49 protein-coding genes and 3 pseudogenes (2 of these 52 only partly in view) are annotated in these 56567 nt (G+C 67.9%); 30 read left to right on the top strand and 22 right to left on the bottom strand.

Going from position 1 to position 56567, the window contains the following annotated elements; genetic code table 11:
* The 12 genes and pseudogenes from ACW7GZ_RS10465 to ACW7GZ_RS10520 form a co-directional block, all read right to left on the bottom strand.
* Nucleotides 1-184, bottom strand: partial view of an MOP flippase family protein gene (locus ACW7GZ_RS10465; protein WP_457009079.1) — the 5' portion only. It extends 1274 nt beyond the left edge of the window; only the first 184 of its 1458 coding nucleotides appear in the window; the start codon lies at nt 182-184; its stop codon lies off the left edge, out of view.
* Complete coding sequence (locus ACW7GZ_RS10470; RefSeq protein ID WP_457009081.1) at nt 181-858, bottom strand: methyltransferase domain-containing protein; 678 nt, start codon at nt 856-858, stop codon at nt 181-183. Before ACW7GZ_RS10470 ends, ACW7GZ_RS10465 begins: the two co-directional genes overlap by 4 nt.
* A 55-nt stretch (nt 859-913) precedes the next feature.
* Nucleotides 914-1819, bottom strand: coding sequence for a class I SAM-dependent methyltransferase (locus ACW7GZ_RS10475; protein ID WP_457009083.1), 906 nt, complete (start codon nt 1817-1819; stop codon nt 914-916).
* Entirely contained in the window at nt 1816-2967 is a 1152-nt protein-coding gene (locus ACW7GZ_RS10480) for a glycosyltransferase (RefSeq protein ID WP_457009085.1), read from the bottom strand. The genes ACW7GZ_RS10475 and ACW7GZ_RS10480 overlap by 4 nt, the downstream gene beginning before the upstream one ends.
* Complete coding sequence (locus ACW7GZ_RS10485) at nt 2964-4790, bottom strand: tetratricopeptide repeat protein (RefSeq protein WP_457009087.1); 1827 nt, start codon at nt 4788-4790, stop codon at nt 2964-2966. The genes ACW7GZ_RS10480 and ACW7GZ_RS10485 overlap by 4 nt, the downstream gene beginning before the upstream one ends.
* 5 nt (nt 4791-4795) lie before the next feature.
* Nucleotides 4796-6745: a hypothetical protein gene (locus ACW7GZ_RS10490; protein ID WP_457009089.1), complete on the bottom strand. Its 1950-nt coding sequence runs from the start codon at nt 6743-6745 to the stop codon at nt 4796-4798.
* A 66-nt stretch (nt 6746-6811) separates the two neighbouring features.
* A complete protein-coding gene (locus ACW7GZ_RS10495) occupies nt 6812-7219 on the bottom strand; it encodes a pilin (protein WP_457009091.1) in 408 nt (135 codons plus the stop codon).
* A 119-nt stretch (nt 7220-7338) separates the two neighbouring features.
* Nucleotides 7339-7761, bottom strand: coding sequence for a pilin (locus ACW7GZ_RS10500; RefSeq protein WP_457009093.1), 423 nt, complete (start codon nt 7759-7761; stop codon nt 7339-7341).
* Between the two features lie 646 nt (nt 7762-8407).
* Nucleotides 8408-9229 (bottom strand): hypothetical protein, encoded by an 822-nt coding sequence (locus ACW7GZ_RS10505; protein WP_457009095.1) that lies wholly within the window; start codon nt 9227-9229, stop codon nt 8408-8410.
* Between the two features lie 220 nt (nt 9230-9449).
* Nucleotides 9450-9608 (bottom strand): annotated as a pseudogene (locus ACW7GZ_RS10510) (helix-turn-helix domain-containing protein); the annotation flags it as partial.
* 92 nt (nt 9609-9700) lie between these two features.
* Nucleotides 9701-10844 (bottom strand): annotated as a pseudogene (locus ACW7GZ_RS10515) (sigma-54-dependent transcriptional regulator); the annotation flags it as partial.
* An 80-nt stretch (nt 10845-10924) separates the two neighbouring features.
* Nucleotides 10925-12502, bottom strand: a complete 1578-nt coding sequence (locus ACW7GZ_RS10520; protein ID WP_457005429.1) for a sensor histidine kinase — start codon at nt 12500-12502, stop codon at nt 10925-10927.
* Between the two features lie 101 nt (nt 12503-12603).
* Here ACW7GZ_RS10520 and sucC point away from each other — a divergent pair, with 101 nt between their 5' ends.
* Entirely contained in the window at nt 12604-13770 is a 1167-nt protein-coding gene (gene sucC / locus ACW7GZ_RS10525) for an ADP-forming succinate--CoA ligase subunit beta (protein WP_457005203.1), read from the top strand.
* A gap of 153 nt (nt 13771-13923) precedes the next feature.
* On the top strand, nt 13924-14802 hold the full coding sequence (gene sucD, locus ACW7GZ_RS10530; RefSeq protein ID WP_457009097.1) for a succinate--CoA ligase subunit alpha: 879 nt from the start codon (nt 13924-13926) through the stop codon (nt 14800-14802).
* A 73-nt stretch (nt 14803-14875) separates the two neighbouring features.
* Here sucD and ACW7GZ_RS10535 read toward each other — a convergent pair whose 3' ends face one another.
* Genes ACW7GZ_RS10535 through ACW7GZ_RS10545 form a run of 3 tightly spaced genes read right to left on the bottom strand, consistent with a single transcriptional unit; the run spans nt 14876 to nt 17201 of the window.
* Nucleotides 14876-15649 carry a hypothetical protein gene (locus ACW7GZ_RS10535; RefSeq protein WP_457009099.1) on the bottom strand — a complete coding sequence of 258 codons (774 nt, stop codon included), beginning with the start codon at nt 15647-15649 and terminating at the stop codon, nt 14876-14878.
* Nucleotides 15646-16917 carry an N-acetylmuramoyl-L-alanine amidase gene (locus ACW7GZ_RS10540; protein ID WP_457009101.1) on the bottom strand — a complete coding sequence of 424 codons (1272 nt, stop codon included), beginning with the start codon at nt 16915-16917 and terminating at the stop codon, nt 15646-15648. Before ACW7GZ_RS10540 ends, ACW7GZ_RS10535 begins: the two co-directional genes overlap by 4 nt.
* Nucleotides 16914-17201, bottom strand: coding sequence for a hypothetical protein (locus ACW7GZ_RS10545; protein ID WP_457005197.1), 288 nt, complete (start codon nt 17199-17201; stop codon nt 16914-16916). The genes ACW7GZ_RS10540 and ACW7GZ_RS10545 overlap by 4 nt, the downstream gene beginning before the upstream one ends.
* Before the next feature lie 49 nt (nt 17202-17250).
* On the opposite strand from ACW7GZ_RS10545, the gene ACW7GZ_RS10550 reads away from it, so the two are divergent.
* Nucleotides 17251-18027, top strand: coding sequence for a hypothetical protein (locus tag ACW7GZ_RS10550; protein WP_457009103.1), 777 nt, complete (start codon nt 17251-17253; stop codon nt 18025-18027).
* Entirely contained in the window at nt 18024-19661 is a 1638-nt protein-coding gene (locus tag ACW7GZ_RS10555) for an NAD+ synthase (protein ID WP_457009105.1), read from the top strand. The genes ACW7GZ_RS10550 and ACW7GZ_RS10555 overlap by 4 nt, the downstream gene beginning before the upstream one ends.
* Nucleotides 19662-19802: 141 nt before the next feature.
* Here ACW7GZ_RS10555 and ACW7GZ_RS10560 read toward each other — a convergent pair whose 3' ends face one another.
* Nucleotides 19803-20657, bottom strand: coding sequence for an outer membrane protein assembly factor BamD (locus tag ACW7GZ_RS10560; protein WP_457009107.1), 855 nt, complete (start codon nt 20655-20657; stop codon nt 19803-19805).
* 92 nt (nt 20658-20749) lie between these two features.
* Between ACW7GZ_RS10560 and rluD the strand changes: the two genes are divergently transcribed.
* The 7 genes from rluD to ACW7GZ_RS10595 all read left to right on the top strand — a co-directional run bounded on the left by rluD (nt 20750) and on the right by ACW7GZ_RS10595 (nt 25833).
* On the top strand, nt 20750-21766 hold the full coding sequence (rluD, locus tag ACW7GZ_RS10565) for a 23S rRNA pseudouridine(1911/1915/1917) synthase RluD (RefSeq protein WP_457005189.1): 1017 nt from the start codon (nt 20750-20752) through the stop codon (nt 21764-21766).
* Nucleotides 21763-22590: a peptidoglycan editing factor PgeF gene (pgeF, locus tag ACW7GZ_RS10570; protein WP_457005187.1), complete on the top strand. Its 828-nt coding sequence runs from the start codon at nt 21763-21765 to the stop codon at nt 22588-22590. The genes rluD and pgeF overlap by 4 nt, the downstream gene beginning before the upstream one ends.
* 130 nt (nt 22591-22720) lie before the next feature.
* A complete protein-coding gene (gloA, locus tag ACW7GZ_RS10575) occupies nt 22721-23248 on the top strand; it encodes a lactoylglutathione lyase (protein ID WP_457005185.1) in 528 nt (175 codons plus the stop codon).
* A gap of 252 nt (nt 23249-23500) precedes the next feature.
* Entirely contained in the window at nt 23501-24490 is a 990-nt protein-coding gene (locus ACW7GZ_RS10580; RefSeq protein WP_457009109.1) for a hypothetical protein, read from the top strand.
* Entirely contained in the window at nt 24487-25032 is a 546-nt protein-coding gene (locus ACW7GZ_RS10585; RefSeq protein WP_457005182.1) for a GTP-binding protein, read from the top strand. The genes ACW7GZ_RS10580 and ACW7GZ_RS10585 overlap by 4 nt, the downstream gene beginning before the upstream one ends.
* Nucleotides 25025-25438: a roadblock/LC7 domain-containing protein gene (locus tag ACW7GZ_RS10590; RefSeq protein WP_457005180.1), complete on the top strand. Its 414-nt coding sequence runs from the start codon at nt 25025-25027 to the stop codon at nt 25436-25438. Before ACW7GZ_RS10585 ends, ACW7GZ_RS10590 begins: the two co-directional genes overlap by 8 nt.
* A gap of 35 nt (nt 25439-25473) precedes the next feature.
* A complete protein-coding gene (locus ACW7GZ_RS10595) occupies nt 25474-25833 on the top strand; it encodes a hypothetical protein (protein WP_457005178.1) in 360 nt (119 codons plus the stop codon).
* Nucleotides 25834-25847: 14 nt separating this feature from the next.
* Here ACW7GZ_RS10595 and otsA read toward each other — a convergent pair whose 3' ends face one another.
* The 3 genes from otsA to otsB are packed head-to-tail and all read right to left on the bottom strand — an operon-like array spanning nt 25848 to nt 29862.
* Nucleotides 25848-27215, bottom strand: a complete 1368-nt coding sequence (otsA, locus tag ACW7GZ_RS10600) for an alpha,alpha-trehalose-phosphate synthase (UDP-forming) (protein WP_457009111.1) — start codon at nt 27213-27215, stop codon at nt 25848-25850.
* A 1-nt stretch (nt 27216) separates the two neighbouring features.
* Nucleotides 27217-29025 carry a glycoside hydrolase family 15 protein gene (locus tag ACW7GZ_RS10605; RefSeq protein ID WP_457009163.1) on the bottom strand — a complete coding sequence of 603 codons (1809 nt, stop codon included), beginning with the start codon at nt 29023-29025 and terminating at the stop codon, nt 27217-27219.
* A gap of 45 nt (nt 29026-29070) precedes the next feature.
* Nucleotides 29071-29862 (bottom strand): trehalose-phosphatase, encoded by a 792-nt coding sequence (gene otsB, locus ACW7GZ_RS10610; RefSeq protein WP_457009113.1) that lies wholly within the window; start codon nt 29860-29862, stop codon nt 29071-29073.
* Nucleotides 29863-30078: 216 nt separating this feature from the next.
* On the opposite strand from otsB, the gene clpB reads away from it, so the two are divergent.
* The gene (clpB, locus tag ACW7GZ_RS10615; protein WP_457009115.1) at nt 30079-32664 is read left to right on the top strand and encodes an ATP-dependent chaperone ClpB; all 2586 of its coding nucleotides are present in this window, start codon (nt 30079-30081) and stop codon (nt 32662-32664) included.
* A gap of 116 nt (nt 32665-32780) precedes the next feature.
* On the opposite strand, the gene ybaL is transcribed toward clpB, so the two are convergent.
* Both ybaL and ACW7GZ_RS10625 read right to left on the bottom strand, forming a co-directional pair.
* The gene (ybaL, locus tag ACW7GZ_RS10620; RefSeq protein WP_457009117.1) at nt 32781-34496 is read right to left on the bottom strand and encodes a YbaL family putative K(+) efflux transporter; all 1716 of its coding nucleotides are present in this window, start codon (nt 34494-34496) and stop codon (nt 32781-32783) included.
* A gap of 75 nt (nt 34497-34571) precedes the next feature.
* On the bottom strand, nt 34572-36959 hold the full coding sequence (locus ACW7GZ_RS10625; RefSeq protein WP_457009119.1) for a TonB-dependent receptor plug domain-containing protein: 2388 nt from the start codon (nt 36957-36959) through the stop codon (nt 34572-34574).
* A gap of 119 nt (nt 36960-37078) precedes the next feature.
* On the opposite strand from ACW7GZ_RS10625, the gene ACW7GZ_RS10630 reads away from it, so the two are divergent.
* The 6 genes from ACW7GZ_RS10630 (at nt 37079) to ACW7GZ_RS10655 (ending at nt 44200) form a co-directional block, all read left to right on the top strand.
* A complete protein-coding gene (locus ACW7GZ_RS10630) occupies nt 37079-39007 on the top strand; it encodes an ABC-F family ATP-binding cassette domain-containing protein (RefSeq protein ID WP_457005166.1) in 1929 nt (642 codons plus the stop codon).
* 87 nt (nt 39008-39094) lie between these two features.
* Nucleotides 39095-39547 (top strand): universal stress protein, encoded by a 453-nt coding sequence (locus tag ACW7GZ_RS10635; protein WP_457009121.1) that lies wholly within the window; start codon nt 39095-39097, stop codon nt 39545-39547.
* Between the two features lie 40 nt (nt 39548-39587).
* Complete coding sequence (locus tag ACW7GZ_RS10640; protein ID WP_457005162.1) at nt 39588-40268, top strand: hypothetical protein; 681 nt, start codon at nt 39588-39590, stop codon at nt 40266-40268.
* A gap of 106 nt (nt 40269-40374) precedes the next feature.
* On the top strand, nt 40375-42087 hold the full coding sequence (locus ACW7GZ_RS10645) for a FecR domain-containing protein (protein WP_457009123.1): 1713 nt from the start codon (nt 40375-40377) through the stop codon (nt 42085-42087).
* A 1-nt stretch (nt 42088) separates the two neighbouring features.
* Nucleotides 42089-43795 carry a CHASE2 domain-containing protein gene (locus tag ACW7GZ_RS10650; RefSeq protein ID WP_457009125.1) on the top strand — a complete coding sequence of 569 codons (1707 nt, stop codon included), beginning with the start codon at nt 42089-42091 and terminating at the stop codon, nt 43793-43795.
* Between the two features lie 60 nt (nt 43796-43855).
* Nucleotides 43856-44200 carry an FmdB family zinc ribbon protein gene (locus tag ACW7GZ_RS10655; RefSeq protein ID WP_457009127.1) on the top strand — a complete coding sequence of 115 codons (345 nt, stop codon included), beginning with the start codon at nt 43856-43858 and terminating at the stop codon, nt 44198-44200.
* 133 nt (nt 44201-44333) lie between these two features.
* Here the strand turns inward: ACW7GZ_RS10655 and ACW7GZ_RS10660 are convergent, their stop codons facing one another.
* A complete protein-coding gene (locus ACW7GZ_RS10660; protein ID WP_457009129.1) occupies nt 44334-45584 on the bottom strand; it encodes an MFS transporter in 1251 nt (416 codons plus the stop codon).
* 263 nt (nt 45585-45847) lie between these two features.
* On the opposite strand from ACW7GZ_RS10660, the gene aspS reads away from it, so the two are divergent.
* The 12 genes and pseudogenes from aspS to ACW7GZ_RS10720 all read left to right on the top strand — a co-directional run.
* A complete protein-coding gene (gene aspS / locus ACW7GZ_RS10665; RefSeq protein ID WP_457009131.1) occupies nt 45848-47599 on the top strand; it encodes an aspartate--tRNA ligase in 1752 nt (583 codons plus the stop codon).
* Nucleotides 47600-47699: 100 nt separating this feature from the next.
* Nucleotides 47700-48206, top strand: a pseudogene (locus tag ACW7GZ_RS10670) (N-acetyltransferase family protein); the annotation flags it as partial.
* A gap of 115 nt (nt 48207-48321) precedes the next feature.
* A complete protein-coding gene (locus tag ACW7GZ_RS10675; RefSeq protein WP_457009133.1) occupies nt 48322-48978 on the top strand; it encodes an esterase/lipase family protein in 657 nt (218 codons plus the stop codon).
* 365 nt (nt 48979-49343) lie between these two features.
* On the top strand, nt 49344-50075 hold the full coding sequence (locus ACW7GZ_RS10680) for a YebC/PmpR family DNA-binding transcriptional regulator (protein ID WP_457005148.1): 732 nt from the start codon (nt 49344-49346) through the stop codon (nt 50073-50075).
* Nucleotides 50076-50085: 10 nt separating this feature from the next.
* Complete coding sequence (ruvC, locus tag ACW7GZ_RS10685) at nt 50086-50622, top strand: crossover junction endodeoxyribonuclease RuvC (RefSeq protein WP_457005146.1); 537 nt, start codon at nt 50086-50088, stop codon at nt 50620-50622.
* Nucleotides 50619-51209, top strand: a complete 591-nt coding sequence (ruvA, locus tag ACW7GZ_RS10690) for a Holliday junction branch migration protein RuvA (RefSeq protein ID WP_457005144.1) — start codon at nt 50619-50621, stop codon at nt 51207-51209. Before ruvC ends, ruvA begins: the two co-directional genes overlap by 4 nt.
* Nucleotides 51210-51231: 22 nt before the next feature.
* Entirely contained in the window at nt 51232-53199 is a 1968-nt protein-coding gene (locus ACW7GZ_RS10695) for a potassium transporter Kup (protein ID WP_457009135.1), read from the top strand.
* A gap of 158 nt (nt 53200-53357) precedes the next feature.
* On the top strand, nt 53358-54380 hold the full coding sequence (ruvB, locus tag ACW7GZ_RS10700; RefSeq protein WP_457005140.1) for a Holliday junction branch migration DNA helicase RuvB: 1023 nt from the start codon (nt 53358-53360) through the stop codon (nt 54378-54380).
* A gap of 41 nt (nt 54381-54421) precedes the next feature.
* Nucleotides 54422-54844 (top strand): tol-pal system-associated acyl-CoA thioesterase, encoded by a 423-nt coding sequence (gene ybgC / locus ACW7GZ_RS10705; RefSeq protein ID WP_457005426.1) that lies wholly within the window; start codon nt 54422-54424, stop codon nt 54842-54844.
* Nucleotides 54841-55647 (top strand): protein TolQ, encoded by an 807-nt coding sequence (gene tolQ, locus ACW7GZ_RS10710; RefSeq protein WP_457005138.1) that lies wholly within the window; start codon nt 54841-54843, stop codon nt 55645-55647. Before ybgC ends, tolQ begins: the two co-directional genes overlap by 4 nt.
* 3 nt (nt 55648-55650) lie before the next feature.
* Entirely contained in the window at nt 55651-56091 is a 441-nt protein-coding gene (tolR, locus tag ACW7GZ_RS10715) for a protein TolR (protein WP_343279152.1), read from the top strand.
* A protein-coding gene (locus ACW7GZ_RS10720; protein WP_457005136.1) for a cell envelope integrity protein TolA crosses the window boundary here: on the top strand, nt 56091-56567 show its 5' end (the start). It continues 495 nt past the right edge of the window; the window shows 477 of its 972 coding nt (coding positions 1-477); the start codon lies at nt 56091-56093; the stop codon falls past the right edge of the window. Before tolR ends, ACW7GZ_RS10720 begins: the two co-directional genes overlap by 1 nt.

Genomic DNA, 56567 nt, shown 5'->3' on the forward strand with positions numbered 1-56567 from the left:
GTCCCAAGTCCGCAAACAGTGACGTGACGGCTGCTGCCACGCCCGCCATGGCCATCAGGCCGAAGTCGCCCGGCACCAGCAACCTCGCCAACACCGCCATCTGCAGCAGCTGCATGCATGCGCGAAAAATAGCCGAGATCGTGGTCCAGCGAGCGGCGGAGAACGTGGTTTTCCGCAGGGTCATGGCTTGGTGGCGGTGACGAAATAGCCGGCTGTCTCGCGCTCCTCAGGCCAGAACCGGTCGAGGGCCTGCCCAAGGTGCTGGTTTGCCCACCAAAACGGGACCAACAACGCGCGAGCCAGCATCCTGACCGGCTGCGGCCCCCGGGCAAGGCGATTCGTCTGGTAGTTGAGCTTGAGAAGCCACATTGACCAGAAGCCGGTCGTTGGAGTCACCACGATGTCGACAAAGCCGGCCTTCTGCAACAGATACTCAAGCCCATGGCACGTATATCGGTAATAGTCCCAGGGTGCTTCGTGAACCCACCATTGGAAGGGGACGGAAAGCGTCAGCTCCCCACCTGGACGGAGGATGCGCAAGGCCTCGGAAAGCATCACTTGCGGCTCTGCCAGATGTTCCATGACTTCAAAACTAACGACATGGCCTGCGATATCGCTGGCGAAAGGCAAAGGTCGATTGAGATCGGCAACGACATCGGCCTGCAAGCCGTGCAACGTACTGCTCCAGTCGACCCCAATGTACTCGTCGGCGTATTGAAGGATGTCCTGCTCGAACGGCCGCATACCGCAACCGAGGTCCACTACGCGGCCGGATAGCTCAGGAAGGCGCGCCCGGAACTTGCCGTTCAGGACCTTTTTGATCAGCCAGTTGTGGCTGAATAGATGCTCTGGATACACGCGGATCCCTTTGCGAGGATTTTCATAATCCCGTATCTATCATGGGCTGCACGTTTCATGCACACCCGCCCTTTCTTAGAAAGACAAGAAGAGTTTCACCCGGCTCTTTGTTAATTCGGTAGCTTACGGTCATCAAGCTCCGAGCCACGAAGTTTGCTGCTCGATTTAGAGTGCTGCGGCTGGTGCCATGGGTTGTGGCGGGCAAAGTGGCATTGCGTGGTTGAATTACTGCTTTCGATATGGTGCAGCCAAAGAGCCTCGCGATGTTCTCGTAGGCTGCGGCCGTGAAGTGCCCCATGTGATGCGGTGGGGCGTCGAAGATGTCCTGTTGATTGCGAAAATCGATGTTGTCGTTGTTTGGAGTGCTGAAGATAAGTGTGCCGTGGTCGTTCAGACAGGCCAGCGCCTGCTCGATGAAGAATCGCGGGTCCGTGACGTGCTCAAGAACGTGGAAAGCGCAAACGATATCGAATCTACCGCCTTTCGTAGCAATATCCTCGATGGATGTATGAAGGACATCCGCCGAAGTTACTTTTTCGCGAATAGCGTCTTCGTTGAATTCAAGACCCGTTGCGGATTTGACGCCCCCCTCTAGCGATCGCAAGAAGTAGCCCCTACCGCAGCCGATTTCCAGCAGGTGTTCCGTGCCAGTCAATGAGTTCCTGACGTGCGAGTATTCCCATCTCTCTGCACGATAGTAGTTTTTCCAAGCGCGACTGATTTCCCTGTAGAAATCCTCATCGCCAGCGACTTCTTCTGGGCGCCAGAATCTATATCCTGTCTCTGCGCATTCGTATAGCCCGATACTTCCAAGCGAGCCGAACTGTCGAGACACGTCGATTCCGCATTTTCTTCTGTAGTGTTCCACGATGAAGCCGGTCGGCACCTCCTGTAGCAATGCGGCTTTGCCGCCAAATGGACTCGACAGCGCTGTGGGAATATCTGCAGTCGGATTCTTCATTTGGATAGCCCGCATGCGTGCGCATAGACTTGTTCAAGGCGCAATGTGTTGAGTACGATGCTGTGATTTTCCTCGCAGAAGAGTCGAGTCTTGGTGGCGATGTTTTTGTCCCGCTCTCGGATCGCTGGGACAAGTGCACCGACTAGGCTCGGCAGATGGTTCTCGGCGAGGCCTCTTCCAGTTGCTCCATCAATGATGCCCTCAAGCCCTCCTTTAGCCGAGGTGACGACGGGCACGCCGCAGGCTTGAGCTTCCAAAATTGAGATCGGCAGCCCCTCTGCATCTCCATTTTCCGCCGTGATGCTTGGCAGACAGAGAACGCGTGCTAGGTGAAGTTGCGCCAGCACGGTATTAGGGTCTTGTGCCCCCATGAACTCCACCGTGACATCAAGCGTCCGAGCCAGTTTCCTGGCGTCATTGAGCAACGGGCCGTCGCCGATCATGACCAGCTCCGCATCCGCTACCTGTTTGCGCACTTCGGAGAACGCGCGGATCAGCAACAGCGGAGCCTTCTTCTCCACCATCCGTCCCACAAACAGGATCCGTTTGCTTCGCTGATCGATGGGTAGCCCGCCGGGTTTGAATCGCTCGGTGTCAACGCCGATGTAGCAAACGGTGATCTTGTCCTCCGGGATTCCATACGCGATGGCGCGGCACTTGATAGCGTGGGACACGGCGATGAAGTGGACTGCAGGCTCGCGTGCCATTTGCAACAGCCGCCGCGGGTAGGCCCTGCGATGGATCCCACCATGGCCGGCTTCCCACCACTCGCGGTGGACGTTGATATCGTAGCCATGCAAGGTGACAACCATTGGCAGCCCGGCAGCCTTGACGCTTGGCCATACATCGGTGGCATCGGGTCCGAAGTGCGTATGGACCAGCGCTGCACCTGTGCCAAGTAATACCGTCACGGTCGCCGGATGGGGGCTGTCTAGAAGCTGGCGCACCCGCAAGGCATATCGTCCAATGGTCCCTGCTGACGCGCAAGGGATGAGATCTACCTCAAATTCGTCAAGATCAAGGCCATCCTTCACCGATCCGTAGCCGACTAGGACGGACTTCCAGCCGACAAGGGCTCGTGTCTGCTCCTTGATGAAGGTTTCGGAGTTCGGCAGCAACTCATTACGGAAGACGATAACCTTTTTCACCTGACAAGCTCCCCATCACCAAGGCTCCTCTTCTTCAAACCGGCCAGCCATGACTGAAGGAGGTCCAAATGCTGGTCATCGGCAAGCGCGACAGCCCGGCGCGCTGCGTTGAGGGCCTCTTCCGGACGCCCGATACTCAGTAGCACTTCGGCAATGCTGACATGTCCAACCGGGTCCTGCGGCTTGATCTCAAGACCCTCGGACAACAGTGAGAAGGCCCGCTGCGGGTCTCCCTCCGCGGCCGCTAGCCGACCCGCTGCAAGGAGGTAATCGCCGTAAACATCCAAGTCTTGACGAATCATTCGGGAGGCGCCAGCTCGATCGATCAGGATGGCTGCCCGCTCCGTATCGCCTCGGTCGATCTCGAACTTCGCAACCTCGATTGCGCAGCGTGCGCACTCTCCGTCATTGCTGAAGAACCGGTCGACATGCGCATTGGCTTCACCCAGTCTTCCATTGCGCAGCAAGGCCGCGGTGAGGTTGTACTGCACGATCTCGGTCGTGGGGTTCTCGGACAGCGCCCAGCGCCAGACCGACTCGTCATCGAGCCAGAGCGGTACGGTGACGCGAATGGTTGCGAGGCTGCTGATGACCCATGCGGCTCCCAGCGTGGCCAGAAGAGTGTATTGCAGCCGACGACTTGTCAGCTTGATCCGGGGCCATGGCAAAAGCGGGAGAATGGCCGTGCCGAAGGCCAGCGCAGTGATGACGTAACGCTGGTGGTAGAGGCTGACGGCGAATCCGGTGGGAAGCAGGTTCAAAACTGGAAGCAGGGCCAGGGTCACAAGCAGAAAAAGGCCGCCCCATGCGGAACGTCGTGACAGGAGCGCATGGACGGCCCAGGCCAGCCCGGCCAGCGACAACCCGCCGAAGGCCAGCAAGCCAGGGCGAATGCGTTCGAACTCGTCGGTCGCAAACGAATGCACCGGATTGATGTCGGCAATAGGGAGAAGAATCATCCGCCAGTATTGGAGGTGCGTGTAGATGACCTTCTGGATCGAGCCCAGGAGGGACAGCTCACCCCCAAACGGAGGGGCGTCGTGCATCAGGTAGCCGAGCCCCCATGCGCGAAACGCCAGGTACGCCAGTCCGGCGAGGGCCAGCGCAGCGATCAGTAGCGCGTTTCTGCGCAAAAAGGCGCGAAGGAACGACGGACGATCACTGTCTTCAGGTTGCCTTGACTGCACAAGCCAGTCGACCAGCAGCACCACGGCCGGGAACACGGCCGCTGACTCCTTGGAACAGGCCGCAAGGAAGAAGGCCACGCCAGTGGCCAAGGCACGCCAACCCAGGGCCCGGAGCGCAAGCGCGGCCCATGTCCCCAGCAGCATGAACAGTGTGGCGATGAGGTCGAACTGGACCCCGATCCATGCCACGGCCTCGATCAGGGCCGGGTGCAGGCCATAGAACACCATCGCGGCCACAGTCCAGGCCAGATGTGGAGTGGGCGAATGTCGGACGATGCGGCTGCAATGCCGTGCAAGCAGGCCCACCAGACAGGTGTTGGCTAAGTGCAGCCCGAGTGACACGAGGTGCATGGCCCCCGGGCTGCTGTCGAAGGCGCGGATCTGGAGGGTGAAGAACCCCACGACCAATGGCCTGAAATAGTTGGTCCAACCGTTAAAGTCGCGCAGCACGTAGTGCTGCCACTGTGCGCCCGAGCTCAGCCAGTCGTTCTCGACGAAGTTGATGATGTCATCCCAGACGAATCCGCCGTTGCGTACGGGCCAATAGACTGCGGCGACAAGCAGGAGTGCAAGTGCGGCGCTGGCAAGCGTGGCGAATCGGGACGGATCGGCGGGCCTGTCAGGCGCGGGGTTCATGGCGCTCAGTTCGCGACAGGCAACGTGGGCAGCTCGCCGTCGCCCCCGTTGCTGTCCGCAAGACCCACATCGACGCGAATCCCCAGTTCGTGGGCCTTGGCCGCAACCACCCGGGCCTGGCGGACGTGCCCATCCTTCAGCAGGACATTCGCCATCTGCTGCGCGTAGTCCGGGCTGGAGCGGCTTGCCACCACCGCAAGCTCGAAGATCTGGTCCGCCAGCGGCTCATCCCCGACGTGCTTGAGCAGATAGTCGCCGAACTGCGCATAGCTGTAGGGTGGGAGCCTGATCCGGTTGAACATCGCCAGGAATGCATCGACCAGCCGCTCGTCGTCCAGCGCCACGCCCTTGAGCCGGTTCCCCAGCAGGCCGAACATGGCGTGAGTGGTGTCTGGCGTGATCGGCTGGTTCTCCAGTTTGGCGGTCAGCCTGTCCCACCACACCGGGTCCACCGGTCGCCCGGCTTGTACCGCCACAAGGATGAGGCCTTGGTCGCTGATGATCGAACTGCCCGGAATCAAGGCACCCCGTTCGAACTCGCGCATGGCGAAGTCGTTGAACGGGGATCCGGAATGGCCGTCTGTCATCTCGAGGTAGAGGGTGGCCAGGTCGGAACTCGCGCGCGCCGAAAGCGGATTCTTGTCCGCCAGATCGCTGGCCAGATGCAGCTGGTCGCCCCAGGTGGCGGCCCGCAGTGCTGTCAGCAAGAGCAAGGCCACGCACACCAGCACCACCACACCCCATTGCGCCGCAAAGCGATCGCGTACCGGAAGCTTCAAGAACAGTCCGGCCGCCGCCAGGATCACGCCCAGCAGTGCGAAGTAGTTGCGATGTTCGAACACAAGCTCAAGCGCCACGACGTTGCTGGTGAGGGCGTGGGCGGTGAAGAACAGTAGGACGCCCAGCGAGTACAGCGGAATGCGCTTGATCAGTACCAAGGCCGATGCCAGCAGTGCAAGCAGGAAGATGCCACTTGCCAGGGTCGTGGCCGGCGACAACAGGCCTTTCGACACAGGCAAATCGTCGTAGTAGAAATGCATCGTGCCCGGCAGAGGCAGGACGATCTGCCACAGGTACATGCTCAGTACCCGGAGCTGTGTCAGCAGGCGCTCGGCGGTGTTGAAGTTCCGGGCGGTGATCGTTTCGGTATTCCAGTAATGGGGAATCACCAGCAGCAGGAACACCAGGACCGCCGCGGCAACGACCAGCGCGTACCCCCAGCGCCAGCTTCGCGCAATCCAGGTACGCTGCGCCGCAAAGGACAGCACCGTCAATTCGAGTGCGAGTGCGAATGCGGGAAACAGGACGGCCGATTCCTTGGCGGCCCAGCCCAGCGCCACCAGCGGGATGCAAAGCGCCAGCCAAGCCCAGCCGCGTCGCCCATCGATCTGGTTCGTCCTTCCACGCAGATAGGCCAGCAAGGCCAGCAGGACGAAGGTGATGGAAAGGGTCTCCATCCGCTGGACGACATACAGGACGGTGGACACCTGCAGCGGATGCACCGACCAGAGCAGCGCAACCGCACCCGCGACGACGACCGGGTTGGTGGCAACAGGCGCAGATTCGTCTGTAGTGCCGAACCGGGTTGGCGTCTGCGGCGCGGCCAGCATGACCACGCGTCGGACGAACAGGAACACCAGCAGGGTGTTGAACAGGTGGACCAGCCAGCCTGTCAGCTTGTAGCCCCAAGGCTCCAGGCCATGCAGGGCATGGTTCACGCCGAAGCTGAGCATGGACAGCGGCCGGGCACCGAGGGTGCCGCCCGGCTCGAAGGATGTCGCGGCCTGCCGAAGCGACGCGCCATCCAGCGCGTCGATGTGGAGCCGCTGGTTGTCCACCAGGGCCGACCAGTCGTCGAAGATGAAACCACCGCCCAGGCCGGGCCAGTAGGCAAGACCGGCGGTCAGCAGCAAGAGCGCGCACCAGGCGCGGGGGTCGAAAATCAGGTTTTTCATCGATCCTGGTGGGCGTGAAGCCGGGTTGGCGCGTTCATGGTCAGGACGTGAGCGGCGACGCCATAATTACTGGCAATGGTTGGGTTTATAGACGTCAAGCGTGCCCGCAGCTGTCTGGCACTGCCACTGGCCCGATGCGTTGCGGCTGATGCGCAGGGCATTCCCCTGGATGGGCGGGGCGCCGTTGACGATGCATTCGATATGGCCGGCTTCCCCCGAAACCAAGTTGATCGTGCTGCAACGCGGCGTGCTGGCAGCCAATCCGATGTCGGTCGGATTGAAGCTGCTGATATTCTCAGCCAATAATTTGGCTTCGAACATGCTGCGCCCAGAATTTATCTCTGCGAGAGCGCTGGTCAGTTGACTCTTGATTGTGTAGTTCTGATAGGCCGGTAGCGCAATTGCAGCGAGAATGGCAATGATCGCGACCACGATCATTAGCTCGATCAGTGTGAACCCCTTGGCATGCTGCATGAGCGGTCTCCCCTGTATGACCGGTGCAACGGATGGATGGGTCCTGACGAAAAGGCCCCGCCGGAGCGGGGCCTCGAGGTGCTCCGTGTTCTGAAGCAACGCCCCGGTTTTGAGTACGATCAGCCGCAGTTGTTCGGGCGGTGATTTTCGCTCGCGACCGTAGTGGTGCACGGCCACTGGCCGCTGGCGGTCCGGGTGAGTGTGATGGTGCTGGTGTTGACGTTCGGGTTGCCCGAAATGGTGCACACGATCGTCTGACCGGAGGCGGCATCCCAATTCCCGGTCACGCCGACCGTCGAGCAGCGAGGGGTGCTGCCATTGAGGCCGATGTCACCGACAGTGGCGGGAACGGCTCCGCGGGTACCGGCTTGGATGCCCTCCTCGAACGCGGTCACGCCGCCACGGATGTCCGCCAGACCAGCAGTGGCCTGCGACTTGGCGACATAGTTCTGATACGCCGGCAGCGCAATGGCGGCCAGGATGGCGATGATCGCAACGACGATCATCAGTTCGATGAGGGTAAAGCCAGACTGCTTCTTCATTTGGGTAACTCCCCTAGAGGTTTGTAGGAAACTTCACGTGTGACAACGCCGGCATGGGTTCCGGAACCGTTGCTGCCGTGCGATATCGCACGTGCAGTGAAGTGTATGCAGAACCCGTGCCAGTTGTTGCCTTGCGGGGATGAATGAACAGATGTGCAACAGGATTCACGGTCCAGACTGTCGTTGCCGGGGAGTAGGCGACGCGTTGCGTCACTTTTTGGCGCCCATTGTGACGCTCAGGGGCAGGATTCAGTCAAGATATGTGACGCCTGTCTTTTTTGATGCTCGCGGTCCGCGGACGCTGCGCGAACTTGGCGACGCCTATTGGTGCATTGGGGGGTCACAAGCTGACGGCAGCGATGCGAGATGGGCATGCGAGTTCCTCTTCGGCGGCGCGCCGTTGACGGCGCTCTGGGACTGGCCGGGCTTGTCGGGTGCCTTGGGGCTTGCGCGAACAGGCTGGTCGCGCGGCTTCACCCTGATTGAGAAAGCCGCCACGGCCACCCGGCGCCACCGGGACAAGCTACAGGTCCGCAGGATGCTCACTCGGCGTGGGGATTACCCCGGCTCCGGCGGCGGCGTGGGCCGGTATGCGCGTTCGAAGTCCACGCGCGTAAGGCCTTTCACGAAGGCAGTGGACGGGTATCTATCGCACTGATGGCCGGCCCAGCTCGAACCTGCGCTCGCGCGTGGGTTCGCCGGTGGCAATGATCGGGTCCGGTCCGCAGGCGGTGCGGAGTGCTGTCACGCCTTCGTCGGCATCGTCGACGCCGCGGGGGCCGCTCCACACCACGCGCTCGCCCACGCGGGCGGCGCTGCGATCGACGTCGGAACCTTGCGGCTCGGTCACGACCAGGTAGCCGTCCCCGTCCAGCCCCAACTCGACATCCCGCCCGAACAGGACCAGCGGCTCTTCGTCGCCATCTCCCTGCATGCGGAAGCACCCGTCGCGCAGGATGAGGCGCCCGCTGTGCGCGGCCAGGGGCACCACGGCCGGCAAGCGGTCTTCGCGCGCGAACACTCGCACCAGCGGCACCAGTGCGGGATCCACCGAGCGGGGATTGGGCGGTGGCGGGAAATTCAGCCGGACACGCTCGGGCAGCACCCAGTTTTCGCGCGCGGCAATGACGCGGTAGCCGGCCCCGTCGATGGTCATGTCGAACTGGACTTCGCCCTCGAACTCCATGACCGATCCGCCACCAAGGATGCGGTGCGGTTTGAAGCGCTTCCACCATTCGTCGAACAGCGGTTGAAGCTCCTCCCTGGGGATGCCGCCCTCGGCGGCGACGAAGCGGCTGTCGGAGGTGAAGCGCGCCAGCGTCGCCGCGGCGTCGCGACGGAACTGGAAGGCGAAGCGCGGGTCGAGATCGTGCACGATCCGCATCCCGATGTAGTTGCCAGCGGTCTGCGCTTTCAGCTGCCTGTCCAGCGCCCTGGCATCGCTGGAGGCGGCCTGGTCTGGATTCATCAGTGCCTCGGCCCCGGCCTTTGGCGGTCGGTGCAGGGAAGCGGTCGAGGGGGGGGGCGTGCAGGACCGTGGCGAAGCCGGACGGTTCGATGCTGGCCCCGGGGGTGTACCGGCATGATTGCCGCTGGCCGGGTGCGGCGCGGTGGCGCAGGCGCCGAGTGCGAGCAGCAGGGGGGGGCGGTCCGTGGTGTCATGCACCCTCCCTGGTGCGGCTTGCGCCTCAGTCGATCCCGAGCTTCTTGAGCTTGTACCGCAGCGCCCGGAAGGTGATGCCCAGCGCGGCGGCAGCCTTGGTCTTGTTGTAGCGGCTTTCCTGCAGGGCCTGCTGGATGGCTGCGCGTTCGATCTCTTCTATATAAGAAGGCAGGGCGCTCGACGCGGTCTCGCGCGGGTTCATCGCCGCCGGCGACTGCGCCTGGGCGGTGCTGCCCACCATCGGCAGCCGGCGGCCGGGCGAGTGGATGTTGCTGCCGCCCGGCAGGCGCAGGTCGGCGGCGGTGATGTTGTCGCTGTCGGCCAGGGCCATGGCGCGTTCGAGCACGTTTTCCAGCTCGCGCACGTTTCCGGGGAATGCGTAGGCATCCAGTGCGGCCAGCGCCTCGGGGCCGAGCTTCGGCGCGCTGCGGTGCATCGCCTGCGCCAGCCGCGCGAAGATGGCGTCGGACAGGATCGGCAGGTCGCCGTCACGGTCGCGCAGCGCCGGTACGTGCAGTTCGATCACGTTGATGCGGTAGTACAGGTCATGCCGGAAGCTGCCGGCATTCACCAATGCGTTGAGGTCCTTGTGGGTGGCCGAGAGGATGCGCACGTCGACGTCGATCTCGGTCTGCGCGCCGACCGGGCGCACCTTCTTCTCCTGGATCGCGCGCAGCAGCTTGACCTGCATCGCCAGCGGCAGCTCGGCCACTTCGTCCAGGAACAGGGTGCCGCCGTCGGCGCTCTGGAACAGGCCGGGCTTGTCGGCATGGGCGCCGGTGAAGCTGCCCTTGCGGTGGCCGAAGAACTCGCTTTCCATCAGTTCGGTGGGGATGGCGCCGCAGTTGACCGGCACGAAGGGGCCGTTGGCGCGGGCGCCCTGGGCGTGGATGGTGCGCGCGACCAGCTCCTTGCCGGTGCCGGATTCGCCGCTGATGTGCACCGGCGCCTGGCTGCGCGAGACCTTGGCGATGGTTTCGCGCAGGGCGACCATCGCCGGCGAGCCGCCAAGCAGGCGGCCGGCCTCTTCGGGCTGGGCGGCGCGGCGGGCGTTGAGCTCCAGCGCCTGGCGCACCAGGCCCCTGAGTACGTTGATGTCCACCGGCTTGCTGACGAAGTCGAAGGCGCCGGCCTTCAGCGCTTCCACCGCGGCCTCGACGTTGCCGAAGGCGGTGATCATCGCCACGGGGGTCTCGGGGAAGCGGGTGGTGATGTCGCTGATCAGCTCAAGGCCGGAGCCGTCGGGCAGGCGCATGTCGGTCAGGCAGAGGTCGTAGCGGCCGCGGCCCAGCAACTCCTGCGCAGCGGCCAGGGTGGCGGCGGTATCGGTGCGCAGGCCCATGCGGCCCAAGGTCAGGACAAGGAGCTCGCGGATGTCGTGTTCGTCGTCGACGATGAGGGCGCTGCGGGCGTCTGTCATGGAATTTCTGCGAACCTGTCCGTGGGTGACCAATTTTGGCACTTTTCACCATAGTGTGACGAGTGTCAAAGGTACAAGCCTCAGCCCAGCATCGCGGAGCCGCTGCGCAGGGTGATGCGGAAGCAGGCGCCGCCGCCGGGGAGGGAGACGTACTCCAGGCGGCCGTCGTTGGCGCGGCACAGCTCGTGGGCGATGTAGAGGCCCAGGCCGGTGCCGTGCTCGGAGGTGGTGAAGAAGGGGCGGAACAGCTGGTGGGTCACGGCGTCGGGGATGCCGGGGCCGCGGTCGCTGATCTCGATCACGGGGCTGCCGTCCAGGATGTCGGCGTTGATGGTGATGCGGGCGGCCTCGCCGGGCTGGTGGCCGTGGCGCACGGCGTTGTTGGTCAAGGACGTCAGCACCTGCTGCAGGTGGCGGGGGTCGACCATGGCCGGGACGTCGGGGCGCTGGCCAGCCTGGCGCAGGCTGGCGTTCTCTTCCGGGCAGGTCTGGCGGTAGTCGTCGATGAAGGTGCGCACCTGGCCCACGAGATCCACGTGCTCGGGCTGGGCGCGCTCGCGGCGGGCCAGGCTCAGCACGCTCTCGACGATGGCGTTGGTGCGCATGCACTGCTGGTGGACGATCTGCAGCAGGCGGCGGTCGCTGTCGCCGATGTCGCGCGATTCCTCCAGCAGCTGGGTGGCGTAGCTGATGGCGGCCAGCGGGTTGCGGATTTCATGCGCCAGGCTTGCGGAGAAGCGGCCCATGGCGGCCAGGGTGAGCGATTCGGCGCGGCGCGAGACAAGCGCCGTGTCGTCGAGGAAGATCAGGGTGGTGTCGTCGGTGGCCAGCAGGCGGGTGAAGCGCGGCAGGACTTCGTTGCCATCGTCGCCGATGGTCAGCGGGGTGTCGTCGCTCCGGCCGCTGCGGCGCCATTCGGCCACGCGCATGGCCAACGCCGGGGAAATCTTCGGCAGGGTGCGCGGCGGGCCTTCGGGGTCGGGGCCGGGTCCGCCCAGCAGGATCCGCGCGGCCTCGTTGGCCATGCGGATGCGGCCGGTGCCGTCCACCATCAGCACGCCCACGCGCATGCGGCGGATGATCAGCTCGTTGACTTCGGCAAGGTTGGCGGCCTCGGCGCCGCGCCTGTCGGCCAGGCTGCGGGTTTCGCGCATGTCGCGGCCAAGGAAGTTGGTCAAGGACGCGATGGCCAGGTAGCTGACCGAGAACATCAGCACTTCGGCCAGGGGGCGCTCGCGGATCGGGCTGCCGGCCACGATCACCGCCATGTACTGCGCCACCAGCGCGCCCGACGCCAGCGCGGCGGCCGCCAGGCCCAGGTGCAGGGGCAGCAGCAGGGCGGCGGCGCCGACGTTGAACAGCAGCATCATCGCGATGCCGGGCCCGGCGTGGGGCAGGGCGTGGGTGGCCAGGGTGGCCACGGCGATGTCGATGATCACGCCGAAGATGACCTGCGCCGGCAGCGGGATCGATGCGCGGCCCGAGAACACCAGCAGTACGGCGGACGCCGCAAGGTAAGTGGCGGCCACTGCCACGGCCAGCGCGGGATCCCGCGCCTCGCCGCCGAATACGCCCTGCAGCGGGCCGAATACGGCCAGCGCCAGCAGCGCGGCTTCGAGCGTCCGGTACAGGGCAAGGAGGTACAGCTCGCGCCTCATGGCGCGGTCGGTGGGGGCAATGGGCACTCGGGCGGGCTCCGTAGGCGTTGGCGCACTATAATGGTCGGCGCTGTGTCCCACTTTCCCACGACGGACCCCACATGAACTTCCACGAGTACCAGGCGAAGCAGCTCTTCGCCGATTACGGCATTGCAGTCCCGGCCGGGCGCGTCGCCCGGACCCCTGAAGAGGCGGTTGATGCCGCCAAGGCGATCGGCGGTGATTTCTGGGTGGTCAAGGCCCAGATCCACGCCGGCGGCCGCGGCAAGGCCGGCGGCGTCAAGCTGTGCCGCTCGCTCGACGAGGTGCGCGAGCACGCCAAGGGCATGCTCGGCAAGAAGATGGCGACCTACCAGACCGCCGGCATCGAGCTGCCGATCGACTCGGTGCTGGTGACCCTGGCCACCGATATCGACAAGGAGCTGTACCTGTCGGTGCTGGTGGACCGTTCGACCCAGTCGGTGACCTTCATCGCGTCAAGCGAAGGCGGCATGGACATCGAGCAGGTGGCCGCCGAGACGCCGGAGAAGATCCAGTCGCTCAACGTGAACTTCATCCAGGGCCTGCAGCCCTACCAGTGCCGCGACATGGGCTTTGCCCTGGGCCTGACCGGCAAGCAGGTCAACCAGCTGTCGAAGATCATGATGGGCCTGTACAAGCTGTTCAACGAGAAGGACCTGGCGCTGGTTGAACTGAACCCGCTGGCGATCCTCACCGACGGCAATCTGGCCGTGCTGGATGGCAAGGTCGACTCCGACGACAACGCCGGCTTCCGCCACCCGGAGCTGGTCGCCCTGCGCGACATCCGCCAGGAAGACGAGACCGAGGTCAAGGCCAGCCAGCACGACCTGAACTACGTGACCATGGACGGCAACATCGGCTGCATGGTCAACGGCGCGGGCCTGGCGATGGCGACGATGGACGTGATCCAGCTGGAAGGCGGCTCGCCCGCCAACTTCCTGGACGTCGGCGGCGGCGCCACCAAGGAGCGCGTGACCGAGGCGTTCAAGCTGATCCTCTCGTCCGACGACGTGAAGGCGATCTTCGTCAACATCTTCGGCGGCATCGTGCGCTGCGACATGATCGCGGAAGGCATCATCGCCGCGGTGAAGGAAGTCGACGTCAAGGTTCCGGTGATCGTGCGCCTCGAGGGCACGAACGTGGACGCGGGCAAGGAGCTTTTGAAGAACTCCGGCCTGGCGATCACCGCCGCCGACAACATCAACGACGGTGCCCGCAAGGCCGTTGAAGCCGCCAAGGCTGCCTGAGTCCCGACATCCACCATATTTCTTCCTGCCACCTGGGCCTTGACCCTGTGGGAGCGGCTACAGCCGCGATTCCCGCACGGCCAAGACAGCAATCGCGGCTATAGCCGCTCCCACGGGTGGGGCGCGGAAGACACAGAAGAACCGAGGAAACACATGAGCGTTCTGATCAACAAGGACACCAAGGTGATCGTGCAGGGCTTCACCGGCACGCAGGGCACCTTCCACGCCGAGCAGATGCTCGAATACGGCACCAAGGTCGTGGGCGGCGTGACCCCCGGCAAGGGCGGCACCGAGCACCTGGGCCTGCCCGTGTTCAACACCGTGGCCGATGCCGTGGGCGAAACCGGCGCCAATGCGTCGGTGATCTACGTGCCGCCACCGTTCGCGGCCGACGCGATCCTTGAAGCCGCGGATGCCGGCATCAAGGTGATCGTGTGCATCACCGAGGGCATCCCGGTGCTGGACATGCTGCGCGTCAAGAAGACCCTGGTCACGACCTATCCGGACACCGTGCTGGTGGGCCCCAACTGCCCCGGCGTGATCACCCCGGGCGAGTGCAAGATCGGCATCATGCCGGGCCACATCCACATGCCGGGCAAGATCGCGATCGTCTCGCGCTCGGGCACGCTGACCTATGAAGCGGTCAAGCAGACCACCGACGCCGGCCTTGGCCAGTCGACGGTGATCGGCATCGGCGGCGACCCGATCAACGGCCTGAACTTCATCGACTGCCTGAAGCTGTTCCAGGACGATGCGCAGACCGAGGGCATCATCATGGTCGGCGAGATCGGCGGTTCGGCCGAGGAAGAAGCAGCCGAGTTCATCGCCGAGTACGTGACCAAGCCGGTGGTGGGCTTCATCGCCGGTGCGTCGGCCCCGAAGGGCAAGCGCATGGGCCACGCTGGCGCGATCGCCTCGGGCGACTCGGGCACGGCGGAAGGCAAGTTCGCCGCGATGGAGAAGGCCGGTGTGACCACCGTGCGTTCCCCGGGTGACCTGGGTGCGGCCATCGCCAAGCGCCTGGCGGGCTGATCGCCCGACTCACCCTGCAGAAAGTGAATGAAAGAGGCCGCCTTCGGGCGGCCTTTTTCATTGCGCGAACGCATCAGTGATGTGGAAGTGGCGGGGCAGGCCGCGGCGTACGCTCGATGGTCGCTCCGAGGCTGCGCTCGGCGTCTTCTCCCAGCGTCAGCAGGGTGAGGTTCCAACCTGACGTCGCATGGATCTGGAACAGCCGTGGCAGGTCGTCGCTGGTCTCGACGCTTGCCAGGTGCCTGTCTTCGACGCTGTAGACGTACAGCAGGACGGCAGCGGGCGGCAGTGCATCGATTTCGGACGCGGTGCGTCCTGCCACGTCGGCCGGAGGCAGGTGTGCTTCGCCCAGCAGGTGGGCATCATCCAGCCAATGCCAGGTGAATCCGGTAGCGTCTTCCAGGCCCGGGGGTATCGTCGGCAGCGCGGAGGCATCGTCGGGCGTGCCGACGGACGCGATCGCGTACTCCGCATCCCCGAAGTAGATGAGCGCCATGTTCTGGCTGGGGTTCAGCTCCAGTCCGTAGATGGATGCACCGCTGCGTCCGTCGCGGACGACGGTGCCGTCGCGGTCCACGATCCGCGAGCTTGTTCCGCGTCCAAGCAGCCTGATCGGTGCGGTGTCCGGACGGGAGGCGGTGTCTTCAGCGGGGGCACCGGGGACCAACTGGTATTCCATCCGGTCCTGGCCAACGTGGCCCGGCTCCGTGACGGTGGCAGTGGTCGCCGCCTGCACGGTTGCGGGGCCCGGGGCGCCCGCGGAACATCCGGACGCAAGTAGCAGCCCGGCCGCGAACAGTACCGCCAGGCCCGATCGCATGGTTGGGAGCGGGCGCGCGTGCTTCATGGATTCCGCCTCAGGTCTTCGATCAGTGCGCCGGCGATGGCATCGGCAATGTCCTGCCGCACCTGCTCGTGGTCATCGCGGGTGTTGAGCAGTTCGTCCACTGCCAGGTTGTCGATGAACTCGATTTCCACAAGCGCCGCGCGCAGCGGATGGTAGTTGGCGGAATTGCCCAGCGACGTATCGCTCAGCACGGCGAGTTGCTGGTCCTTGACGCCGCGGTCGAGGGCGCCGGGATCGTGCGCAAGAACGGTCTGGTACACGGCTTCGTTGACGCGCTCCGCCAGCGCGACATCCTCGCCATGGTTCACGTTGTCGCTGCTTCGCCTGACCAGGGTTTCGGTGCCGCGCGCGGTGCCGTTGAAGCCGTTGAAGTGAATGCTCAGCAGGATGTCCGCGCCGTTGTCGCGCCCGACGTGCGCCCGGCTCGCGCCGGGCAGGTTGACGTCCTCGTCGCGCGTCATGTGGATCCGGAGGTTGGTGTTGTCATCGACCCGCAGCGTGCGCAGCGCGGTCCTGGTGCGCAGTCCGAAATCCAGCGTCAGCTCTTTTTCAAGGATGCGGCTGGTGTGCGATGTCGCGTTGTTGGCGGTGGAGCTGGTCTCGTTCCTGTCGCCTCCGTGCCCCGGGTCGATCACGATGATGCCGGGGACTTCCAGGTCGATCAGCTCCACCGCGCTGTCTTCACCTTCCAGCTGGGCACTGATGCGCGCCGCGTTGAAGGCGATGGGCGCCAGGTTGATGCGGATGGCGGTGTGGCCGGTGTCGTCCACGACGGTGGTGGCCTGCTGCTGGCTGCTGCGCGTGAAGTCTTCCGCGGTGAAGTCCGCCGGCGCTTCGAAACGGTCGCGGTGCCCGGCCGCGGCACGGGCCCAGTCGCCCCGGAAATCGGGATCCCCTTCCTGCTGGCCTTCTTCGACGGGAGCCACGAACAGCGGGGCCATCGACCAAGTAACGGTTTTCCCCGCGTGGTGGCCATCGGGGCGGCCTTCGCTCCACACGCGGATCCTCAGTTCGCGATGCGCGATCCGGTTGGTCGCAGGCTGGATCTTGACCATCGGGTGCTTGTGGGGCGCCGCCTGCGGCTCGGTCGAACCGTCGACCTCGTCGCCGTCTTCGTCGGTGATGGCGGGTGCAAGCTCGATGGCCTCGACATGCAGCACCTCGCCCGGGGTCTCGAGCAGCACGTCCCTGCGGACCAGGTTGTTCGTGGTGGACATGACGGAGTCGGCAACGCGCCTGTAGAGCAGGCCGGAGTCAGCGCCGGTCATGGTGTCTGCTCCCCCACTTCCAGGGCCAGGCCTTCGGGCTCCGCCGCCGCCACCACCTGTGTGCGCCCGGCTGCGTCGGTCACGCCATGCAGGTAGCTGCCATCCTTGAGCAGGATGCGGTAGGGGACGTTGGGAAGCGGCTTGCCGGTGCTCCTGTCCTTGAGCACGAAGCCTTCGTCGAACAGCTCCACGCGGGAGTCGGGCAGCGTCGGAAGACCGGCGGCCTTCGCCTCTCCGGCGAGGAAGGGCGACTGGCTTGCCTTGACGATGAAGTTGCCAGGCACGTAGATAGCTCCTTTATCTCCGGTGCGAATTCATGGAGCCTGGCCAGCAATGTCGCTGATCATCGCCGCCGATGTGCAGGACCACCTGATCCTGGCCGGTGATCATTGCGCGGTCCTTTCCGGGGAGTCAAACCGGGGCGTACCCGAGCTGGTGCTCGACAGTTACCGCAAGGTCTATCCGTGGAAGTACGGCGTGGTGGCCGCTTCGGGCGATGTGTTCCTGATGGTGCTTTTCTGCCGCCTGTTCGTGCAGCACGAGCAAACGGGACGGCCCGTGGACCTGCTGCGGGTCGCGAGGGAGGCGAAACAGGCGCGCACCCGCAGCGGGGTTCCGTCCGACCGGTCCGTGGGGAGCATCTTCTTCACGCTGCCGGGCCGCGAAGGCTTCGAGCTGTACGGGGTGTCCGTACGCGCGCGCAGCATCGAGTACGAGGTCATCGAGCCCATCAGCACGCGCTTCGCGATGCACAAAGATGCGCCGCGGGCGTCCGCGTACGAAGCATTCAACAGCAGCCTCCGGCCGTCGTTCTTCTATCCGGATGCTGCCGGGTTCCAGCGCCATCACCTGGATCTGCTGGCGGGATTCTTTGCCGGCCAGAGCGCCGTCGATGATCGGGTGACGGCCTCGTTCGATGCGTGCATCCTCGAGAAGCGGACGGGGGCCGGGCTGTTCTGGCAGGTGTCCGAGGGGTCGAAGCAGCTGCTGCTCCTCGAGCCGGGCGCTGGCACGGACGCCCCGTGGCCTGCAGCCGATCGCGCGCTTCCGGAGGCGGCATGCGACCATCGTGGCCACTCCAGACCTGCCGATTCCCGGGATCCGACATGACCGACTCGCTCCGCATCGCACTCGCCCAGTTCGACTTCCCGGTGGGTGACGTTGCCGGCAACGCGCAGCGCATCGCGGCGATGATCGGCGAGGCCCGCGACGAGTACGGCGCCGACATCGTGGTGTTCCCGGAGCTTGCGGTCAGCGGCTATCCGCCGGAAGACCTGCTGATGCGGCCGGCCTTCCTGGCCGAGTGCGAGCAGGCGCTGCGCGCCATCGCGGATGCGGCGACCGGCATCGTCGCCATCGTCGGGTGGCCGGAGTCGGCCGGCAGCATCCTCTACAACTCGGCCAGCGTGCTGCGCGATGGCAAGATCGAACGCACCTACCGCAAGCGCGAGCTGCCCAACTACAACGTGTTTGACGAGCGCCGCTATTTCCACGTCGATCCCGACGGCGGCAGCTGCGTGTTCGAGGTCAAGGGCGTGCCGGTGGGCCTGCTGGTGTGCGAGGACCTGTGGTTTGTCGAGCCCATCGCCGACACGGTGGCGCAGGGCGCGCAGCTGGTGCTGGTGCCCAACGCCTCGCCCTTCGAGCGCGGCAAGCACGCGCAGCGCGACGCCATGATCGCCGCGCACACGCGCGATACCGGCGCGGCGCTGGCGTATCTCAACGTGGTGGGCGGGCAGGACGCGTTGGTGTTCGACGGCGCGTCGGTGGTTGCCGATGGCGACGGCACGGTGCACCCGGCCGCGGCCGCGTTCACCGACCAGTGGCTGGTGGTGGACTACGACGCGGAGCGGCGCGCGTTCACGCCTATCGTGTGGATGGATGACGGCGACGAGAGCATGGACGCGCTGGCCTGGCGCGCGGTGGTGCGCGGGATTCGCGACTATTTCGGCAAGAACGGGTTCAGGCGGGCGTGGCTGGGGCTGTCGGGCGGTCTTGATTCGTCGATCGTGCTGGCGATGGCGGTGGAGGCGCTGGGCGCGGAGAACGTGACCGCGGTGCGCATGCCTTCGCGCTATACCGCCAACCTCAGCAACGACCTGGCCGCGGAACAGTGCCGCGCGCTGGGCGTGGAGATGATGACGGTGCCGATCGGGCCTGCGTTCGACGGCCTGCTGGCCAGCCTGGGGGATGCCTTCGAAGGCCGCGAAGTGGACGTGACCGAGGAGAACCTGCAGTCCCGTGCGCGTGGCGTGATCCTGATGGCGCTGTCGAACAAGCTCGGCGGCCTGGTGCTGACCACCGGCAACAAGAGCGAGTACGCGGTTGGCTACGCCACGATCTACGGCGACATGGCCGGCGCCTATGCGCCGATCAAGGACCTGTACAAGACGGAGGTCTACGGGCTTTCGAAGTGGCGCAACACGGTGGGCGGGGCGCCGGTGATCCCGCCTGCGGTGATCGCCAGGCCGCCGTCGGCGGAGCTGCGCGACAACCAGCTGGACCAGGATTCACTGCCGCCCTACGACGTGCTGGACGCCATCCTGCTGCGCTTCGTGGACCAGGAACAGTCGCGCGACGAGGTCTGCGCGGCCGGCTTCGATGCGGCGGTGGTGGACCGCGTGGTGGCCCTGGTACGCCGCGGCGAGTGGAAGCGCCAGCAGGCGGCGCCGGGCCCGAAGATCTCGAGACGGGCCTTCGGTCGCGAGCGGCGCTATCCGATTACCAACAAGTACCCCCACTAGCGCCGCTGCCGAACGCCTTTGTGGGAGCCGCTATAGCGGCGATCGCAGTTCGGCCACCGCCACGGGAACCCATGGCAGCTTTCGCGGCTATAGCCGCTCCCACAAAAAAGTGGACCATGCCGCGGAAGCCCGGCCTCGGGGTTACTGGATGGCGGATTTTTCGGTGGCGAAGGGGTTGAGCTTGCGGATCGTCCACGGGTAGTCCGGCCAGTCGCCGCTCAGGTACGGGTGGTCCGGCTCGTTGAGCTCGAGCACGCGGCGGGCGTCCGTGGCCAGGGTGTCGTTGCCCAGTTCGACATAGGCGGCGGCGAGTACGGCCACGGCGTCGTTCTGGTATTCGCTCTGCGGGTAGGTCTCGAGCAGGTAGCGGGCGCGCTCGATGGCGGCGACCCAGGCCTCGCGGCGCATGTAGTACAGCGCGGTCTCGATCTCGTGGCGGGCGAAGGTGTTGCGCAGCGCGGCCATGCGGTTGCGGGCATCGGCGGCATAGCGACTGTTGGGATAGCGCTCGGCCACGGTGCGCAGGTCGTTGTAGCCCTGCATGGGCGTGGCCAGGTCGCGGCGGCTGGTGTCGAGGTTCCAGGCGCGCTGCAGGAACACGGTGTCGCGGCTGGAGTTCACCAGGCCGCGCAGGTAGTACATATAGGCCACGTTGCGGTGCGTGGGATAGGTGCGGATGAAGCGGTCGACCGACGACACGGCGTCGTCGTGGCGGCCCATCTTGTACTGCGCATAGGCGATTTCCATCAGCGCCTGCTCGGTGTACGTGCCGTACGGGTACTGCGCGACCAGGCGGCGGTAGGTGGTGGTGGCGCCGTTCCAGTTGCCGTGGCGCATCAGCCCATGGCCCTTGTCGTACAGGGTTTCGACGGCTGCGCCCTCGTCGACGTCCTTGTCCTTGAACATGCCCTTCATCCGCGCGCAGCCCGACACGGTGAACATGGCCAGCAGCAGGAGCAGCAGGGCGCTGCGGATAAGGGTGGTGCGTCGGGTCATGGGACGTCCGGGGCGGCGAGGGCTTGAACGGGGGATAATAGCAGCCACCACCGGCCCGCCAGCGGCCACGACTGAACCCGAGCCGACACCCCATGACCGACGACCACGACGCTGAGATCCCGGAAGCCGCTTCCGACGCCCCCCGGGCCGCCCGCGTGCCGGATGCCATGGCCGGGCGGCGCTTCGACGCGGTGCTGGCGGAGCTGTTCCCCGAGTTCTCGCGGTCGCGCCTGGCGGCCTGGGTGAAATCGGGCGATGTGCTGCTCGACGGCGCCACCGTGCGCCCGCGCGAGGCGGTCCGCGGTGGCCAGGAGATACTGCTCACCGCCACCCTGGAGATCCAGGTCAGCGCCGAGCCCGAGGACATCCCGCTGTCGGTGCTGTACGAGGATTCCGAAGTCCTGGTGATCGACAAGCCCGCCGGCCTGGTGGTGCACCCCGGCGCCGGCAACCACAGCGGCACCCTGGTCAATGCGCTGCTGTTCCGCGACCCGGCGTTCGCCGCGGTGCCGCGGGCGGGCATCGTGCATCGCCTGGACAAGGACACCTCCGGCGTGATGGTGGTGGCCCGCACCCTGCAGGCGCACGCCGCGCTGGTGGCCCAGCTTTCCGCGCGCGACGTGCACCGGCAATACCTGGCAGTGGTGGTGGGCGCGCTGGTCTCCGGGGGCACGGTGAATGCGGCCATCGACCGCCACCCGCGCGACCGCCTGCGCATGGCGGTGCGCGAGGAAGGCCGCGAGGCCACCACCCATTACCGCCTGCAGGAGCGCTTCCGCGCCCACACCGCGCTGGAGTGCCGGCTGGAAACGGGGCGCACGCACCAGATCCGCGTGCACATGACCCACCTCAAGTCGCCGATCGTGGGCGACCAGCTTTACGGCGGGCCGGTGAAGCTGCCGCGTGCGGCCTCGGATGAACTGATCGCCGCGCTGCGCGGGTTCCGCCGCCAGGCCCTGCACGCGCAGGTGCTGGAGTTCGTGCATCCGACCAGCGGCGAGTCGGTGCGCTGCGAAGCACCGGTGCCCGAAGACATGCAGGCGCTCATCCGTGAACTGCGCGCGGATGCCGCCGCCCACGCGGTCACCGGGGCGGGTGTGCGCCGGTGAACGCTGGCGCTGCGGCACAGGGCGGCCCGGGATCGTTGCGCCGGGCCTGGCTGGATGCCGGGTGGCCGGCGCCGGAAGGCGTGCACGCACTGGTGACGCTGCGCCACGGCGCCGGTGCATCGATGGTGCCCTTCGACCGCTTCAACCTGGGCAATGTGCACGGCGTGGGCGGCGACGACCCGGTCATCGTGGCGGCGAACCGCGCCGAGCTGGTGGATCGCGCGGACCTGCCTTCGGCGCCGCGCTGGCTGCGCCAGGTGCACGGCACCGGCGTGCTGCGGGTCGACGATGTGCTGCCTTACGGCAACGCGACCACCGAGCGCGGGCGCATGGCGGCTGAGCCGGAGGCCGATGCCGCGGTCACCGACGTTCCGGGCGCGGTGCTGGCCATCCTCACCGCCGACTGCCTGCCGGTGGTGTTCGCCGCGCGCGATGGCAGCGAGGTGGCGGTCGCGCACGCGGGCTGGCGCGGACTGGCCGCGGGAGTGCTGGAGCACACGGTGGCGGCGATGCGTGCCGCGCCCGGTGAACTCGTGGCCTGGCTGGGTCCCGCCGCGGGGCCGGCCGCGTATGAAGTAGGCGCCGAGGTGCGCGAAGCGTTCGTGGCCGATGACCCCGGCGCGGCGGCCGCGTTCGCTTCCACGCGTCCCGGGCACTGGCATGTCGATCTGTACGCCCTGGCGCGCCGCCGGTTGCTTGCCGCTGGCCTGTCCAGCGCCGACATCCACGGTGGAGGCCTGTGCACGATCTCCGATCGGCGCTTCTTCTCCCACCGGCGCGACGGCCGCAGCGGGCGCATCGCGACGCTGGCCTGGCTGGGCTGAGAGTTCCCGGCGCTGTCCCACAAAGGCATGTTCGCGTTGCTTTTGTAGGAGCAGCCATGGCTGCGACCGGTTCAGCGACTGTGGTCGGCTGCGGCGATAATGGCGCGTCCCCCCCACAAGGATGCCGACCATGACCAATCCCATCGCCAGCCTGGCCAACGTGCCCGGCGTTGCCGCGCGCGACGCGGCGACCACCGGCTTCGTGTTCAACCACACCATGCTGCGGATCAAGGATCCGCGGGCTTCGCTGGATTTCTATACCCGCGTGCTGGGCTTCAGCCTGGTGCGGCACAACGACTTTCCGGAGGCGGAGTTCTCGCTCTATTTCCTCGCCATCGTCGACCCGGCTGACATTCCCGGCGACGAAAGCGAGCGCAAGGCCTGGGTCGCCGGCCTGCAGGGCGTGCTTGAGCTGACCCACAACCACGGCACCGAATCGCAGGACGGCGCGGTGTACCACGACGGCAACAGCGAGCCGCGCGGCTTCGGGCATATCTGCCTGAGCGTGCCGGACGTGCGCGCGGCATGCGAGCGCTTCGAAGCCCTGGACGTGCCCTTCCAGAAGCGCCTGACCGACGGACGGATGAAGGAAATCGCCTTCATCAAGGATCCGGACGGCTATTGGGTCGAGATCATCCAGCCGACGCCGCTGGGCTGACCTGTTCCCGGATATCGGTCGCGTTGCATGCGATTGCATGTGTGCATGGAACAGACCGGCGCGCGCCACCACTCCTGAATTGGGGCATGGGTCACTTCATGTCAGTGACCGCGCGCCTAACATGGATCCACCTGCGGGATGCAGGGCGGCTGCCCGGAACCCTCGCGGCCATGCAGCTGAAGGGAACAGGGGATCAAATTGTTGATGCACGCCACGCCCTCCGGTTACTCCGGGGCGGTCAGGGTTCTGATCATGGGCACGGACATGCCCACCGAACACGCGTTGCTGAAGCGTCTGCAGACGATGATCCCGGCGCCTGCGCCGGGTGCGTCGACCAAGGCCGCCCGCGCGCCCGTGCTCGCCATCAGCGACGACCTGTCCACCTGCGACCTGCTGGTCGTGCCGGGCAGCAGCGCGATGGCGCGAGTCGGGTTGCGCATGGCGCAGACCCGGCCCGAGCTGGCGTTCTGGACGCTCGACGACGATGGCAGGCTGCATGACGGCCGCAGCTCGCCGCCGGTGGAGCTGACCGACGATGACATCCGCGTGGTGCTCGTCGGTGGCGGGAATGAACCCGAAGGCGAGCACGAACGCGAAGGCGACATGCTGCCGATCGCCCGCGTGCTGCGTGATCGCGTGGTCGCCGGGCAGGGCCTGGCCACGCTGGTGCGCAACGGTCGGCCGCAGCTGCTGCTCGATTTCGATCGCAGTCTGGCTGTTCCGGTTGCCGGCATAGATGATGATGTCGCGGCCGCACTGGCCGCGGATTTCCACCAGCTGCGACTGGGGCCGCTGTCGATACGCGACTTCGACAGCAGCATGTCGGCCACGCCGCCGCTGCCGTTGGTGCCGCTGCTGTGGAACATCGCGCTGCAGGTCGACGCGCCCGTTCCGCTTTTCGATCCGATGGATCGCCGCACGGTGCTGTCGCTGCGGCAATGGCCGGACTTCCGCGCACTCGCGCGCCGCCCAGATCATTTCCGCCTGTGCTGCCTGCTGCTCAAGCGACCCAGCACCACGGTCGAAGCCTGCGAGCTGCTGGAGCTCGATGCGGCCACGGTCGATGGCTTCTTCAACGCCGCGTACCTCAGCGGCCATGCGGATACGGGTCGGCACGGGCACGCCGTCTCGCCGCTCGCGGTGGCCGCCGCCGCTACCCGCGCGCGCCCGCGCAAGAGCGGCGGGTCGGCGCTGGCGCGGATGTGGCGCTCGGTCCGCAAGAGCATGCAGGTGGGGACATGATCGAGCACAAGATCGTCATCCTGGGGTCGATGGGCGCCGGCAAGTCGACCCTGGTGCGCACGGTCGCGAACGATCGTGTCGTCGATACCGATGTCGACAACACCGATGCCGCGTCGGAAAAGCTCGCCACCACGGTGGCGATGGACTATGCCGATGTCGCGCTGCCCAACGGCGACCGCATCCGCCTGTTCGGCACCCCGGGGCAGGCACGCTTCTCCTTCATCTGGCCGATCCTGCTGGAAGGCGCGGCCGGCGCCGTCGTCCTGCTGGATGCCAGCGGCGCGGAGCCCGCCGCCGAGCTGGACCGCTACCTCGACGTGCTGGGCGAGCACGCGCCCGAGGTGCCGGTGGCGATCGGGCTGACCAAGCTGGACCTGGCCGACGCCACGGTGGCGCAGCGCCTGGCCGTGCATGTCGGCACGCGTGGCCAGGCCGTACCCCTCGTGCCGGTGGACGCGCGCGTCGCCGGCGACATCCTGATGCTGATGGACATATTGATGATCCAGATCGACACCGCGGACCTGGTGGCCACGCATGGCTGACGCATTCTTGCGCACTCCCCGGCCGTCCGACCCGCAGAACGCACGGATCCGCGCCGAACTCGATGCCTTCGCCAGCGCCGTCCCCGGGCTGCGCAATGCCGTGGTCGCCAGCGTCGACGGCTTTGCGCTTGCCGAGGCCAGCGGGAAGGGCGACAACGGCGAACGCCTGGCCGCGATGACCAGTTCGATGCTTGCGCTCGCCAAGGCGGTGACCCGCGAACTGGAGCTGGGCAGCATGGAAGTGCTGATGATCGAAGCCGACCAGGGCAAGGTCCTGATGCTTTCGATCCCGGTTCCCGCGCGCCCGCTGCTGTTGATGGCGGCCTGCAGCCAGCGCAGCGTCATCGGCAACGTGCTCTGGAGTGCGCGCGAGTGCAGCCAGAAGATCCTTTCCGCAACAAGCTGATCCACAACCACCCGACCACAACCAAGGAAATCGCAATGGCCAACCTGAAACAATCCCTTGACGAACTGATGACCCTCGACGGCGCCCAGGCCGTGTCCCTGGTCGACTACAACAGCGGCATGCTGCTCGGCGAAGCCGGCGGCGGCATCGACATGGAAGTGGCGGCGGCCGGCAACACCGAAGTGATCCGCGCCAAGCTCAAGACCGCGAACTCGCTGCAGCTCAACGACAGCATCGAAGACATCCTGATCTCGCTCGGCAAGGCGTATCACATCCTGCGCCCGGTGGCCTCCAAGCCCGGCCTGTTCTTCTACGTCGTGCTTGATCGCAGCAAGTCCAACCTCGCCCTGGCGCGCCGGAAGGTGCTGGACGTGGAGGGTGCGCTGGAGCTGTAGCGGTTGCGGGACACTCAGCGGGCGGCGAGTTTGCCGAGGAAATCCCGCCGCCAGGCATGGATGTCGTAGCCCTCGATCGTGTCCATCATCGCGCGCCAGCGCTGCTGGCGTTCGGGCAGCGGCATGGCGAGGGCCTGGGCCAGCGCATCGGCGACGCCGTCGATGTCGTAGGGGTTCACCAGCAGCGCGGTGTCGAGTTCGCGCGCTGCGCCGGCGAAGCGTGACAGCAGCAGGACCCCGGGATCGGCCGGGTCCTGCGCGGCCACGTACTCCTTCGCCACCAGGTTCATGCCGTCGCGCATCGGCGTGACCACGCCGACATGGGCGGTGCGGTAGAAGCCGGTCAGCACCTCGTGCGCGAAGTTGCGGTTGACGTAGCGCACCGGCGTCCAGTCGGGCGTGGCGTGGCCGCTATTGATGTGGCCGGCCAGCGTTTCCAGCTCGCGGCGCAGCAGCCGGTATTCCGGCACGTCGCTGCGCGAGGGCGGGGCGATCTGCAGGAAAGTGAGCTGGCCGTTCTGGTCCGGGTGGCGTTCGAGGTGGCGTTCGAAGGCGCGGAAGCGCTCGGGCAGGCCCTTGGAATAATCGAGACGATCGACGCCGATCGCCAGACGGCGCCCGCTGAGGCTGTCGCGCAGGCGCCGCACCGGCAGGCGTTTCATCGCGCGCGCGGCCTGGCCGGCAATGGTGGGCACGTCGATGCCGATCGGGAACGCACCGCCGTGGAACTGGCGGCCGTCGGGCGTGGCCAGCACGCCGGTGCCGACCACGCCGCCGCCGCCGTACAGGCGCACGTAGTCCTGGAAGCGTTCCAGGTCGCGCTCGGTCTGGAACCCGACCAGGTCGTACGACGACAGCGCCGCGAACACTTCGCGGTGTTCGGGCAGCGCCGCCAGCAGGTCCGAGGACGGCATCGGCACGTGCAGGAAGAAGCCGATGCGGTTGCCCACGCCGCGCTCGCGCAGGCGCTGCGCCAGCGGGATCAGGTGGTAGTCATGGATCCAGATCAGGTCGTCCTCGCGCAGCTCCGGCGCCAGGCGGTCGGCGAACAGTTCGTTGACCCGGCGGTAGCCGGCATAGGTCTCGCGGGTGTAGTCCACAAGGTCCATGCGGAAGTGCAGCAGCGGCCACAGCGTGCGGTTGGCGAAGCCGTTGTAGTAGTCGTCGAAATCGCGCTTGGACAGGTCCATCACCAGGTAGCGCGTGTCGCCCTGGCGCTCTTCGTGCATGCCGCCCGAGGCCCCGGTGACGGTGCGCCCGCTCCAGCCGAACCACAGGCCGCCGTGCTCGGCGAGCGCGGCCCGCAGCGCGACCGCAAGGCCGCCGGCCCGGGCTTCGCCGGGGAGGGAGACGCGGTTGGACACCACCACCAGGCGCGCCATGTCAGTTGGCCGCCGACCATGGCCGCGACAGGCGCATCGCGGTCATCACCACGCCGACATGGGAATACGTCTGCGGAAAGTTGCCCCAGGCCTCGCCGTCGTCGAAAGCCAGGTCCTCGGACAGCAGGCCGAGGTGGTTGCGGCGGGTGAGCAGGCTTTCGAACTGCTGGCGCGCCTCGTCGACGCGGCCGATGGCGGCCAGCGCGTCGATGTACCAGAAGCTGCAGATGGTGAAGCTGGTCTCGGGCTCGCCGAAGTCGTCGGCGGCGATGTAGCGGAACAGCGAGGTGCCGCGGCGCAGCTGGGTGCCGATGGCCTCGACCGTGGCCACGAAGCGCGGGTCGCGCGGGTCGATGAAGCCGAGTTCGGCGAGCAGCAGCAGGCTTGCGTCCAGGCGCCGGCCCTCGGCGGATTCGACGAAGTGCCCGAGCTCCTCGTCCCAGGCGCGTTCGAGCGTGGCTTCGCGCATGGCGTCGGCACGTCCGCGCCAGTGCACCGCGCGCTGGGCCAGGCCGAGGTGCGCCGCGATGCGCGCCAGGCGGTCGCAGGCGGCCCAGCACATCACGCTGGAATAGGTGTGCACTTCGGCGCGGCCGCGGAATTCCCAGATGCCGGCGTCGGGCTGGTCGTGCAGCGCCCAGGCGTGTTCACCCAAGGGTTCCAGGCGGCTGAAGGCGTCGACGTCGCCGGGACGCTCCAGGCGCTGGTCGAAGAACAGCTGGGTGGCGGCCAGAACCACGCTTCCGTAGACATCGTGCTGCTTCTGTATCCAGGCCAGGTTGCCGCGGCGCACCGGGCCCATGCCGCGATAACCGGCAAGCGCGGGCATGGCGTGCTCTTCCAGGCGGTCCTCATAGGCGATGCCGTACAGCGGCTGCAGGGTGCCGTCGTCGCCGGTGGCGAGGTTGAGTACGTAGCGCAAATACCCTTCCATGGTGCGGGTGGCGCCGAGGCGGTTGAGCGCGCGCACCACGAAGGCCGAGTCGCGCAGCCAGCAGTAGCGGTAATCCCAGTTGCGCTCGCTGTGCGGCGCCTCGGGAATCGACGTGGTGATGGCGGCGACGATCGCGCCGGTTTCCTCGTACTGGCAGAGCTTGAGCGTGATCGCGCTGCGGATCACCGCGTCCTGCCACTCCAGCGGGATCGATAGATAGCGCACCCACTCGCGCCAGTAATCGACAGTCATGCGCTCGGCCTTGCGCGCAAAGCCCTGCACGGATTCGGTGAGCGTTTCGTCGGGGCCCAGCACCAGGTGGCGCTCGCCGTCGAGTTCGAACGGCAGCGATTCGCGCACCAGGCGCACCGACACGTCGCTGGTCAGGCGCAGGGTGAAGCCGGGCAGCAGGTAGCGGATGTGGTTGCTGCCCCAGGTCTGTTCCGGCACCTCGGCGCCGTAGTCCGCCAGTGGACGCAGCACGACGCGGATGCGCGGCCGGCCGGACAGCGGACGCAGCCGCCGCACCAGCATTACCGGCCGGTAGAAACGGTCGTGCTGATGCCAGCGCGGCATGAAGTCGGTGATTTCGATCGCGCCGCCGTGGCGGTCGCGCAGCACGGTGCGCAGCACGGCGGTGTTGTTGAGGTAGGTTTGTTCCGCGCTTTCGAAGTCTTCGAGTTCGATGGCGTAATCGCCGCCGCCGGCCTTGGGCGAGAGCAGCGCGCAGAAGGCGGGGTCGCCGTCGAAGGCGGGGATGCAGCACCAGGTCACGCGCGCACGGGCGTCGACCAGGGCCGCAACGCTGCCGTTGCCGATCAGGCCGAGATCAAGACTGGCCTGCCCCGCTGTTGTGGGAGCGGCTACAGCCGCGATATCCGCCCCGCTCACAGCGATGCCCTGTTCACAGCGATGCCCTGCTCAAAGCCGCGCTCCGCTCACCGCAGCGTTCCGATCCATGCGCACTCCAATCCAGGCATGCACCTCCGCTGTCCCCGCCAACCCGAAGTGCGCCGCGCTTTCCCGCGGCCGACCCACCAGTACGCTGATTCCGTCGCGGGCGTTGACGGCGGCAAAGCCTGCTTCATCGGTGATGTCATCGCCCGCAAACACCGGCAGGCGGCCCGCGAAGGGAGGCTCGGCGAGGAAGGCGAGGATAGCCGCGCCCTTGTCTGCGCGACCGCCCTTGTGTTCGGCGGGTCGCAGTTCAACCACGTCGTTGCCGGGCTGCAGGCGGTAGCCGGGAAGGCGGGGCAGCGCGGCGCTGGCGAAGGCGAGCAGTTCGCCGCAGGCCGCCGGTGCCGCGCGCCAGTGCAGGGCCAGCGCCGCACCCTTGTCTTCGACCACGGCGCCCGGATAGCGGGCGGCGACCCGCGTCGCCTCGCTACGGACCAGCGCCAGCGCGGCGGGCGTGGCGGGCGCGCGATGGCCACGACGGCCGTGGCGGCGCTCAAGGCCGTGCAGGCCGGCGGCGGGCATGACGGGTGGCGCAAGCAGTGCATCGAGCGTGGCGATGGAGCGGCCGCTGACCAGGGCCAGGGCGCCATCGAGGCGCCGGTGCAGCGTTGCCAGCGCTTCGCGCAGCGGCCCGGGCACGTCGACCGCGTCGGGGTGCGGCGCGAAATCGAGCAGGGTGCCATCCACATCGAGGAACAGCGCGCAGCCGTCGTCGATGGCGGGCGGTGGCGGGAGCGCGGAGGTCTCTGCGGCCATGCGGGGCATTGTGTCCCGGAGCATGTGAGATTTTCGCTAGGGTGCTTTTGTGGGAGCCGCTATAGCGGCGATTGGCATCGATGTGCCCGTGGCCGGGTCGCAGCTATAGCTGCTCCTACAGGAGCGGGGTGCCCGTGATGGCTTGAATTGATGGGGCGTGGGCCGCACTTTCGGGATATTGCCGGCGTGGCCGGCATCGACAGCCGAGGCATCCCCATGCGCATGGACAAACTCACTTCGCGTTTCCAGCAGGCGCTGGCCGACGCGCAGTCGCTGGCCGTGGGCCGCGACCACAATCTGATCGAACCCGCCCACGTGCTGGTGGCGCTGCTTGACGAGTCCGGCGGCGGCAGCGGGCCGCTGCTGGCGCAGTCGGGCGTGAACGTGCCGCTGCTGCGCGAACGCCTGGGCGAGATCCTGGAAAAGCTGCCGAAGGTGTCCGGCCAGGCCGGACAGGTCTCGCTGGGCAACGACCTGGGGCGCCTGCTCAACCACACCGACAAGCTGGCGCAGCAGCGCGGCGACGCCTTCATCGCGTCCGAGCTGTTCCTGCTCGCGGCGCTGGACGACGGCGGCGACGCCGGTCGCGCGTTGAAGGCCGCCGGTGCCGACAAGGCGCGCCTGGAGGCGGCCATCGACGCCATGCGCGGCGGCGACAGCGTCAACGACGCCAGCGCCGAGGAAGCGCGGCAGGCGCTGGAGAAGTACACCATCGACCTGACCGCGCGCAGCGAGATCGGCAAGCTTGATCCGGTGATCGGACGCGACGAGGAGATCCGCCGCACCATCCAGGTGCTGCAGCGGCGCACCAAGAACAACCCGGTGCTGATCGGCGAGCCCGGCGTCGGCAAGACCGCGATCGTCGAAGGCCTGGCGCAGCGCATCGTCAACAACGAAGTGCCCGAGGGCCTGCGCGGCAAGCGCGTGCTGTCGCTGGACATGGGCGCACTGATCGCCGGCGCCAAGTACCGCGGCGAGTTCGAGGAGCGGCTGAAGGCGGTGCTGAGCGACCTGTCCAAGCAGGAAGGGCAGGTGATCCTGTTCATCGACGAACTGCACACGATGGTCGGCGCCGGCAAGGCGGAAGGCTCGATGGATGCCGGCAACATGCTCAAGCCCGCGTTGGCGCGCGGCGAGTTGCACTGCATCGGCGCGACCACGCTGGACGAGTACCGCAAGTACGTGGAAAAGGACGCGGCGCTGGAACGTAGATTCCAGAAGGTGTTCGTGGGCGAGCCGTCGGTCGAGGACACGATCGCGATCCTGCGCGGGCTGAAGGAGAAGTACGCGGTGCACCACGGCGTGGAGATCACCGATCCGGCGATCGTGGCCGCGGCGACGCTGTCGCACCGCTACATCGCCGACCGCAAACTGCCGGACAAGGCCATCGACCTGATGGACGAGGCCGCAAGCCGCATCCGCATGGAGATCGATTCCAAGCCGGAGGAACTGGACCGCAAGGAGCGCCGCCTGATCCAGCTCAAGATCCAGCGCGAGGCGCTGAAGAAGGAGAAGGACGCGGAATCGAAGCAGCGCCTGGCGGATCTTGAGAGCGAGATCGCCGTGCTGGAGCGGGATTACAACGATCTCGAGGAAGTCTGGAAGGCCGAGAAAGCGACGCTGCAGGGCGCGACGAAGATCAAGGAGCAGATCGAGGCCGCCAAGCTCGAGCTCGAGGCCGCGCAGCGCCGCCAGGACTTCGCGAAGATGAGCGAGATCCAGTACGGCCGGCTGCCGGAGCTCGAAAAGCAGGCGCGCGCGGCGCAGGAAGCCGAAACCAAGGGCTTCACCCTGCTGCAGGACCGGGTGACCGCGGAGGAGATTGCCGAGGTGGTCGCGCGCTGGACCGGGATCCCGGTCAGCAAGATGCTGGAAGGCGAGCGCGACAAGCTGCTGCGCATGGAAGAGGTGCTGCACTCGCGCGTGGTCGGCCAGCAGGAGGCGGTGAAGGTGGTGTCCGATGCCGTACGCCGTTCGCGCGCGGGCCTGAGCGATCCCGACCGGCCGAGTGGTTCGTTCCTGTTCCTTGGCCCCACCGGCGTCGGCAAGACCGAGCTGTGCAAGGCGCTGGCCGAGTTCCTGTTCGACTCGAGAGACGCGATGGTGCGCATCGACATGAGCGAGTTCATGGAGAAGCACTCGGTGTCGCGCCTGGTGGGCGCGCCCCCGGGCTACGTGGGCTACGAAGAAGGCGGTTACCTGACCGAAGCCGTGCGTCGGCGCCCCTACAGCGTGATCCTGCTCGACGAGGTCGAGAAGGCGCATCCGGACGTGTTCAACATCCTGCTGCAGGTGCTCGACGACGGTCGCCTGACCGACGGCCAGGGGCGCACGGTGGACTTCCGCAACACCGTGATCGTGATGACGTCCAACCTCGGCAGCCAGATGATCCAGGAGCTCGACGGCGACGATTCGCCCGAGGGCTACATGCAGATGAAGGCGGGCGTGATGGCGGTGGTGCAGTCGCACTTCCGGCCGGAGTTCATCAATCGGCTGGACGACATCGTGGTCTTCCACTCGCTGGACAAGGCGCAGATCAAGGCGATCGCGCGCATCCAGATGCGTGGGCTGGAGAAGCGCCTGGGCGAGCGCGGGATCCGGCTCGAGGTCAGCGATGCGGCCTTCGAGCTGCTGGGCGATGCCGGCTTCGACCCGGTATATGGCGCAAGGCCGCTGAAGCGCGCGATCCAGCAGCAGCTGGAGAATCCGCTGGCGCAGAAGATCCTGTCGGGGGAGTTCAGCCAGGGCGATACGATTCGAGTCGGCGCCGAAGCCGGGCATCTGCAGTTCGCCAAGGCCTGACGCCTCCCGGATCCCGGTCGCCAGCCCTCGCCACACTCACCCGTGCTTTCTTTGTAGGAGCAGCTATAGCTGCGACCGCTCTTTCCGGTCGCCGGCAATCGCAGCTGTAGCTGCTCCTACAGCAGCTCGGTTCGGGCGGGGCGGTAGGGGGGGGTGGCCATCACCATCTCCGCCAGCGAATAGGCGAGTTCGCGTTCGGCCAGCACCGCGCCGTCGGCGCCGTGCGCCAGCAGGTGCTTGACCTCGGCATCGCTGTGCGCGCGCGCCAGCACGGTGATCGCTGGGTTCGCCGCCTTGAGGCGTGCGATCGTTTCGCCCGCCTCGAGCGCGTTGGGAATCGCGAATACGGCCAGCGCCGCGCGGCCGGGGGCGGACTCCAGCATCACCGCTTCCGAGGCGACGTTGCCGCGCACCGCATGCAGTCCTTCCTCGCGGGCCTTGTCGACCAGGTTGGCGTCGTCCTCGATCACCACCAACGGCACGCCGCGGGCGTGCAGCAGGGTGGCCAGTTGCCTGCCTACGCGGCCATAGCCGACGACGATGGCATGCCCCGACAGCGACTCCGGGAGATGGTGGCTGGCGGCGTCGGCGGCGACTTCGTGCGCGGTGGCGGTGGCGGCTGCGGCATCGGCCTTGGCGTCATGTCGTGCCAGCCACCGGTCGACCACGCCGAACGACAGCGGGTTGAGCATGATCGAGATCAGCGCGGCGGCCAGCACCAGGTCCTGGCCTTCTTCCGGCAGGATCCCCAGCGTCACGCCAAGCGCCGCGATGATGAAGGCGAACTCGCCGATTTGCGCCAGGCTGGCGGAGATGGTCAGCGCGGTGGATTTCGGGTGCCCGAAGGCGCGCACGATCAGGTACGCCGCAGCCGACTTGCCGAACATGACGATGAAGGTCGTGGCGAGCACCAGCAGCGGCTCGCGCACCAGGATCATCGGGTCGAACAGCATGCCCACCGAAACGAAGAACAGCACCGCGAAGGCGTCGCGCATCGGCAGTGAATCCTGCGCCGCCTTGTGGCTGAGCTCGGACTCGTTGAGCAGCATGCCGGCGAAGAACGCGCCGAGCGCGAACGACACCCCGAACAGTTCCGCCGAACCCAGCGCGACGCCGAGCGCTATCGACAGCACCGCCAGCGTGAACAGTTCGCGCGAGCCGGTGCCCGCGGTGCGCTCGAGCATCCACGGGATCACCCGCCGCCCGACCACCAGCATCACCGCCACGAACAGCGCCACCTGGACCAGGGTCTTGCCGATCTCGATCGTGAGCCGGCCCGCCGACACCGGTTCGCCGCCGGCGTTCCCGAACACGCTCGCGACTGCAGGCATCAGCACCAGCGCCAGCACGCAGGCCAGGTCCTCGACGATCAGCCAGCCGACCGCGATCCGCCCGCGCGTGCTGTCCAGCAGCCGCCGCTGCTCCATTGCCCGCAGCAGCACCACGGTGCTGGCCGTGGCCAGCGAGAAGCCGAAGACGATGCCCTGCAGGGTCGGCCAGCCGAGTGCGGCGGCCAGTCCCCAGCCGAGCAGGGTGGCGACGCTGATCTGCACCACCGCGCCGGGGATGGCGATGTGCTTCACCGCCATCAGGTCGCGGATGGAGAAATGCAGGCCGACGCCGAACATCAGCAGGATCACGCCGATCTCGGCCAGCTGCGGCGCGAGCTCCTGGTCGCCGACGAAGCCCGGCGTGAACGGCCCGGCGAGGATGCCCGCGACCAGGTAGCCCACCAGCGGCGACAGGTGCAGCCGATGGGCGGCCAGGCCCAGCACATAGGCCAGCACGAAGCCGACGGTCAGGATCGCGATGAGTTCGGTGTGGTGCGGCATCAGGGATTCCCGCCGGGGGGCTGGGGCAGGATAGAGGCAATGTGGGAGGGGGCCCGTCCTTGGGCCCTTCATCGGCTACCAGCTGTAGCCGACCTTGCCGTACACGAAGGCGCCGTTGTAGCCGAACGGAGACAGGTTGCTGTACGGGAACTGGCCATTGGTCGAGTTGGCGAAGATGTTCTCGTCCGGGTATTCGTTGAGCACGTTGTCGGCGCCGAGGGTGAAGGTCCAGTTGTTCATCCGATAGGCCGCGGACGCGTCGAGCAGCCACTTGGCGTCATAGGTCTGGTCGTTGGCGCTGTTGGCCGAGCGGCTGGTCACGCTGCCGTAGCGGGTGGTGGCCAGGGTGAAGTCCCAGGCGTCCAGCGACCAGGTGCCCGAGAGCAGCAGCTTGGTGTTCGGGAAGCCGTCCTCGATGCGCCCGATCTCGGTCCGGTCGATGCGTTCGAGGTCCAGGCCGGCCTGCTCCAGCTCGTCCGGGTTCGGCGCGATGCGGGTGATTTCGGTGTCGGTGTAGTTCCAGCCGGCGGTGAGGTCCAGCGTGCCGGCGCCGAGGTCCATGCCGTAATTGGCGACAAGGTCGATGCCCTGCGTGCGGGTATCGATCGCGTTGGTGAAGTAGCGGCCGCCGTTGACGCCGAAGATGCCGCGTGATTCCAGCAGCGCGCGCACCGCGTCGCCGGTGAGGTTGGACGACAGCGCGATGCGGTCGTCGACCTCGATGTGGTACGCGTCGATGGTGACGTAGAGCCTGTCCACGGGCTGCAGCACCAGGCCCAGGCTGTAGGACAGCGATTCCTCCGGCTGCAGCGCCTCGGCGCCGAAGGCCTGCGCCACGGCGCTGGACGCCGGGAAGGTGCGCACTTCGAACGGATCCGGAATGCCGGCCAGGAACAGCGTGCTGACGGTCTGGAAGTACTGCTGTGCCAAGGACGGCGCGCGGAAACCGCTGGATACCGTGCCGCGCAGCGCGACCGCGTCGGTGAAGGCGTAGCGCGCCGAGAGCTTGCCCGAGGCCTGGCTGCCGAAGTCGTCATAGTCCTCGTAGCGCCCGGCGATACCGCCGGAGAACTTTTCCGTGAGGTCGGCTTCGAGGCTGGCGTAGACCGCGTGGCTGTCGCGCGAGTAGGCGCCGGACACGCCGGGCGCGAAGCCGCCAAAGCCCTGCGCGCCGCCCGGCCGGCTGAGGTCGGGCTGCGCGTACGAGCCGTATTCACCTGGCGACTGGTTCCACTTCTCGTTGCGGAACTCGACGCCCATCGCCAGCGCGACCGGATACGCCAGGCCCCAGTCCAGCTGCCGGCTGAGGTCGAAGTTGGCGATGTTCTGCGTGGTCTCCAGCGCGCCGTCGTAGAACGAGGTCGGCGAGTCGGCGCCGATGCTGGCGTTGAGCGTGTTGCGGGTGAAGAACTCGAGGTTGTTGTAGCCGTGGTTGAAGCTCAGGTCCCAGTCCCAGGCCTCGCCGAAGCGGCCGTTCAGGCCGGCGACGATGGCGCGGTCGCGGGAGACGTTGTTGATCTCGGGCAGGAAGCCGTCCGGGTAGATCGAGGGAATGTTCTGGCTGCTGTTGCCCGGCGCGCGGAAAAACGCGAACGAGGTGATGTCGCGGTTGCTGATCGTGCCGAAGGCGTACAGCGACAGCGTGTCGCTGATGTCGAAGCCGGCGTTGAACGAAGCCGCCGCGGCGTCGACTTCCGGGTCACCGATCACGAAGGCCTTCTGGCCCGGCTCCGGCTGGGTCGGCCCCGGCGTGCCTGCGAAGGGCCGCGCGCGGTTGGTGCGGTCCTGCCGGTTGACCTGGGCCGACAGGTGCAGGAAGCCGCGGCCAGCGCCCAGCGCCAGGCCGGCATCGCCGGCAAGCTGGGTCTGGTCGCCATCGCCGGCGGAGTGCTGGCCGTGGCTGAGCGACACGCTGCCGCCTTCCGATGCGCCCTTCAGCACCACGTTGACCACGCCGGCGATGGCGTCGGAGCCGTACTGCGCCGATGCGCCGTCGCGCAGCACTTCCACGCGCTCGATCGCCGAGATCGGGATGGTGTTGAGGTCCACCGGCGCCGAGCCGCGGCCGATGGTGCCGTTGAGGTTGAGCAGCGACGAGGCGTGGCGGCGCTTGCCATTGACCAGCACCAGCACCTGGTCGGGCGCCAGGCCGCGCAGCTGCGCCGGGCGGATGGCGCTGGTGCCGTCGGTCAGCGCCGGGCGCGGGAAGTTGAGCGAGGGCAGGGCGCGCGCAAGTGCGGTGGCGAGCTCGGTGGTGCCCGTGGCCTGCAGCGCCTCGCTGCCGATGATGTCGATCGGTGACTGCGATTCGGCCACGGTGCGGTCGGTCACGCGGGTGCCGGTGACGATGATGTTGTCGAGGTTGGTCGCGTCGCGCCGCGGCTGGGCCGGCTCCTGCGCCTGGGCGGCAAGGACGGGGGCGAGGGCGACAAGCAGGGCAATGGCGAGGGGAGCAGGCTTCATGGTCGGATCCTTGCGACAGATGACAGGGAAGGGGTCGGTGGTAGGGGCGCTCGCGCATCCAGCGCGGTTTCGACGGTACCGCACGCGGGCCCGGGCGTGCAGCCCGGTAAACTGTGCGAATGATCTCTTTCCGCAACTTCGCCCTCCGCCGCGGCGAACGCCTGCTCCTGTCCGATGTCGACCTGTCCCTGCACGCCGGCTGGCGGGTGGGCGTGGTCGGCCGCAACGGCACCGGCAAGTCCTCGCTGTTCGCCGCCGTGCGCGGCGAGGTCGAGGCCGACCGCGGCGACCTCGACCTGCCCTCGCGCCTGCGCATCGCCTCGATCGCGCAGGAAATGCCCTCGCTGCCGGATTCGGCGATCGACTTCGTGCTGGCCGGGGACGAAGCCGTCCACGCCGCGCTGCAGGCCGAGGCCAACGCCTTCGCCGCCGAGGACTGGGAGGCCGTGGCCGAGGCCCACCAGAAGCTGGAAGAGGTGGGCGGCTACGACGGCGCCGCGCGCGCCGGCAAGCTGCTGCACGGCCTGGGCTTCCCGGGCGAGGCGCAGCAGCGCCCGGTGTCGAGCTTCTCCGGCGGCTGGCGGGTGCGCCTGAACCTGGCGCGCGCGCTGATGACCCCGTCCGACGTGCTGCTGCTCGACGAGCCCACCAACCACCTCGACCTCGACGCCGTGCTGTGGCTCGAACAGTGGCTGATGAAGTACCAGGGCACCCTGCTGCTGATCTCGCACGACCGCGAGTTCCTCGACAACGTCAACACCCACACCCTGCACCTGCACGGCGGCAAGGCGAAGCTGTACATCGGCAACTACACCGCCTTCGAGCGCCAGCGCTCCGAGCAGCTGCGCCTGCAGCAGATCACCCACGAGAAGACCCAGGCCGAGCGCGCCCACCTGCAGAGCTTCATCGACCGCTTCAGCGCCAGCGCCGCCAAGGCCAAGCAGGCCCAGTCGCGGGTCAAGCGCCTGGCGAAGATGGCCGATACCGAAGCGGTGCGCGCGGAGCGCGACGTGCGGATCGATTTCCCCGCGCCGGCGAGGCTGCCGCATGCCCTGCTGCGCTTGAACCACGCCGACTGCGGCTATCCCGGCGCGGCTCCCCCGGGAGCGACTCCCACGGTGATCCTCCGTGACGCCAACTTCGGTCTGGAGGCCGGCGACCGCATCGGACTGCTTGGGCCCAATGGCGCGGGCAAGTCGACGCTGGTGAAATCGCTGGTCGGCGAGCTTCCGCTGCTCACCGGCGAGCGCTATGCCCACCCCGACCTGCGCATCGGCTACTTCGCCCAGCACACGGTCGAAGCGCTGGTGGCCGGCACCTCGCCGATCGATCACCTGCGCGAGCTCTCGCCGAATGCCTCGACCCAGGACTTCCGTAATTTCATGGGCAAGTGGAGCTTCCCCGGCGACCGCGCCTTCGAATCCATCGACGGTTTCAGCGGCGGCGAACGCGCGCGCCTGGCGCTGGCGCTGATCGCCTGGCGCCAGCCCAACGTGCTGCTGCTCGACGAACCCACCAACCATCTCGACCTTGAAATGCGCGAGGCCCTGGCCGAGGCACTGTCCGATTTCCCGGGTGCGATCGTGCTGGTCTCGCATGACCGCCACTTGATCGGCCTGGTCGCCGATACCTACTGGCGCGTGTCCGAGGGCGTGGTGCGTCCGTTCGATGGCGACCTTGACGACTACGCCGCATGGCTGCGCTCGCGGCCCCAGGATGCGAAGGCGGCGACGGCCGCGCCCGAAGCGCTTGGCGCCAATGCCGCGGCCGCCCCGGTCGCGGCACCGGTTCCAGCGCCCGCGCCGGCGCCATCCAGGCCGGCAAGGAAAACCAACCCGCACCGGTTGGCACGCGCCGAGCAGCGGGTGGCGGAGCTGGAGGCCGCGCGCGCTGCGATCGAGGCCGAGCTTGCCGACCCGGCGCTGTACTCCGCCGGGAGCAACCGTGCCCAGGACCTGGCGCGGCGCCAGGCCGACCTGGTGGCCGAGCTGGCGCAGGCGGAAGAGGTGGTGCTTGAGCTCTACGCCCAGGATGAAGGGGCCGCCTGAGGGCCGGGCCTATAGTCGGTTGACCCGGGTCAACGCGGCACGCTGCCCGCGGGTCCAGGCCGGGTCGACAACACGGAGGGTAGTGCCATGTACAAGCAGATCCTGATCCCGACCGACGGGTCCGAACTGTCCCTGTCCGCCATCGACCAGGGCCTTGCCTTTGCACGCGAAGTCGGGGCGTCGGTGACCTTCTTCACCGTGACCACGCCGCTCCGCATCTATGGCGTGACCGGCGAACAGCTGGCCGGTGGCTACGAGGCCTACGGCACGATCGCCCGCGAGGAAGGCGCGCGTCGCCTGGCGCAGGCCGAGGAGCGCGCGAAGGCGCTGGGCGTGCCCTGCCAGGTGCGCATGGTCGAAAGCGAGCATGCCTGGGAGGCGATCATCGAGGCCGCCAACGAGGCCGGCTGCGACCTGATCGCGATGGCCTCGCACGGCCGCCGCGGACTCGGCGGATTGCTGCTGGGCAGCGAGACGCTGAAGGTGCTGACGCACTCGGCGATCCCGGTGCTGGTCTATCGGCAACCGAGAGCGGGCTAGCGGTTTGCGCCGCCGCGTGGGCGGCGGTTAGGGTGTCCGGATGACTATCATCCGACTCTCCGCGCTTTCCGCCGCGCTCGTGGCCCTTGCCGCCTGCGCTCCTTCCGCCGACCAGGCGCCTGCGGCCGATCTTGCCACCGCCGACGCCGCACCCGCCGAGGCGCTCGACGCCCCGGTGCCCGACGCCGCCCCCGCCGACGCCTTCCTTGCCGCGCTCGCCACCCACTGCGGCCAGGCCTTCGCCGGGCGCATCGTCGCCAACGAGCCTGCTTCGCCCGAACCCGACGCTTTCGAAGGCAAGGATCTGGTGATGCACGTGCGCGGCTGCGACGACCCGACCCGCGGGCTGCGCGTGCCCTTCCACGTTGGCGACGACCATTCCCGCACCTGGGTGCTGACCCGCACCGACGACGGCCTGCGCCTGAAGCACGACCACCGCCACGAGGACGGCAGCCCCGACGAGCAGACCATGTACGGCGGCGAGACCGCGACCGCGGGCACCGCCGTGCGCCAGGAATTCCCGGTGGACGCGGAATCGATCGAGCTCTTCGGCCGTACCGGCGCCGACGTCTCCACCACCAATACCTGGGCGATGGAGATCGAGCCCGGCAGCCGCTTCCTTTATGAGCTGGCGCGTCCGGGTGGCCGCATGTTCCAGGTCGAGTTCGACCTGACGACGCCGGTGGCCGAGCCGCCGGCCCCCTGGGGCTCTGCCGACTGACCTCGAAAACTCCGGCGGACGCCACGCGCCACGCGCGTGGCGTTCACGGGCGTGCCAAGGCACTCGCCTACAATCAGCGTCATCAGCGGTTTGGTGGATGGTGCTTTTGAATTCGATCGTCAGTGTCGTGCCCGTACCGCGCACGTGTTCCCTTCATGCCATGCTTGCGTCCCGCCGCCGTCCACCGTCGTTGCTGAAGCGGCTGGCTCCCGCCCTGTTGGCGCTGTTCGCGATGCTGGCGTCCTTGGACGTGGCGGCGCAGGAATGGCGCTACCGTGTCCGCCCCGGCGACAACGTATGGGACCTGGCGCGTGCACACATGCGCCCCGCCGTGCCGTGGCAGCAGCTGCAGGCCTTAAACGGGGTGGACGACCCCTATCGCCTGGAACCGGGCTCGGTCATGCGCTTCCCGCTGGCGTGGCTGCGCGTGCAGCCGGCCAAGGCGCGGGTGGTGGCCGTGTCGGGATCGATTTCGGTATATGCGGACGAGGCATCCGGCGTTGCCGTGCCGGCCACCGTGGACCAGATGCTGGGCGCGGGCACGATGTTGCGCACCGCGTCCAACGCGAGCCTCACGCTGGAGTTCGCGGATGGTTCGCGCCTGCAACTGCTGGCTGACAGCGAACTGCACCTCGACCGCCTGAGCGCGTGGGGGCGCACCGGCATGGTCGACACGCGCTTGCGTCTGCCGCGTGGTAGGACCAGCCACGATGTCAAGCCGGGGCGTGGTCCGGGATCGCACTTTTCCGTGGAATCGCCCGGGCTGATGACCAGCGTGCGCGGCACGGGTTTCCGGGTGGCGAGCGACGGTGAAGCCAGCCGGTCCGAAGTCTATCGCGGGCGCGTGGATGTCGAGGGTGGCGGCCGTCGGGTGCAGGTGGGCGCGGGGCTCGGTACGCATGGCGATGCGGGGCAGGGCCCGATCACGCCCGTCCCGCTGCTGCCCGCGCCGGACCTGGTGCGGCTGCCCGATACCGTGCAGTGGATCCCGGCGGAGCTTGCGTGGGCCCCGCTGCCCGGTGCACGCGGCTACCGGCTGCAGGCCAGTTCGCACGACGATTTCCGCACCTTGCTGCAGGACGTGAGGGTCGATGCTGCCGCCGCGCGTTTGGACGTGCAGGCGGCAGGCACCGTGCATGTGCGCGTGCGTGGCATCGACGAGCGCGGACTCGAAGGCTTGGATGCGGTGCGCGTGCTCCAGATCGCAGCCCAGCCCGGCCCGCCGTTCACGGTGAGTCCGGGCGTCGACAGCGAGGTCGCGGGCCCGCGACCGCGGCTACGCTGGACGGCATCCGAGGGGGCCGCGAGCTATCGCGTACAGGTGGCGCGCACCGCGGACTTCAGCGATCTGCTGGTCGATCGTGAGGAGGTGACCGCCGTGGAGCTGCGCACGCCGGTTGAACTCGAGCCGGATACGTATTACTGGCGGATCGGAGCCGTGGACGCGACCGGCCGTCGCGGTCCGTTTGGGGACCCGGTGCCGTTCGCCGTGCGCGCGGCCGACGCCCCGCCCATGCCGACGGCCGATCGCGACGGAAAGATCCTGCAGGTCGGCTGGCAGAGTGCGGGCGAGGGGCAACGTTATCGCTTCCAGCTGTCGCGCAAGGCCGACTTCAGCACGCTCGCGGAGGAGCACCTCGTCGATGAAAACCTCATCGCGCTGCCGGATATCGGCACCGGGACGTGGCACATGCGCGTGCAGGTCGTGGAGAGCGACGGCTATGCCCACCCGGTGGGTCCGACCCAGGCGCTCAAGGTGGGCTGCGGCGCGTGCCGCGTGTTGCTGGGTATCGCCGCCGCCGTGTTGATCGTGCTCTAGCATGCGCAGCTGGTCGCTGCAGGGCGTGTACATGCGGATCCTGGCCGGCGCTGCCGGGGCCGCGGCGGTGGCCGTGCTGACTCTCACGTCGATGACCTGGCGCGTGGATGCGTGGGTCTACGATCGACTGCAGGCCGCGTTCGCGCCGGCCGCGGATGATCGCATCCTGCTGGTGACCGTGGATGACAGGAGCCTGTCCGCGCTCGGCCGGTGGCCGTGGCCGCGCGGCGTGCATGCGGCGCTGCTCGACCGGCTGGAGCCGGCAGGCGTGCGCGGCATTGCCCTGGACCTGATGTTCGCCGAGGCCAACGCCAGCGATCCGTCGGGTGATGCGGCGCTGGCGCGCGCCATCCGTCGCAACGGCAAGGTGGTCCTGCCGGTGATGGCCGAGCCCTCCGGGCCCGAGGGTCCGCTGATCGAACAGATGCCGCTGGCCCCGCTGATCGACGCGGCCGCGGCGCTGGGGCATGTCGAGGTGGCGGCCGGAAGCGATGGCGTGGTGCGCGAAGCGGCCCTGTACGCGGGACTGGGTTCCGCGCACTGGCCGGCCCTGGCCCTTGCGCTGCACGAGCTGCATGCCGGCGTGACGCCGCGTGCGGAGTTGCCCGGGTTGCGCCCCGGCGCGGATGCGCCTGCGCCGTCGCCCTACCAGTGGAGTCGCGACCACCGCGTCATGATCCCGTTCGTGTCGACGCGCGGCTTCCAGGAGGTGTCGTACATCGACGTGCTGCGCGGCGAGGTCCTGCCAGCGCTGCTGCATGATCGCTGGGTGCTGGTGGGCGTCTCGGCAACCGGTATCGCCCGCGACGTGCTGGTGCCCGGCGTCGGGGTCGGTGAGCGCATCTCCGGCCTGGAATACCACGCCAACGCCCTCAACATGCTCGAACAGGGCGCGGCCGTGACCGCGCTGCAGCGACCATGGCAACTGCTGCTGGGCGTCGGGGTGCTGCTGCTGCCGCTGCTGCTCTACCGCGAGCGTGCACGCGTGCGGCGCGGGTGGGTGGTGATGCTGCTGGCGATCTTGGCGACGTTCGCGGCCAGCGCCACACTGTTGAAGTTCGGGCAAGCATGGTTCGCGCCTGCGCCGACGGTCGCGGTGTTGCTTGCCGGCTACCTGGCGCTCGTGGTCCACCAGTTCCTCCGTTCGCAGCGCCTTGCCAGTTCCGACGGCCTGACCCGGCTGGCCAACCGGCACATGTTCGATGCCACCCTGGAACGCGAACTTCGCGCGGCGCGGCGTGCGGGCCGGCCCCTGTCGCTGCTGCTGGTCGACGTCGACCACTTCAAGACCTTCAACGACTCCTACGGCCACCAGGCCGGGGACCAGGTGATGCGTCGTGTCTCGGGGGTGCTGGACGGCTGGGCGCGGCGACCGCGTGACATGGCGGCGCGGTATGGCGGCGACGAACTCGCGCTGGTGCTGCCCGAGAGTACGGCGGCGTCGGCGCTTGGCATCGCCAACAGCATCGTCGCAGACGTGCGCCGCCTGAAGGTGCCGCACGGCAAGTCGCCCACCGCCGCCATCGTGTCCGTCAGCATCGGCATTGCAACGTTCGACCCGGCGCTGCACTTGCAGGATATCGACCTGGTGGAGCGCGCCGACGCCGCGCTGTACACCGCCAAGCGCGAAGGGCGCGATCGCGCGTTCTGCGTGGAGGCGACGCCGGCAGTGGCTCCGCCGGGGGAGCCCGCGAGGCCCGCGGCTTGAATTCCGCGTCCGCGGCCCCAGATTGCGCGATCTCCATATCAACGAATCGACACCATCGCTATGCCGATCTATGCGTTCCGCTGTGCCCTGTGCGGGCATGATTTCGATCGTCTGCAGAAGCTTTCGGACGCGGATCCGGACACCTGCCCGGCGTGCGGTGCCAGCGGGGGAGTCGGTCGCCAGCTGACCGCGCCTGCATTCCGCCTGGCCGGCAGCGGCTGGTACGAGACCGACTTCAAGAAGGACGGCGACAAGAAGCGCAACCTCGCCGAAGGTGGCGAAGGCGCTGGCAAGGCGGAAAGCGGGACCGCCGCCGGTGATGCGCCGGCGAAGACGAACAGTCCCGCTGCGCCAGCTGCGCCTCCCGCGGCGAAGCCGGCTGCGGCCAAGCCCGACGCTGGGTGAGTCGGCGGCGGCCGCGGCTTCGGCGGCTGTCGCAAGCTTCGCCCCCATCTGCGCTTCGGGCATCTTCCCCCGCAAGCGGGGGAAGAGTCGCATGGGCCTGGGTCCCTGATTCCCGCGTTGCCGCGGAGGGGGATCAGGGGGCTTCCGCCTCATCGATCTCCGTTGCGTCCACTTCCGGCAGCAGTTCGATCGCGGACGGCGTGGTGCGCAGCATCAGGTGGAACACCGATGGCGTGTCGTTGTCGCGCGGGTAGAACAGGCGGCGACCGCCGGCGACCAGGGCGGCGAGGAACAGCGTCGCGGCGAAGAACGCGGGTAGCGCCTCGGGACCGTAGCGGGTCATCGCCACGCCGGCCAAGGCCGGGCCGAACGCCGAGCCGACGCCGTTGAGCAGCAGCAGGCTGCTTCCCGCCGCCAGGGTCCTTTCCGGCGGCAGGTGGTCGAGCAGGTGGGCCATGCAGATCGGGTAGATGGCGAACGCCAGGCCACCGAAGCAGAACCAGAGTGCGTACAGCGGCAGACCGGACTGGCCCGCGGGCAGCATCATGACCAGGCCGATGGCCGCGGCCAGCACGCAGACCACGACCAGCGCGGTGCGGCGGTCGCTGCCGTCGGACAGGCGGCCGATGGGCCACTGCAGCGCCGCGCCGCCGAGGATGGTCGCGCTCACCAGCAGCGCCACGCCGCTCAGGCCCAGTCCGAGCCGGCTCGCGAACACCGCGCCCAGTCCCCAGAAGCTGCCCACCGCCATGCCCGCCAGCAGCGCGCCCAAGGCGCCGGCCGGGGCCACGCGGAACAGCTGTTTCAGCGCGAGCCGGGGCATCGGCGGCAGTTCGGGCTGCACCATCCGGCTGGCGGTGACCGGCAGCGACGCCAGGCAGATGAGGATGGCGACCAGGTTGAACAGCACGAAGCCCGCCGCCGACCACAGCCCGATCAGCCACTGGCCCGCCGCCAGTGCGAGCAGGCTCACCGCCATGTAGATCGCGAACACCTGGCTGCGCTGCTCGGGCGGCGCCTGCACGTTGAGCCAGCTCTCGATCACCGTGTACAGGCCGACCAGCGCGATGCCGGTCCCCAGCCGCAGCAGCGCCCAGGCCCAGGGCGACACCAGGATCGGGTGCAGGAGCACGGTGGCCGCGCACAGGGCGGAATAGAAGGCGAACGCGCGGATGTGGCCGATCCGCTGGATCAGGCCGGGCGCGGCATAGGTGCCCAGGAAGAAGCCGGCGAAGTAGGCCGACATCACCAGTCCCAGCACCTGGTCGTCGTAGCCCTCGATCCGCCCGCGCACGGCCAACAGCGTGCTCAGCAGCCCGGCGCCCATCAGCAGCAGCGCCGCGCCCGCGAGCAGGGCGGCCAATGGGCGGACGGTTGCGATCATGTCGGAGCGGATCGCAGGGGCGGGGGCGGGGGTAGCGGCAGGGGGGCGCGAGGTGTCGATTGCGGGAAGCGTGGGGCAACAGCGGGCCCCCAAGCTTAGTCGCTCCGGCGTGACTCCTGCTTTTGTGGGAGCCGCTATAGCGGCGAAGGGTTCTCCGCAGCCAATCGCGGCCATGGCCGCTCCCACAGTCAACAGGCCGCTCCCACAGTTAAACTAGGCGGCTCCGCCTGTCAGGCGGCCCGTTTCCCGCGTCCGGAGTCCACATGCGCACCCATTTCTGCGGCCTGATCGACGAGTCGATGGTCGGCCAGACCGTCACCCTCTGCGGCTGGGCCGACGTCGCCCGCGATCTCGGCGGCCTGTGCTTCATCGACCTGCGCGACCACGAGGGCATCGTCCAGGTCGTGGCCGAACCGTCGGACGCCGAAGGCAACGCCGGCGTGGTCGCGACCGGGGCGAAAGTCGGCTACGAGGACTGCCTGCGCGTGACCGGCACCGTGCGCCGCCGCCAGTCGGTGAACCCGAAGATCCCCACCGGCCAGGTGGAAGTGGTGGCGACCGCGATCGAGGTGCTGAACAAGGCCGAGCCGCTGCCCTTCCACGCCCACGAGAACCCGGGCGAGGACATCCGCCTCAAGCATCGCTATCTGGACCTGCGTACGCCGGAGATGCAGCGCCGCATGCGCACGCGCACGAAGCTCGTGGCCGCGCTGCGCCGCTGGCTGGACGCGCGCGACTTCCAGGACATCGAGACGCCGATCCTGACGCGCGCGACGCCCGAGGGCGCACGCGACTTCCTGGTGCCGGCGCGCATGCACGCCGGTGAGTTCTACGCGCTGCCGCAGAGCCCGCAGCTGTTCAAGCAGATCCTGATGGTGGCCGGCTTCGACCGCTACTACCAGGTCGCGCGCTGCTTCCGCGACGAGGCCCTGCGCGCCGACCGCCAGCTGGAATTCACCCAGCTCGACATCGAGTTCGCCTGGGTGGACGAAGCCGCGGTGCAGGGCACGGTCGAGCAGATGATGCAGGACGTGTTCCGCGAGGTGATGGACGTCGAGCTGGGCGCGTTCCCGCGCATGACCTGGCACGAGGCCATGCGCCGCTACGGCTCCGACAAGCCGGACCTGCGCATCGCGCTGGAGCTGGTGGATGTCGACGAGCTGGTGAAGGATTCGCAGTTCAAGGTGTTCACCGACGTTGCCGGCGTCGACGGCATGCGTGTGTGCGCGCTGCGCATCCCGGGTGGCGCGTCGCTCTCGCGCAAGCAGATCGACGAGTACGCCGCGCACGCCGCGAAGTACGGCGCCAAGGGCCTGGCCTACGCCAAGCTGGGCGAGGACGGTGCGGTGAATTCGCCGGTGGCCAAGTTCTTCGACGAGGCCGCGTTCGCGGCGCTGCTCGCGCAGGTGGGCGCCGGCAAGGGCGACATCGTGTTCTTCGGCGCCGGCGCGTACAACACCGTCAGCGACTTCCTGGGCGCGGTGCGGCTGAAGGCCGGCAAGGACTTCGGCCTGGTCGAGGACGGCTGGAAGCCGCTGTGGGTCACGGACTTCCCGATGTTCGAGTGGGACGACGAGGCGCAGCGCTATGTGGCCCTGCACCATCCCTTCACCGCACCGGCAGTGGACGACGTCGACGACCTGCGCGCCAATGCCCGCACCGCCACCAGCCGCGGCTACGACATGGTGCTCAACGGCAACGAGATCGGCGGCGGATCGATCCGCATCCATCGGCCGCAGATGCAGTCGGCGGTGTTCGAGCTGCTGGGTATCGGCGCGGAGGAGGCGGAGGCCAAGTTCGGCTTCCTGCTCGACGCGCTGAAGTACGGCGCGCCGCCGCACGGCGGCATCGCCTTCGGCATCGACCGCATCGCCGCGCTGATGGCGGGCACCGAGTCGATCCGCGACGTCATCGCCTTCCCGAAGACCACCGGCGCCCAGTGCCCCATGACCGGTGCCCCGTCACCGATCGACGACGCGCAGCTGCGCGAAGTGCACATCTCCGTCCGCCCGTAGGAGCAGCTACAGCTGCGGCCCACCCCACTCGTAGGAGCAGCCATAACTGCGACCCACCATCCAGGCGGTTGCAAGTACAGGTGCAGGTAAAGAACACGACATGGCCCCGACCATCCGCCGAGCCACCCCCGAAGACGCCGCGACGCTGTCCAGCCTGGCTGCCCGCAGCTTCACCGAAACCTTCGGTCATCTCTATCCGCCCGAAGACCTGCAGGCCTTCATCGACGAGGCCTATGCGGTCGGCCGCCAGCGCGTGATCCTCTCGCACCCCGACTACGCGGTCTGGCTGCTGGAGGACGAAGGCGAAGCCGTCGGCCACGCCGCCGCCGGGCCCTGCGGCCTGCCGCACCCCGATGTCGCTCCCGGCGATGGCGAACTCAAGCGCCTGTACCTGATGGCCACGCACCAGAACGGCGGCTGGGGCGCGCGCATGTTCGACACCGCCATGGACTGGCTGCAACGCAACGGACCGTGCGCGCTGTGGATCGGCGTATGGTCGGAAAACTTCGGTGCCCAGCGCTTCTACGCGCGCCGCGGTTTCGAAGCCGTGGGCGAATACCTGTTTCCCGTTGGCCGCGTCCTGGACCGCGAGTTCATCCTGCGCCGTATCGCGCCGGGGTCTTTCGCGGCGGTCCCCTCGGATACGCCGGCTCCTTCCGGCACCCCGGCGCCGGATTCCCCGGCCGCCCGTGGGAGCGGCCACGGCCGCGACGGCCGCTCCGATGGCTCCTGAACCAGCCGCGGCCGAACCCGCGGGAGCACCGGCCGTCCGCCACGTCCTCCTGCTCCACGGCCTGTGGATGCCGCCCCTGGTCATGCGGCGCTTCGCCTCGCGCCTGCGCGCCGCCGGCTGCACGACCGCGATCCTCGGCTACCGCAGCATCGTCGGCAGCACCGATGCCGCCGTCGCGACCGTGCGCGACCGCCTCCGCGACGGGCCACCGACCCACATCGTGGCCCACAGCCTCGGCGGCCTGATGGCGCTCGAAGCAGTGCGCGCGGAGCCATCGCTGCCGGTAGCGCGGGTGGTCTGCCTGGCCACGCCGCTGTGCGGCAGCGGCGCGGCCAGGCGCCTCTCGCGCCAGGCCCTGACCGCGCTCTACCTCGGTCGCAGCGCGGCCCTCCTGCGCCGCGGCTGCACGACGCTGCCCGACGGCGTTGAGGTGGGCATGATCGCCGGCGACCGACCACGCGGCCTCGGCGCCCTGGTCGCGCGCTTCGAAGGCGCCCACGACGGCACCGTGGCAATGGACGAAACCCGTGTCCCCGGACTCGCAGACCACGTCGTTGTCGCCGCCTCGCACAGTGGCCTGCTGTTTTCTGCCGAAGCTGCGCGGCAGGCGGTTGGCTTTCTCAGGAATGGGCGGTTCCCTGGCTGACGTGTGGGTTTGGCGGGGGCAGAGGGTGGGCGGGCATTCCGCCGGCGTCGCGGTGGAGCTGCTCCTTATTGCCGGCGGAATGCCCGCCCACCCTCCGCTGCAATCAGCGCGGTGGGATGTGGGAAGGGCAGGAGCGTCGCGCCTTTGATTTTCCGGCGGGCTGCGGGAAGGCGCTGCAAGGCGGGTTGGGGGGTGCGTAGTGGGCATAAAGGCCCGCGCAGCGGGACAGCCCACGGAGTACCCACCGACCTGCCGTACCGCGCGGCTTCGGCGAGAGGTCGCGACCCGCCGTACCGCGCGCCTTCGGCGAGTCGGGAAAGGGGTAAAATCGGGCGTTGCAGTCACTTCCAGGATGGGTAATACGCATGGGCAGGGGTCCCTCCATCGAAACCCGCAAGAACGCCGAGGATGCGCGTCGCGGGAAGGCCTTCACCAAACTGATCCGTGAGATCTCCGTCGCCGCGCGCGCCGGCGGTGGAGACCCCGGGGGAAACCCGCGCCTGCGCAGCGGCATCGACAAGGCGCTTGCCGCCAACATGACCAAGGAAGTCATCGAACGTGCCGTCAAGAAGGCCACCGGTGAGCTCGAAGGCGTCGACTACGAAGAGATCCGCTACGAAGGCTATGCCCCCGGCGGCGTCGCCGTGATCGTCGACTGCCTCACCGACAACAAGGTCCGCACCGTCGCCGACGTGCGCCACGCCTTCGGCAAGTTCGGCGGCAACCTCGGCACCGACGGCTCGGTGGCCTTCATGTTCCGCAAGCAGGGCATCCTCCGCTATGGCGCGGGCGCGGACGAGGACGCCGTTACCAACGCGGCCATCGAGGCCGGCGCCGACGACGTCGTGGTCTACCCCGACGACGGCGCCATCGACGTGCTCACCAGTCCCGAGGATTTCAGCGCCGTGCGCGACGCCATGGCCGCCGCCGGGGTCGCGGCGGAGCATGCCGAGGTCACGATGCGCGCCGACAACGACGTGGCGGTCGAGGGTGATACCGCGCAGCAGGTGGTCAAGCTGCTGGCGTGGTTGGAAGACATCGACGACGTGCAGGCCGTGTACTCCAACGCCGAGCTCGGCGACGACGCATACGCGTAAGCTGTCGTCCGTGACCAGGATCCTCGGCATCGACCCGGGCTCGCAGCGCACCGGCGTCGGCATCATCGACGTCGACGCCGCCGGCCGCTGCACGCACGTGTTCCACGCGCCGCTGGACCTGCTTGCTCGCGCAGCGGCCGCGCCCGGCGACCTGCCGCTGCGGCTGCGCAGGCTGCTGGACGGGCTGCGCGCCGTGATCGAGGAGCATCGCCCGGACGAAGTGGCGATCGAGCAGGTGTTCGTGTCGAAGAACGCGGACTCGGCGCTCAAGCTCGGCCAGGCGCGCGGCGCGGCGATCTGCGCGGTGGTCATGCACGACCTGCCGGTGAGCGAGTACGGCGCACGCCAGGTGAAGCTGGCCCTGGTCGGCAGCGGTGCCGCCGACAAGACCCAGGTTCAACACATGGTCGGCGCCATGCTGGGCCTCAAGGGGCGACTGCAGGCCGATGCCGCCGATGCCCTGGCCATCGCCATCACCCACGCCCACGTCCGCGCCAGCGCGCAGCGGATGGGCATCGATGCAAAACTGGCCTGGAGTCGCAGATGATCGGTCGTCTCAGGGGGGTGCTCGCGCACAAGTCGCCGCCGTGGCTGGTGCTGGACGTCAATGGCGTCGGCTACGAGCTGGAGGCGCCGATGAGCACGTTCTACGAGCTGCCGGTGCTGGGCAAGGAGGTCTCGCTGTTCACGCACTACGCGCAGAAGGAGGATTCGGTGTCGCTGTACGGCTTCAGCACCGAGTCCGAGCGGCGGCTGTTCCGCGATGTGCAGCGGGTCAGCGGCATCGGCGCGAAAATAGCGCTCGCAATCCTGTCCGGGGCCAGCGTCGAAGAGTTCGCGCGCCTGGTGCAGGCGGGCGACGTGACCGCGCTGACCCGGATCCCGGGCATCGGCAAGAAGACCGCCGAGCGCATCGTGGTGGAACTGCGCGACCGCGCGGAGGCGATCATGGGCGGTGCCACGGCGTTGCCACGCGCCGGCGTGCCCGCCGATCCGCTGTCGGAGGCGACGGTCGCCCTGCAGCAGCTCGGCTACAAGCCGGCCGAAGCCCAGCGCATGGCCCGCGCCGCGCTGGTCGAGGGCGATTCACCCGAAGCCATCATCCGAAAAGCGCTACAGTCCGCGCTTCGCTGAGCCGGCGCTCCACGGAAATCCGATGTCCGAAGGTACAACCAAGCTCGCAGCTGCGTCGCAGGGCAGGCGTGGCGGAGGCCGCGACCACGGCGGCGGCAATGGAGGCGGGTCCGATCCGGGCCACGGCAAGATCGGCCTGACGGGCCTCGTGGTCGGCGCCATCGGCGTGGTCTTCGGCGACATCGGCACCAGCCCGCTGTACACCCTGCGCGAGGCCTTCAACCCGCATTACGGCCTGACCGCCAACCACGACACCGTGCTCGGCATCCTGTCGCTGATCTTCTGGGCGCTGACGGTGGTGGTGACCTTCAAGTACGTCACCATCATCATGCGCGCCGACAACGAGGGCGAGGGCGGGATCATGGCGCTGATGGCGCTGGCCCAGCGCAGCCTGAAGCCGGGTTCGAAATCGGTGTACCTGGTCGGCATTTTCGGGGTGTTCGGCGCCTCGCTGTTCTTCGGCGACGGGGTGATCACGCCGGCAATCTCGGTGCTGTCGGCGGTCGAGGGTCTGCAGGTGGTCGCGCCAGGGCTCGACGACTGGATCGTGCCGATCACCGTGGTGGTGCTGGGGGTGCTGTTCGCCACCCAGCGCTTTGGAACCGAGAAGGTCGGGCGCATATTCGGGCCGATCACCATCCTCTGGTTCGCATCGCTGGCCGCGCTGGGCGTGCTCAACATCCTGCACGAGCCCGAGGTGCTGAAAGCCATCAACCCGTGGTGGGCGGGACGCTTCTTCGTCGAGCACAGCTGGGGCGGGGTGTTCATCCTCGGCGCGGTGGTGCTGGCGGTCACCGGCGGCGAAGCCATCTATACCGACATGGGCCACTTCGGTGCGCGCCCGATCCGCCTGGGCTGGTACTGGTTCGTGCTGCCCTCGCTGATGCTGAACTACCTGGGGCAGGGCGCGCTGGTGCTCGAGGACCCGGCCGCAATCCGCAACCCGTTCTTCATCGGCGTGCCCGAGTGGGGGCGCTGGCCGATGGTGGTGCTCGCCACCGCGGCTACGGTGATCGCGTCCCAGGCGGTGATCACCGGCGGCTTCTCGGTTGCGCGCCAGGCCATGCAACTCGGCTACATCCCGCGCATGCGCATCATGCACACGTCCAGCGAAACCATCGGCCAGATCTATATCCCCGCGATCAACTGGGCGATGGCGGTGATCGTGATCGCGCTGGTGCTGAGTTTCCGCACCTCGTCCTCGCTGGCGGCGGCCTACGGCATCTCGGTGTCGATGACGATGCTGATCGACACCCTGCTGCTGGCGATCGTGGCCCGCGCGCTGTGGCCGAAGGCGCGGCGCTGGGTGCTGCCGTGCTGCGTTGGCTTCGTGCTGATCGACCTGGCCTTCGTGGTCGCCAACGGCGCCAAGGTCCTGCAGGGCGCCTGGTTCCCGCTGGTGCTGGGCATCGTGCTGTTCACGATGCTGCGGACCTGGCGGCGCGGAAAGGAGCTGCTGCGCGAAGGTGTCCAGGCGGGCGGCCTGCGCCTGGACACCTTCATCTCCGGCCTGATGCTGGCGCCGCCGGCGCGGGTGCCTGGCACGGCGATCTTCATGACCAGCGATCCGGGCGTGGTGCCGCACGCCCTCATGCACAACCTCAAGCACAACAAGGTGCTGCACGAGCGCAACCTGTTCCTGACGGCGGAGACGCTGTCGGTGCCTTTCGCGCCGCGCGAACGGCGACTGGAGCTGCACGGCATCGGCGACGACTTCTACCGGGTGACGGTGCGCTTCGGCTTCATGGAGATTCCGGACGTACCGCTGGCGCTGATGCGCGGCTGCGATGTCGAGGGGCTCGACATCGATCCGATGGACACCACGTACTTCGTCAGCCGCGAGACCGTGGTCGCGAGCCGCCACGTGGGCATGCCGGTGTGGCGCGACAAGCTGTTCGCGGTCATGCACCGCAACGCGGCACCGGCCAACACCTACTTCCGCATTCCCGGCAACCGCCTGGTGGAGCTGGGGGCGCAGGTCGAGATCTGAGGGGAGCTGCAACCTGTGGGAGCGGCCTGCATCGCGGCTATAGCCGCTCCCACAAGTGCAGCTCCCTAAGTGAGTTCCCCCAGTGAGCTCCCCAGGTGCAGCTCCCGCGGACCGCTCCACAGATGCCCCGCCGGGGTGCAGCGTGCGAACATGGGCGCATGACTGAAGAGCGCATCATCGCCCCCGACGCCACGCGGGAAGACGCTGCCATCGAGGCCTCGATCAGGCCGCAGCGGCTTGCCGACTACCTCGGCCAGCAGCCGGTGCGCGAGCAGATGTCGATCTATATCGAGGCCGCCAAGCGCCGCGGCGAGGCCATGGACCACGTGCTGATCTTCGGCCCGCCGGGCCTGGGCAAGACCACCCTCAGCCACGTGATCGCCAACGAACTCGGGGTCAGCATGCGGTCGACCTCGGGCCCGGTGATCGAGAAGGCCGGCGACCTGGCCGCGCTCCTGACCAACCTGCAGCCGCACGACGTGCTGTTCATCGACGAGATCCACCGCCTGTCGCCCGTGGTCGAGGAGGTGCTGTACCCGGCGATGGAGGACTTCCAGATCGACATCATGATCGGCGAGGGCCCGGCGGCGCGCTCGATCAAGCTCGACCTGCCGCCGTTCACCCTGATCGGCGCCACCACCCGCGCGGGCCTGCTGACCGCGCCGCTGCGCGACCGCTTCGGCATCGTCCAGCGGCTGGAGTTCTACAGCGCCGCCGAGTTGACCCGGATCGTGCGCCGTTCGGCGCAGATCCTCGGCATCGACTGCGCGCCCGAGGGCGCCGACGAAATCGCGCGGCGTTCGCGCGGCACGCCTCGGATCGCCAACCGCCTGCTGCGCCGGGTGCGCGATTACGCCCAGGTCCGCGCCGCCGGCCACATCGACAAGGAGGTCGCGGATGCGGCGATGGAGATGCTCAAGGTCGATCCCGAGGGCTTCGACAACCTCGACCGCCGGTTGCTCAACCTGATCATCGAGAACTTCGACGGTGGCCCGGTGGGCGTCGAGTCGCTGGCGGCGGCGCTGAGCGAAGAGCGCGGCACGCTCGAGGACGTGATCGAACCCTACCTGATCCAACAGGGTTTCCTGGTGCGCACCGCCCGCGGCCGGATGGCGACCCACAAGGCCTGGCGCCACCTCGGCCTGCAGCCGCCGGGCCCGGGCGCCGAGACCCTGTTTTGAGCGACGCCGCCCGCGATCCCCCTGCCGTGAGTACCGCCGTAATGCCTCTGTTCAGCCTTCCGACCCGCGTCTACTGGGAAGATACCGATGCCGGTGGCGTGGTCTACCACGCGCGGTACGTGGCGTTCCTGGAGCGCGCGCGCAGCGAATGGATGCGCAGCCTGGGCTACGGGCAGCAGGCCATGATCGATGGCCGGGACCTGGTGTTCGCGGTGCGTGACATGGAGCTCGACTTCCGTTGGCCTGCACGCCTGGACGACGCGCTCGAGGTCACCGTGGCGCTGGCGCGGGTGCGCCGGGCCAGCGTGGAGTTCGCACAGGAGGTGCGGCGCGACGGCGAGCGGCTGGCGTCGGCGCGGGTGCGGGTCGCGGCGATCGATGCGCGCAGCTTCCGGCCGCGGGCGCTGCCTGACCAGCTGTACGAACAGTTCAAATCCCTCGAATCCAACGCGGAGCAAGATTGATGAGTGCAACGGCCATCCTGATGCAGGTGAGCAGCGTCGAACCCCTGCCGGAAGACGTGCCGGCGGACAGCGCCGCGCTTGCCGCGGACGCCGCCACCCAGGCCGCAGCCGTGCCGACCACCGGGGGCGAGCTGGACCTGCTGCACCTGATCCTGCACGCGTCGCTGCCGGTGCAGCTGGTCATGCTGGTATTGCTGTTCGCCTCGATCGCCTCGTGGGTGATCATTTTCCGCAAGAAGCGCCTGATCGACCGCGCCGAGAAGGAGGCCGACCGCTTCGAGGAGCGTTTCTGGTCCGGTGCCGACCTCGGCAAGCTCTACAGCGCCGCCAGCGAGCGCAACCGCGAGGTCGAGGGCCTGGAGGCGATCTTCGAAGCCGGCTTCCGCGAGTACAGCCGCAGCGGCCAGCGCCGCGGTGGCGACAGCCGGGCCAAGCTGGAAGGTGCGCAGCGCGGCATGCGCGTGGCCAGCTCGCGCGAGCTCGACGGGCTTGAGCACAACCTGGAGTTCCTTGCCAACGTCGGCTCGATCGCGCCCTACGTCGGCCTGCTGGGCACGGTCTGGGGAATCATGATCGCGTTCCAGGGGCTGGTGAACGTCAAGGAAGCGACCATCGCAAGCGTCGCCCCCGGCATCTCCGAGGCGCTGATCGCGACCGCCATGGGCCTGTTCGCGGCGATCCCGGCGGTCTGGGCCTACAACCGCTTCGCCACCAAGGTCGAGCGCGTCGCCGGCCGCTACGACGCGTTCTCCGAGGAGTTTTCCTCGATCCTGGAGCGCCAGTCCTCGGCCGGCGAGGACTGATCCATGGCCGTCCGGTCCCGCCGCGGCAAGCGCCGCCAGCTCAAGAACGAAATCAACGTCGTGCCCTACATCGACGTGATGCTGGTGCTGTTGATCATCTTCATGGTCACCGCGCCGCTGATGAACCTGGGCGTTGACGTGCAGCTGCCCGAATCCAATGCCAAGTCGATCACCGAGCAGAAGGATCCGGTGGTGGTGAGCGTGGATGCGGGCGGCAACTATTTCCTTGCCGTTGAAGCCGGCAGCAACGAGGCCGTGGACCCGACCACGCTCAGCGCCAAGGTGCGCGCGCTGGTGGCAAACAACGCCGACGTTGCGGTGTTCGTCGCCGCCGACGGCGCCGGCAGCTACCAGAACGTGATGGACGCGATGGCGCTGCTGCAGAACGCGGGCGTGGAGCGCGTCGGCCTGATGAGCGATCCCAGGCAGGGCGGCGCACCCTGATGCGGGAGGAACGCGCCGATACCACGCGCGCGGTGGTGCTGGCCGTGCTGCTCCACGCCGCCCTGTTCGCGCTGATGTTCGCGGGTCTGTGGTGGACGCGGGAGGCGGCACCGCCGTCGGCCGCCGGTTCACCGATCAGCGCCGAGCTGATCGATGTCGGCGACCTGTCGGCGGCGATGCAGCAGACCCTGCGCAACCGCCCCGAGCCGGCGCCGCCGGAGCCGGAGCCGTTGCCGCCGGAGCGTGAGCCGGTGCCTGAGCCGGAGCCGGTGGTGGTCGAAGATGCCGCGCCCGAGCCGCAGCCGATCCCGGTGCCGCTGCCGGAAGACGCGCCGATCGAGCAGCAGCCAACGCCGCAGGTCCAGGTGCCGGAGCCTTCGCCCGTGGACCAGGAGGAAGTGCGCCGCGATGCGATCGCGCGCGAAACCGCGGAGCGCGAAGCGGAGGAAAAGCGTCGCCAGGAGCAGATCGACCTG

The sequence above is a fragment of the Luteimonas sp. A537 genome (genome assembly GCF_054052065.1).

What these genes read in the sequence shown, in the direction of transcription:
- ACW7GZ_RS10550 (WP_457009103.1), top strand. Translation starts at nt 17,251, where the DNA reads ATGTCGCTGATCATCGCCGCCGATGTGCAGGACCACCTGATCCTGGCC.
- otsB (WP_457009113.1), bottom strand. Translation starts at nt 29,862, where the DNA reads ATGGCCGCAGAGACCTCCGCGCTCCCGCCACCGCCCGCCATCGACGAC.
- ACW7GZ_RS10635 (WP_457009121.1), top strand. Translation starts at nt 39,095, where the DNA reads ATGTACAAGCAGATCCTGATCCCGACCGACGGGTCCGAACTGTCCCTG.
- ACW7GZ_RS10640 (WP_457005162.1), top strand. Translation starts at nt 39,588, where the DNA reads ATGACTATCATCCGACTCTCCGCGCTTTCCGCCGCGCTCGTGGCCCTT.
- ACW7GZ_RS10595 (WP_457005178.1), top strand. Translation starts at nt 25,474, where the DNA reads ATGGCCAACCTGAAACAATCCCTTGACGAACTGATGACCCTCGACGGC.
- ACW7GZ_RS10630 (WP_457005166.1), top strand. Translation starts at nt 37,079, where the DNA reads ATGATCTCTTTCCGCAACTTCGCCCTCCGCCGCGGCGAACGCCTGCTC.
- ACW7GZ_RS10485 (WP_457009087.1), bottom strand. Translation starts at nt 4,790, where the DNA reads ATGAACCCCGCGCCTGACAGGCCCGCCGATCCGTCCCGATTCGCCACG.
- ACW7GZ_RS10490 (WP_457009089.1), bottom strand. Translation starts at nt 6,745, where the DNA reads ATGAAAAACCTGATTTTCGACCCCCGCGCCTGGTGCGCGCTCTTGCTG.
- clpB (WP_457009115.1), top strand. Translation starts at nt 30,079, where the DNA reads ATGCGCATGGACAAACTCACTTCGCGTTTCCAGCAGGCGCTGGCCGAC.
- otsA (WP_457009111.1), bottom strand. Translation starts at nt 27,215, where the DNA reads ATGGCGCGCCTGGTGGTGGTGTCCAACCGCGTCTCCCTCCCCGGCGAA.
- ACW7GZ_RS10590 (WP_457005180.1), top strand. Translation starts at nt 25,025, where the DNA reads ATGGCTGACGCATTCTTGCGCACTCCCCGGCCGTCCGACCCGCAGAAC.
- ACW7GZ_RS10695 (WP_457009135.1), top strand. Translation starts at nt 51,232, where the DNA reads ATGTCCGAAGGTACAACCAAGCTCGCAGCTGCGTCGCAGGGCAGGCGT.
- aspS (WP_457009131.1), top strand. Translation starts at nt 45,848, where the DNA reads ATGCGCACCCATTTCTGCGGCCTGATCGACGAGTCGATGGTCGGCCAG.
- tolR (WP_343279152.1), top strand. Translation starts at nt 55,651, where the DNA reads ATGGCCGTCCGGTCCCGCCGCGGCAAGCGCCGCCAGCTCAAGAACGAA.
- ybgC (WP_457005426.1), top strand. Translation starts at nt 54,422, where the DNA reads ATGCCTCTGTTCAGCCTTCCGACCCGCGTCTACTGGGAAGATACCGAT.
- sucC (WP_457005203.1), top strand. Translation starts at nt 12,604, where the DNA reads ATGAACTTCCACGAGTACCAGGCGAAGCAGCTCTTCGCCGATTACGGC.
- ACW7GZ_RS10580 (WP_457009109.1), top strand. Translation starts at nt 23,501, where the DNA reads ATGGGCACGGACATGCCCACCGAACACGCGTTGCTGAAGCGTCTGCAG.
- ACW7GZ_RS10505 (WP_457009095.1), bottom strand. Translation starts at nt 9,229, where the DNA reads ATGAATCCAGACCAGGCCGCCTCCAGCGATGCCAGGGCGCTGGACAGG.
- ACW7GZ_RS10650 (WP_457009125.1), top strand. Translation starts at nt 42,089, where the DNA reads ATGCGCAGCTGGTCGCTGCAGGGCGTGTACATGCGGATCCTGGCCGGC.
- ACW7GZ_RS10475 (WP_457009083.1), bottom strand. Translation starts at nt 1,819, where the DNA reads ATGAAGAATCCGACTGCAGATATTCCCACAGCGCTGTCGAGTCCATTT.
- ACW7GZ_RS10500 (WP_457009093.1), bottom strand. Translation starts at nt 7,761, where the DNA reads ATGAAGAAGCAGTCTGGCTTTACCCTCATCGAACTGATGATCGTCGTT.
- ACW7GZ_RS10535 (WP_457009099.1), bottom strand. Translation starts at nt 15,649, where the DNA reads ATGAAGCACGCGCGCCCGCTCCCAACCATGCGATCGGGCCTGGCGGTA.
- sucD (WP_457009097.1), top strand. Translation starts at nt 13,924, where the DNA reads ATGAGCGTTCTGATCAACAAGGACACCAAGGTGATCGTGCAGGGCTTC.
- ACW7GZ_RS10625 (WP_457009119.1), bottom strand. Translation starts at nt 36,959, where the DNA reads ATGAAGCCTGCTCCCCTCGCCATTGCCCTGCTTGTCGCCCTCGCCCCC.
- ACW7GZ_RS10555 (WP_457009105.1), top strand. Translation starts at nt 18,024, where the DNA reads ATGACCGACTCGCTCCGCATCGCACTCGCCCAGTTCGACTTCCCGGTG.
- ACW7GZ_RS10495 (WP_457009091.1), bottom strand. Translation starts at nt 7,219, where the DNA reads ATGCAGCATGCCAAGGGGTTCACACTGATCGAGCTAATGATCGTGGTC.
- ACW7GZ_RS10560 (WP_457009107.1), bottom strand. Translation starts at nt 20,657, where the DNA reads ATGACCCGACGCACCACCCTTATCCGCAGCGCCCTGCTGCTCCTGCTG.
- ybaL (WP_457009117.1), bottom strand. Translation starts at nt 34,496, where the DNA reads ATGCCGCACCACACCGAACTCATCGCGATCCTGACCGTCGGCTTCGTG.
- ACW7GZ_RS10655 (WP_457009127.1), top strand. Translation starts at nt 43,856, where the DNA reads ATGCCGATCTATGCGTTCCGCTGTGCCCTGTGCGGGCATGATTTCGAT.
- gloA (WP_457005185.1), top strand. Translation starts at nt 22,721, where the DNA reads ATGACCAATCCCATCGCCAGCCTGGCCAACGTGCCCGGCGTTGCCGCG.
- ACW7GZ_RS10585 (WP_457005182.1), top strand. Translation starts at nt 24,487, where the DNA reads ATGATCGAGCACAAGATCGTCATCCTGGGGTCGATGGGCGCCGGCAAG.
- ACW7GZ_RS10520 (WP_457005429.1), bottom strand. Translation starts at nt 12,502, where the DNA reads ATGAGGCGCGAGCTGTACCTCCTTGCCCTGTACCGGACGCTCGAAGCC.
- ACW7GZ_RS10680 (WP_457005148.1), top strand. Translation starts at nt 49,344, where the DNA reads ATGGGCAGGGGTCCCTCCATCGAAACCCGCAAGAACGCCGAGGATGCG.
- ruvB (WP_457005140.1), top strand. Translation starts at nt 53,358, where the DNA reads ATGACTGAAGAGCGCATCATCGCCCCCGACGCCACGCGGGAAGACGCT.
- ruvA (WP_457005144.1), top strand. Translation starts at nt 50,619, where the DNA reads ATGATCGGTCGTCTCAGGGGGGTGCTCGCGCACAAGTCGCCGCCGTGG.
- ACW7GZ_RS10660 (WP_457009129.1), bottom strand. Translation starts at nt 45,584, where the DNA reads ATGATCGCAACCGTCCGCCCATTGGCCGCCCTGCTCGCGGGCGCGGCG.
- ACW7GZ_RS10675 (WP_457009133.1), top strand. Translation starts at nt 48,322, where the DNA reads ATGGCTCCTGAACCAGCCGCGGCCGAACCCGCGGGAGCACCGGCCGTC.
- rluD (WP_457005189.1), top strand. Translation starts at nt 20,750, where the DNA reads ATGACCGACGACCACGACGCTGAGATCCCGGAAGCCGCTTCCGACGCC.
- ACW7GZ_RS10540 (WP_457009101.1), bottom strand. Translation starts at nt 16,917, where the DNA reads ATGACCGGCGCTGACTCCGGCCTGCTCTACAGGCGCGTTGCCGACTCC.